The 57,671-nt window shown below is 43.4% G+C and carries 47 protein-coding genes and 1 riboswitch (1 of these 48 running past the window's edge); of the genes, 25 read left to right on the top strand and 22 right to left on the bottom strand.

What is annotated here, in order from left to right; genetic code table 11:
* The 3 genes from DQQ10_RS20770 to DQQ10_RS20760 form a co-directional block, all read left to right on the top strand.
* Positions 1-1,439 carry the 3' portion of a RagB/SusD family nutrient uptake outer membrane protein gene (locus DQQ10_RS20770; protein WP_112748846.1) on the top strand. Its footprint begins 364 nt before the window's first position, so 1,439 of the gene's 1,803 nt are visible here — the last part of the coding sequence; its start codon lies off the left edge, out of view; the stop codon is at positions 1,437-1,439.
* Positions 1,440-1,457: 18 nt separating this feature from the next.
* Positions 1,458-3,503, top strand: a complete 2,046-nt coding sequence (locus tag DQQ10_RS20765; RefSeq protein WP_112748845.1) for an endo-1,4-beta-xylanase — start codon at positions 1,458-1,460, stop codon at positions 3,501-3,503.
* 128 nt (positions 3,504-3,631) lie between these two features.
* Complete coding sequence (locus DQQ10_RS20760) at positions 3,632-4,708, top strand: endo-1,4-beta-xylanase (RefSeq protein WP_112748844.1); 1,077 nt, start codon at positions 3,632-3,634, stop codon at positions 4,706-4,708.
* A gap of 74 nt (positions 4,709-4,782) precedes the next feature.
* Here DQQ10_RS20760 and DQQ10_RS20755 read toward each other — a convergent pair whose 3' ends face one another.
* The 10 genes from DQQ10_RS20755 to DQQ10_RS20710 all read right to left on the bottom strand — a co-directional run bounded on the left by DQQ10_RS20755 (position 4,783) and on the right by DQQ10_RS20710 (position 17,707).
* Positions 4,783-5,157: a response regulator gene (locus tag DQQ10_RS20755; RefSeq protein ID WP_112748843.1), complete on the bottom strand. Its 375-nt coding sequence runs from the start codon at positions 5,155-5,157 to the stop codon at positions 4,783-4,785.
* 351 nt (positions 5,158-5,508) lie between these two features.
* A complete protein-coding gene (locus DQQ10_RS20750) occupies positions 5,509-5,859 on the bottom strand; it encodes a HEAT repeat domain-containing protein (RefSeq protein ID WP_112748842.1) in 351 nt (116 codons plus the stop codon).
* 22 nt (positions 5,860-5,881) lie between these two features.
* The gene (locus DQQ10_RS20745; protein ID WP_112748841.1) at positions 5,882-6,367 is read right to left on the bottom strand and encodes a hypothetical protein; all 486 of its coding nucleotides are present in this window, start codon (positions 6,365-6,367) and stop codon (positions 5,882-5,884) included.
* A gap of 6 nt (positions 6,368-6,373) precedes the next feature.
* Positions 6,374-8,242, bottom strand: a complete 1,869-nt coding sequence (locus DQQ10_RS20740; RefSeq protein ID WP_112748840.1) for an arylsulfatase — start codon at positions 8,240-8,242, stop codon at positions 6,374-6,376.
* A gap of 35 nt (positions 8,243-8,277) precedes the next feature.
* Entirely contained in the window at positions 8,278-9,216 is a 939-nt protein-coding gene (locus DQQ10_RS20735; protein ID WP_112748839.1) for a sterol desaturase family protein, read from the bottom strand.
* Entirely contained in the window at positions 9,213-9,392 is a 180-nt protein-coding gene (locus DQQ10_RS20730) for a hypothetical protein (RefSeq protein ID WP_112748838.1), read from the bottom strand. The genes DQQ10_RS20735 and DQQ10_RS20730 overlap by 4 nt, the downstream gene beginning before the upstream one ends.
* Before the next feature lie 240 nt (positions 9,393-9,632).
* On the bottom strand, positions 9,633-11,948 hold the full coding sequence (locus DQQ10_RS20725; RefSeq protein ID WP_112748837.1) for an arylsulfatase: 2,316 nt from the start codon (positions 11,946-11,948) through the stop codon (positions 9,633-9,635).
* A gap of 26 nt (positions 11,949-11,974) precedes the next feature.
* A complete protein-coding gene (locus DQQ10_RS20720) occupies positions 11,975-13,573 on the bottom strand; it encodes a RagB/SusD family nutrient uptake outer membrane protein (protein WP_112748836.1) in 1,599 nt (532 codons plus the stop codon).
* Positions 13,574-13,606: 33 nt separating this feature from the next.
* A complete protein-coding gene (locus DQQ10_RS20715; protein ID WP_112748835.1) occupies positions 13,607-16,738 on the bottom strand; it encodes a SusC/RagA family TonB-linked outer membrane protein in 3,132 nt (1,043 codons plus the stop codon).
* A 39-nt stretch (positions 16,739-16,777) separates the two neighbouring features.
* Positions 16,778-17,707, bottom strand: coding sequence for a hypothetical protein (locus tag DQQ10_RS20710; protein ID WP_112748834.1), 930 nt, complete (start codon positions 17,705-17,707; stop codon positions 16,778-16,780).
* A gap of 783 nt (positions 17,708-18,490) precedes the next feature.
* On the opposite strand from DQQ10_RS20710, the gene DQQ10_RS20705 reads away from it, so the two are divergent.
* Genes DQQ10_RS20705 through DQQ10_RS20690 form a run of 4 tightly spaced genes read left to right on the top strand, consistent with a single transcriptional unit; the run spans position 18,491 to position 24,419 of the window.
* Positions 18,491-20,932 carry an outer membrane beta-barrel family protein gene (locus tag DQQ10_RS20705; RefSeq protein WP_112748833.1) on the top strand — a complete coding sequence of 814 codons (2,442 nt, stop codon included), beginning with the start codon at positions 18,491-18,493 and terminating at the stop codon, positions 20,930-20,932.
* Between the two features lie 11 nt (positions 20,933-20,943).
* Positions 20,944-21,921 (top strand): type 2 periplasmic-binding domain-containing protein, encoded by a 978-nt coding sequence (locus tag DQQ10_RS20700; RefSeq protein WP_112748832.1) that lies wholly within the window; start codon positions 20,944-20,946, stop codon positions 21,919-21,921.
* Between the two features lie 12 nt (positions 21,922-21,933).
* Positions 21,934-22,773: a formylglycine-generating enzyme family protein gene (locus DQQ10_RS20695; protein WP_112748831.1), complete on the top strand. Its 840-nt coding sequence runs from the start codon at positions 21,934-21,936 to the stop codon at positions 22,771-22,773.
* 38 nt (positions 22,774-22,811) lie between these two features.
* The gene (locus DQQ10_RS20690; RefSeq protein ID WP_112748949.1) at positions 22,812-24,419 is read left to right on the top strand and encodes an arylsulfatase; all 1,608 of its coding nucleotides are present in this window, start codon (positions 22,812-22,814) and stop codon (positions 24,417-24,419) included.
* A 55-nt stretch (positions 24,420-24,474) separates the two neighbouring features.
* Here DQQ10_RS20690 and DQQ10_RS20685 read toward each other — a convergent pair whose 3' ends face one another.
* Positions 24,475-25,203 (bottom strand): OmpA family protein, encoded by a 729-nt coding sequence (locus DQQ10_RS20685; protein WP_112748830.1) that lies wholly within the window; start codon positions 25,201-25,203, stop codon positions 24,475-24,477.
* Between the two features lie 144 nt (positions 25,204-25,347).
* Positions 25,348-25,445, top strand: a riboswitch (TPP riboswitch).
* 37 nt (positions 25,446-25,482) lie between these two features.
* Between DQQ10_RS20685 and thiS the strand changes: the two genes are divergently transcribed.
* The 10 genes from thiS (at position 25,483) to DQQ10_RS20635 (ending at position 34,652) form a co-directional block, all read left to right on the top strand.
* On the top strand, positions 25,483-25,692 hold the full coding sequence (gene thiS / locus DQQ10_RS20680) for a sulfur carrier protein ThiS (protein ID WP_112748829.1): 210 nt from the start codon (positions 25,483-25,485) through the stop codon (positions 25,690-25,692).
* A gap of 21 nt (positions 25,693-25,713) precedes the next feature.
* Entirely contained in the window at positions 25,714-27,558 is a 1,845-nt protein-coding gene (thiC, locus tag DQQ10_RS20675) for a phosphomethylpyrimidine synthase ThiC (RefSeq protein WP_221409764.1), read from the top strand.
* A complete protein-coding gene (locus tag DQQ10_RS20670) occupies positions 27,558-28,142 on the top strand; it encodes a thiamine phosphate synthase (RefSeq protein WP_112748827.1) in 585 nt (194 codons plus the stop codon). Before thiC ends, DQQ10_RS20670 begins: the two co-directional genes overlap by 1 nt.
* Positions 28,126-28,881 (top strand): hydroxymethylpyrimidine/phosphomethylpyrimidine kinase, encoded by a 756-nt coding sequence (locus DQQ10_RS20665; protein WP_112748826.1) that lies wholly within the window; start codon positions 28,126-28,128, stop codon positions 28,879-28,881. Before DQQ10_RS20670 ends, DQQ10_RS20665 begins: the two co-directional genes overlap by 17 nt.
* A complete protein-coding gene (locus DQQ10_RS20660) occupies positions 28,874-29,506 on the top strand; it encodes a thiamine phosphate synthase (RefSeq protein ID WP_112748825.1) in 633 nt (210 codons plus the stop codon). Before DQQ10_RS20665 ends, DQQ10_RS20660 begins: the two co-directional genes overlap by 8 nt.
* Positions 29,493-30,263 carry a thiazole synthase gene (locus DQQ10_RS20655; RefSeq protein ID WP_112748824.1) on the top strand — a complete coding sequence of 257 codons (771 nt, stop codon included), beginning with the start codon at positions 29,493-29,495 and terminating at the stop codon, positions 30,261-30,263. The genes DQQ10_RS20660 and DQQ10_RS20655 overlap by 14 nt, the downstream gene beginning before the upstream one ends.
* Positions 30,256-31,371 carry a 2-iminoacetate synthase ThiH gene (thiH, locus tag DQQ10_RS20650; protein WP_112748823.1) on the top strand — a complete coding sequence of 372 codons (1,116 nt, stop codon included), beginning with the start codon at positions 30,256-30,258 and terminating at the stop codon, positions 31,369-31,371. The genes DQQ10_RS20655 and thiH overlap by 8 nt, the downstream gene beginning before the upstream one ends.
* 66 nt (positions 31,372-31,437) lie before the next feature.
* Complete coding sequence (locus DQQ10_RS20645; protein WP_133259711.1) at positions 31,438-32,925, top strand: sensor histidine kinase; 1,488 nt, start codon at positions 31,438-31,440, stop codon at positions 32,923-32,925.
* Between the two features lie 174 nt (positions 32,926-33,099).
* Entirely contained in the window at positions 33,100-33,783 is a 684-nt protein-coding gene (locus DQQ10_RS20640; RefSeq protein ID WP_112748821.1) for a DJ-1/PfpI family protein, read from the top strand.
* The gene (locus DQQ10_RS20635) at positions 33,780-34,652 is read left to right on the top strand and encodes a 3-keto-disaccharide hydrolase (protein WP_112748820.1); all 873 of its coding nucleotides are present in this window, start codon (positions 33,780-33,782) and stop codon (positions 34,650-34,652) included. The genes DQQ10_RS20640 and DQQ10_RS20635 overlap by 4 nt, the downstream gene beginning before the upstream one ends.
* Positions 34,653-34,662: 10 nt before the next feature.
* Here DQQ10_RS20635 and DQQ10_RS20630 read toward each other — a convergent pair whose 3' ends face one another.
* Positions 34,663-35,550: an MBL fold metallo-hydrolase gene (locus DQQ10_RS20630; RefSeq protein WP_112748948.1), complete on the bottom strand. Its 888-nt coding sequence runs from the start codon at positions 35,548-35,550 to the stop codon at positions 34,663-34,665.
* A 256-nt stretch (positions 35,551-35,806) separates the two neighbouring features.
* Between DQQ10_RS20630 and DQQ10_RS20625 the strand changes: the two genes are divergently transcribed.
* Together DQQ10_RS20625 and DQQ10_RS20620 are read left to right on the top strand one after the other, a co-directional pair.
* Positions 35,807-36,709 carry a helix-turn-helix domain-containing protein gene (locus tag DQQ10_RS20625; RefSeq protein ID WP_112748819.1) on the top strand — a complete coding sequence of 301 codons (903 nt, stop codon included), beginning with the start codon at positions 35,807-35,809 and terminating at the stop codon, positions 36,707-36,709.
* 67 nt (positions 36,710-36,776) lie between these two features.
* Positions 36,777-37,232: an SRPBCC domain-containing protein gene (locus tag DQQ10_RS20620; RefSeq protein WP_112748818.1), complete on the top strand. Its 456-nt coding sequence runs from the start codon at positions 36,777-36,779 to the stop codon at positions 37,230-37,232.
* A gap of 68 nt (positions 37,233-37,300) precedes the next feature.
* Here DQQ10_RS20620 and DQQ10_RS20615 read toward each other — a convergent pair whose 3' ends face one another.
* Positions 37,301-38,341, bottom strand: a complete 1,041-nt coding sequence (locus DQQ10_RS20615; protein WP_112748947.1) for an NAD(P)-dependent alcohol dehydrogenase — start codon at positions 38,339-38,341, stop codon at positions 37,301-37,303.
* Between the two features lie 247 nt (positions 38,342-38,588).
* Between DQQ10_RS20615 and DQQ10_RS20610 the strand changes: the two genes are divergently transcribed.
* Both DQQ10_RS20610 and DQQ10_RS20605 read left to right on the top strand, forming a co-directional pair.
* On the top strand, positions 38,589-41,210 hold the full coding sequence (locus tag DQQ10_RS20610) for a S41 family peptidase (protein ID WP_112748817.1): 2,622 nt from the start codon (positions 38,589-38,591) through the stop codon (positions 41,208-41,210).
* A 70-nt stretch (positions 41,211-41,280) separates the two neighbouring features.
* Positions 41,281-42,255: a phosphotransferase gene (locus DQQ10_RS20605; protein WP_112748816.1), complete on the top strand. Its 975-nt coding sequence runs from the start codon at positions 41,281-41,283 to the stop codon at positions 42,253-42,255.
* Here DQQ10_RS20605 and DQQ10_RS20600 read toward each other — a convergent pair.
* The 4 genes from DQQ10_RS20600 to DQQ10_RS20585 form a co-directional block, all read right to left on the bottom strand.
* Positions 42,252-45,248, bottom strand: a complete 2,997-nt coding sequence (locus DQQ10_RS20600; protein ID WP_112748815.1) for a sensor histidine kinase — start codon at positions 45,246-45,248, stop codon at positions 42,252-42,254. The two genes, DQQ10_RS20605 and DQQ10_RS20600, sit on opposite strands and share 4 nt — an antisense overlap.
* A gap of 155 nt (positions 45,249-45,403) precedes the next feature.
* Complete coding sequence (locus tag DQQ10_RS20595) at positions 45,404-45,670, bottom strand: T9SS type A sorting domain-containing protein (RefSeq protein ID WP_133259710.1); 267 nt, start codon at positions 45,668-45,670, stop codon at positions 45,404-45,406.
* Positions 45,671-45,720: 50 nt separating this feature from the next.
* Complete coding sequence (locus tag DQQ10_RS20590) at positions 45,721-47,040, bottom strand: hypothetical protein (protein WP_112748813.1); 1,320 nt, start codon at positions 47,038-47,040, stop codon at positions 45,721-45,723.
* Between the two features lie 277 nt (positions 47,041-47,317).
* Positions 47,318-48,295, bottom strand: coding sequence for a GlxA family transcriptional regulator (locus tag DQQ10_RS20585; protein WP_112748812.1), 978 nt, complete (start codon positions 48,293-48,295; stop codon positions 47,318-47,320).
* A 148-nt stretch (positions 48,296-48,443) separates the two neighbouring features.
* Between DQQ10_RS20585 and DQQ10_RS20580 the strand changes: the two genes are divergently transcribed.
* The 4 genes from DQQ10_RS20580 (at position 48,444) to DQQ10_RS20565 (ending at position 50,264) form a co-directional block, all read left to right on the top strand.
* Entirely contained in the window at positions 48,444-48,854 is a 411-nt protein-coding gene (locus DQQ10_RS20580) for a hypothetical protein (RefSeq protein WP_112748811.1), read from the top strand.
* 10 nt (positions 48,855-48,864) lie between these two features.
* Positions 48,865-49,104: a hypothetical protein gene (locus tag DQQ10_RS20575; RefSeq protein ID WP_112748810.1), complete on the top strand. Its 240-nt coding sequence runs from the start codon at positions 48,865-48,867 to the stop codon at positions 49,102-49,104.
* Positions 49,105-49,280: 176 nt separating this feature from the next.
* A complete protein-coding gene (locus DQQ10_RS20570; protein WP_112748809.1) occupies positions 49,281-49,820 on the top strand; it encodes an SRPBCC family protein in 540 nt (179 codons plus the stop codon).
* Between the two features lie 21 nt (positions 49,821-49,841).
* A complete protein-coding gene (locus tag DQQ10_RS20565; protein WP_112748808.1) occupies positions 49,842-50,264 on the top strand; it encodes a VOC family protein in 423 nt (140 codons plus the stop codon).
* A 93-nt stretch (positions 50,265-50,357) separates the two neighbouring features.
* Here the strand turns inward: DQQ10_RS20565 and mgrA are convergent, their stop codons facing one another.
* The 5 genes from mgrA to DQQ10_RS20540 all read right to left on the bottom strand — a co-directional run bounded on the left by mgrA (position 50,358) and on the right by DQQ10_RS20540 (position 57,369).
* Positions 50,358-51,350 carry an L-glyceraldehyde 3-phosphate reductase gene (mgrA, locus tag DQQ10_RS20560; protein ID WP_112748807.1) on the bottom strand — a complete coding sequence of 331 codons (993 nt, stop codon included), beginning with the start codon at positions 51,348-51,350 and terminating at the stop codon, positions 50,358-50,360.
* Positions 51,351-51,578: 228 nt separating this feature from the next.
* Positions 51,579-52,277, bottom strand: a complete 699-nt coding sequence (locus tag DQQ10_RS20555) for an SIMPL domain-containing protein (RefSeq protein WP_165824036.1) — start codon at positions 52,275-52,277, stop codon at positions 51,579-51,581.
* Positions 52,278-52,444: 167 nt separating this feature from the next.
* The gene (locus DQQ10_RS20550; RefSeq protein ID WP_221409763.1) at positions 52,445-54,508 is read right to left on the bottom strand and encodes a glycoside hydrolase family 30 beta sandwich domain-containing protein; all 2,064 of its coding nucleotides are present in this window, start codon (positions 54,506-54,508) and stop codon (positions 52,445-52,447) included.
* Positions 54,509-54,800: 292 nt separating this feature from the next.
* A complete protein-coding gene (locus DQQ10_RS20545; RefSeq protein ID WP_112748805.1) occupies positions 54,801-56,684 on the bottom strand; it encodes a 7TM diverse intracellular signaling domain-containing protein in 1,884 nt (627 codons plus the stop codon).
* 79 nt (positions 56,685-56,763) lie between these two features.
* A complete protein-coding gene (locus DQQ10_RS20540; protein ID WP_112748804.1) occupies positions 56,764-57,369 on the bottom strand; it encodes an NYN domain-containing protein in 606 nt (201 codons plus the stop codon).
* Between the last annotated feature and the right edge of the window lie 302 nt (positions 57,370-57,671).

The raw sequence follows: 57,671 nt of genomic DNA, 5'->3' as shown, positions 1-57,671 counted from the left end.
CGGACGCTGCTCTTCCTCAAGATCGCAAAACCGAGTTACTCGCAGAGGCTAAATTTTTACGCGCCTATTTTTACTTTCTTCTCGTCCAAAACTTTGGAGACGTCCCATTGAATCTCACGTTCAATACCGTACCCAACACGAAGGCATATCGCACAAATGTAAAAGAAGTGTATGAAGCGATTGTTCAGGATCTCAAGGATGCAGCAAACGCATTACCCAATAAACCTACATCGTCACCATCCAAAGCAAGGGCTTCTAAACCTGCAGCGTTGCACCTGCTTGCCAAAGTATTGTTAACGAAGGGATGGAATGTGAACGCGCGAGAAGGTGATGGTAAGAGTGATTTCGAAAGTGCTTACACCGTCGCAGATACATTGATTGCTAACAGCGCCCAATATGATATCGGCCTCGAGCCAAACTATGCAGACGTATACCGTAACACAAACGAGTATGGCCGTGAAGTTCTTTTTGTTCTCGACAGAAATACGGATCCTGTTTTTTCTGAAAGTGGTTACAACAACACAACCGCAGAAGATGGCAACAAAGAAAATCGGTTGAATCACTATTGGGTGAGCTTCTACACGCTTGCCGATCAGAATGTGAACTTCGGTATTACAGGTGCACCCGAAGTAAAAGTAAAACTTGTATCACGATCAACTTTGTATGGAAGACCTTATCGACGCTTCCGTCCAAATCCATACACCTATGAAGCTTTCACCAAACGTGATGTGGATTCCAGATATGACAACACTTTTCAAAAAGTTTGGTTGTTTAATCGTCCGACAGAAGTTCCTGCGGGAGAAGATGCAGTTGGTACTGCAGCACCAACGATTACAACAACACGCGGTGTTTTACAACGTGGCGACACGGCGATTTTCATGCCCGGTCACGAAGTAACGGAGGCTGATCGCAAAAAAGTAAAAGGGCTCATCATGGCACCTTCGCAATACAGCTACGAATGGTTTCCTACAATGATCAAACATCTTGATCCAACACGTCAGCACTACAACGATCCTTCTGATCGTCCGATCATTCTGATGCGTCTTGGCGAGACTTATCTTATTGCTGCCGAAGCAGCATTCAAAGCTGGAAATCTTACAAATGCAAAAGACAAAATAAATGCGCTCCGCGAACGCGCTGCTTTCAGAACAACAAACTCATCTGCAGAAAATGCCGCTGATGCAATTGCCACACGAATCAGTGAAAGTGATGTGGATATCAAATTCATTCTTGAAGAAAGAACACGAGAACTCTACGGCGAAATGCATCGTTGGTACGACCTTGTGCGTACGCAGACGCTGATCACGCGTGTAAAACAATACAATCCATTGGCAGGTCCAAAGATACAAGACTACCATGTTCTTCGTCCTATTCCTTCAACATCACAAATGGACTTGGTCACAAACCGGGATGAGTTTCCACAGAACCCTGGTTACTAACCTCTAAATTTTCATCGAATGAAAAAAATAAAGTACTTAATGATCTTCATCATGCTCATCATACTCAGTGCATGCCGTGACGAAGAATTTGGAAGTCTTAACACCGGCAAGTATACCGACACTAACGGCGAACTTAAAAACGCTGCTACCTTTCCGGTAGGCCTTGCTGTGGAATATTATTTATTTGTCAATGATGAACAGTACAGAAGCACCGTTCTTCGTGAGGCCAACAGTGTAACATTTGGATACCAAATGAAACACGGCGCACTGGTTGATGATGGTGGTACCATAGATTTCACGGAATCCGACGCAATGTTCGACATCGCTGAAAACGCTGGAGTCGAAGTATTTGGCCACACACTCGGATGGCATCAAAATCAGAATGCGACTTATCTGAAAGGCATTGCCGGTGGAACCACAGGTGGTAGTGAAAACATTCTTCTGAATGGCGGTTTCGAAAGTGGGTCCGGTGACAACTTCGACAACTGGAGTAAATACAACGGCGGAACGGTGATGACTGCAACCACTGCATCAAATGAAAAAAGAGGCGGAAACCGTGCACTGAAAGTTGCCGTAGCGGCTGCCGGAAACCCCTGGTCTGTACAAATGGCAAGCGATCCCGCACCGACAACAATTGGTACAGAATACAAATTTACCATTTGGGTAAAGGCCGCATCCGCAGGAGGCAACATCAGGTTCTCCACACAGCCTTCAGCATTGTATTCCGCAAACTATAATATCTCAACCGATTGGACCCTGCTCACGTGGACCTTCACAGCCAACGAGTCGGCTACACGCATTATCCTTGATATGGGCGCCACTGCATTTACCTATTTTGTAGATGATGCTTCCCTAGTGGATCCCAATTATACACCACCGCCATTACTTCTGAATGGTGGATTTGAAGCAGGAACAGGTGACAATTTCACCAACTGGAACAAATACAATGGTGGTACACAGATGACAGCAGCGACTATCGCCAGTGAAGTAAGAAACGGAACTCGTGCTTTAAAGGTCGCTGTACCCGCTGCAGGAAATCCGTGGTCTGTTCAGCTTGCCAGCGATCTCACACCAACAACAATCGGAAAGGCTTATAAATTTTCAGTGTGGGCAAAAGCAACAGCTGCGGGTGGTAATATCCGCTTTTCGACACAACCATCGGCCCTATACTCAGGCAACTACAATGTTCCTACTGATTGGGCATTGCTAAGCTGGGAGTTTACTGCCAACGAGGCGGCTACACGCATTGTGTTCGATATGGGCGCCGCTGCGTTTACCTATTTGTTCGACGACGCAAGGCTTGTAGAAGTTGGATCCGAACCTGAACCCGGTGGTGGTGCAGAAGCTGTAGATGAAGCACTGGGTAACTTCATCACGCAAACTGTTGAGCACTATAAAGGTCGCATGAAAGCATGGGATGTTGTCAACGAACCGATGGCTGACGGAAACAGCGGATTGCGTACAAGTGCAAACAGCAATGTGCCTGCCAACGCTACTGATTTCTTCTTCTGGTCTGATTACCTTGGAAGAGACTGGGCGCTCAAAGCATTTGAGTATGCTGAAGCTGCCGATCCGGATGCGCTCCTATTTATAAACGATTATAACCTCGAATCAAATGGCGCAAAACTGGATTCGTTGATTGCCTATGTTGAAGAACTAAAACAAAAGGGTGCAAAGATTGATGGTATCGGCACGCAAATGCACATCAGTCTCAATACATCATATGCCGGTATTGAAACGATGTTCAGAAAGCTCGGACAAACTGGATTAAAAGTCAGAATCTCGGAACTCGACATACGCATCAATCCTAATGATTTATCTGTGGTCACGCCAGATGAAATGTTCCTGGGATATCAGGCCGCTATGTACGAGCATGTCATTAAAATGTATCTGCAATATGTTCCTGCACCACAACGTCATGGCATTACCATTTGGGGTGTCACTGATGCTGATAGCTGGATTGTTGTTTACCAAAACAAAAGAGATTATCCTCTCCTATTTGATGAAAGTTATAATAAGAAGCCAGCTTATGCAGGCGTGCTCAAAGGACTGAAGGGACAGTAAACGTTTTGGGTTTATTTAGTTACGAGACGGCAGGGTGATAGCCTTGCCGTTTTCCTTCTCAATAAGATTCTGTACGAGATAAATCATTAACTTAATCTTATAAATTCCACTCAGTTACAAATATCATTATGAAAAATTGGTTTACTACAATACTTCTTCTAGTTGTTCACTCGTCACTGTTTGCACAACAAGATACCACCATCGGCCTAAAAGATTATTTCAAAGATTACTTTCCAATGGGTGTAGCCGTATCGCCTGCATCGCTTGAGGGTTTTGAAGGAAAATTTATCCTCAAACATTTCAACAGCATTACACCGGAAAACGTGATGAAGCCGGGGCCAATCCATCCTGAAGAAAATCGTTATCACTGGAAAGACGCCGACAACATTGTAGCATTTGCACAGAAAAATAATCTGAAGGTTCGCGGCCATGCACTTTGCTGGCATCAACAAACCGGTGATTGGTTCTTCAAGGATTCACAGGGGAAACTTGTATCGAAGCAAGTTTTACTGGGAAGGTTGAAAGATCACATCACTACTGTGGTATCGCGATACAAAGGAAAAATATATGCATGGGATGTTGTTAACGAAGCCATTGATGATGATCCAAAAAATCTTCTCCGTAATTCTCTATGGTATCAGATCTGTGGTGAAGAGTTTATTGTTAAAGCATTTGAGTACGCACATGCTGCAGATCCTGATGCATTACTTTTCTATAACGATTACAACACCGAGCGTCCTGAAAAAAGAGAACGCGTATATAAGCTTCTCAAAAAACTAGTTGATGCGAAAGTTCCCATCCACGGCGTTGGCTTGCAGGCACACTGGTCTATTTTCGAACCTACACGTCAGGAGCTTGAAGATGCTATTAAACAGTTTTCATCGCTAGGATTAAAAATTCAATTCACAGAACTGGATGTATCGGTTTACAAGTGGGAGAAATTTGATCGCGAAAAGAAGCCCGGAGAAACGGATACATACACGCCGGATCTTGAAGAAAAACAGGTTGCGCAGTACAAAATGTTTTTTGAAACATTTATAAAATACAAAAGCGTGATTACAGGTATTACATTCTGGAATGTCTCAGATCGATACACCTGGCTGGATTTTTATCCTGTAAAAGGAAGAAAGAACTACCCACTTCTCTTCGATCAACATTACAAACCGAAACGTGCATATTGGGAAGTCGTGCGAGAGGCTCACTAACCTCACGTGGTTACCAATTTCATTTTCAATCCTGATTACTTACTTGCAGCTTGAAACTTGAGGCTTGCAACATTTTACTTCAGCTGCTTCAACCGCGTGGTCAGTTCTGCCACTAAGTTTCGAAATGAATTAGGTTTACTAATAAAGTCCGCTTGAAGCGCGTTCGATTGTTCTATGTCCGAAACATTCTGTGAGGTAGACAACATGACGACCGGTACGTGCTTTATACGTTCAGTGCTTCTGATGCGTGTTAGGCACTCAATACCATTCATCACGGGCATGTTGATATCCATGAAGATCTGATCAGGGAGAAGTTCACCGTGAAGAAAATTTAAGGCCTCTTCTGCACTACTTGCTGCAATGAAAATAATGGCGGGGTCAACTTCCTTTACCGCTTCGTTAAACAACTGCAGATCATCGGCATCGTCGTCAACATATAATACAACCATGATTGCTCATTAAGATTAAAAATTCGGCTCTGGAAATCGTGAATACATTACACGAAACACATGTAACCGAAAATTCATTCCCCATGAATCGTAAAAAAATAAAGTTCAAACAACGATCATCCCCCTTTAGAATTACACCTTAACGCTTCACGCTTTATAAAACAAGTCGAGCGACGAATGCGACCACTTATCTGTGCTTTGGTAATTGAAGTCTTATTTTCAGTCGTTCGAAATAAACAGGGTAAAAATCAAAAGTCATTGAGAAAATGGGTTGCCCTACGGCACGTGGCATCGCACAACGATACGGCTAGTGGCCGCTAAGAATCATTTTAAACGTGAACAAGACTTGATCTACGCACCTGTAATCCGTTTTGCTGAGGTAACGTCGTATCCGAATGACTCCAGCAGTTGCAGTGCATGAATGCGTATAGCCATATCGTGGCTAATTAACGCTTGATTAATTACCCGCAAACTACACTGTCTTTCACCAGAATGATAGAGCGCTTCCGCCAGCGATATGCGCACGGCTATCTCGGGATCATCAATATGATTAATCAATTCCTGTCGAACACAAGTCGTTTGTTTACCATGGATCGCACAATACGTTGCCGCTGATTCGCGTACATTGGGATCGCGATCATCTAAGCGCTTAACGACGTCATAAAGATTAACTTCCGACGCTCTTGATATTTTCTCCCGCATACTTTTTAAGTTTTAATAATCTCTACTCCGCATAGCTCGAACGCATCTTCACGCCCCACCTTCCCTTCTCTTTGGTAACGATGTACAAAGACTCATAACTGGCAATCTTCGAACCATCAGCGCGATAGCGCGAAAACTTTGTATCGATGTGTACTTTAGAAGAATCACCCTGCACGATATTTCGATGATCCCATGCACTCCGGTGCCACCCTGCCTTTGAAAGTTCGACAAACACTTTTGTAGAATCGCGCTCGCCTGCATTTTCGAGAACAGACATTCGTCCACTGGCCAATCGAAAGTGTGGAAAGTGATAGGTCGCTTCCCACGCTTTCAAGTTCTTCGCATTGAACGTGATCATGTATTCATCAAGTACTTTAAGAACAGCCTTCTTCGTTTCTACATCGAGTTGATGTGTTCCAAAATCACGATCCTTACGTGTATTGAAAGCTGTGGTCACTCCGATGAGTAGCAACATGCTTAATGAAATCTTGATGACGATCTCTTTCATATCAGTTTATTTCTTCGCTTGCTGTTGCTGACGAGCCTGTTGTTCCTTGAATCGCTGCGCCGCATACTCAATATCAATCAAAGGATAAATATTGTACTTGACAGCTTCCGCATCGAACAATGCTTTCAACTCCTTCAATTTTTCCGGATGCTTCGCAGCAAGGTTATTGAGTTCATTAAAATCATCACTGATATGATACAACTCCCAAACATCTTTATCTGGATCGTTTTCAATTACGGTCTTCGCCTCATCAGCATACGTAAATAAATCCAGAGAATTCGGTCGATGTGCCGCGGCCGCTTTCCATCCATCTTTGTAGATCGCCCGATTTCCGAAAATCGTGTAGTACTGCTGCGTATGGCGCGCGGGCGCATTTTTATCTTGCAACGCATAGGCTAAGCTCGTTCCATGCAAAGGGTCTTGTTTTATTCCACGAATCGTCTCCGGCTGTTTTACGCCCGCCAATTCTGTAACCGTGGGGAACAAATCGATGAGATGAGCATATTGATTTCTTACACCACCCTTTTCAGAAATTCCTTTCGGATAATACACTATTAATGGATTATGTGTAGCACCTTCTGCGTTGGCATCGCTCTTCCAAAACTTGAAAGGTGTATTGGTTGCTTGTGCCCATCCTAAAGGATAGTTGGCAACCGTGGCAACTTCTTTCGTACCAATTTTATCATACTCACCTAGCACAAATTTCTTATACTCCTCACGCGTAATGTTATCGGCACCAAAGCGTATCGACTTCGTCGTTACACCATATTCAAGACCTTCTTTACTTCCACCATTGTCGCCAATGATCACAAACACAGCTGTATTCTGCAATTGTCCTGATGATTCCAAATATTGAAAAAGACGACCGATCTCATGATCCGTTTGCTCAAGAAATCCGGCATACACTTCCATAAAACGTGCATACAGTTTTTTCTCGTCTGCAGGAACGTCCTTCCACGCTTTAATGTAATTGTTTCGCTCCGGCAATTTTGCATTGGATGGAATCACACCAAGCTTCTTTTGATTTGCAAATACCTGTTCGCGATAGGCATCCCAACCACCATCAAATTTACCTTTGTATTTATCCGACCAAACTTTGTCTACCTGATGCGGCGCGTGCCCAGCACCGGTAGCATAGTACAAGAAAAATGGTTTGTTAGGTGCTCCCTTTTGTTGGCGCTTCAGATAACCAATCGCCTTGTCAGTTAACAATTCATTCAAATGTCTTCCATCGGGTGTTACATGTTGATTGTCCTCAACTAAATCGGGTTTGTACTGATCAGTCGCACCACCCAAGAAGCCAAAATTATGATCGAAGCCTTTTCCTGATGGCCATCGATCAAAAGGTCCAAGGTCTGTGTTTTCCGCGTCAGGAGTCAAATGCCATTTTCCAAGTTGATATGTACTGTAACCATTTTCACGAAGTACTTCCGCAATCGTGCCTTTCTGTGGTTGAATGTATCCATTGTATCCAGGAAAATCTGCAGAGAGGTAATAATGCGGAAACAACCCCATGCCTACTGAGTGATGATTTCTTCCTGTTAATAGCGCAGCGCGCGTTGGCGAACAAATTCCCGCCGTATGAAAATTTGTAAATCGCAAACCCTGATTCGCGAGACTATCAAGATTAGGCGTGTTGATCAACCCTCCAAAGGCAGATGTTGCTCCATACCCTACGTCATCAAGAAGAATCCAGATCACGTTCGGTGCACCCTCTGGTGATTTACGTGAGAAATCTTGCTTAAACGCTTGTGAACGTTTTACGGATTTGTCAATGGTGCCTTTCCACTCTGCGGTTTGAGCGAATGTGTTAGCAATGGAAATGCCCAGTAGTAACATGAGCATGTATATAAATGGATTGAATACCTTTTTCATATTTTATTTGAGAGCAGTTAGTTGATAAAGTTGTGTCATGTCAAATTCAACGACGGCGCCGTGCTTTCCTTCAGATCACTGTCTTCCTTCGGCAATTCTTTTAGAATCACTTCATCAGAAACCATTGGGCCATTTGCGGACAACTCACTTCCTTCTTTTTTAGATTTGAGAATTGGCCATAAAAATTGTGCGTACCACTCTTCGCCTTGATAGTATTTCAGTCCGTACGCCGCTGGATATTTCCGCGTGATAATTCCAGTACCAAAGATGATATCCCATACAAAGAACATGTTTCCAAAATTTCCTTTGTAGTGACCGATACCATCATCGTTTGACGCTGCGTGATGAGCGTGGTGTGTTGCTGGGGTAGAGATCAATCGTTCTAATACCCACGCAATAGGATTGAGCCATTTGATTTTATAGAATGGTTTATCCCAGGGAATACTCGAATGCGCAGCGGTTGTTATCAGTGATTTGATTCCTTTTACAAAAAGCGCAGGATAGCCTAGTCCGAGATACACCAACGTTGTTGTGAGATATGTTTGTGAGAAGAATATCGTATAAATCACATTTTGTCGACTCGCCATGGCCATGCCCATGTAAGGTGCAGAATGATGCGTGCGATGAAACCGCCAGAGGAAAGGTATTTCATGATGAAGCCTATGATACCAATATTGAGTAAGGTCATCAAAGACAGCGATGATGAGGAAGCCCCACCAGAATGGAATCCAGCTAAAGGCCTCTCTCAAACCAGGGAGCGCGTACGGTAAAAATTTTAAACCGAAGTAGGCAACAAAAGGACGCACTACAATCTTCGGAACGGTATAGCAAACAATGTCTAGAATAATTTCATTTCTATTCCAATGTTTCTTGTATAATCCAAGTGCAAACTCAATTACACCGACAATCAATACGAGTACAGGTAATCCCCAGGTACTCAAATTCTGAAATATCGCTTCAATAAACTTTATCATGGCTGGATCGTTTTTTCATTTTGGCTGTTCACTGCCGAGTTAGAGTTCTTCTTCCAAGGACGTTCACCGCTCAAATAAAAGCTTAAGAACATCAATACGATGGGTAAGGCATAAATCAAAAGACTCACAAGTACATTCTTGACTATACGATTTGCAATGGCTGGTTCTATATTCATAGGAAAAAGTTTAGGACAACAAATTTTGAGTAAGCAGAACACCTAAGTAAAGGATGAAGAATGGCACGAGCGCTACGATCACACCGACAGCAATCTTCATCGCAAGTATTTTCAAATCAATAAGGCGCATATAAAACAACATTTTAACGTTCAAGAGACAAGACCCCCACTCGCCTTCCACCACGAAGCAGAGTGGGGTTTATCGCGGCGTTTCCACGAATATCTTGACTACTGTTTTTTTTATCTGGAACCAAGTGAAAGCGAAACATGATCACCGCTTTCAACGACCACACTTTCAAGCTTACCCGTAAAGGCAAACGGTCCTTTGTAACGATCTGATACTTGCGTGATCAAATCTTTACCAACGTTGATCTCATCATTACTTTTAATGTTGGCTTGTGACTTCACGATCTGCCCTTCTGCCACCTTTGTATCGTTGATGTACAACTGGTGTATTCCTGCCGCGTCATTACTCTCTTTTGCTTCTTTGTAGTTAAGCACATAACGCAATTTCACTTTTCCAACCGGAACAACTTTGTCGGAAACAAGGTGCGTGATCTTGAATCCGTTATTGTTAGCGACCACAAATTTTCCATCCTTAACGAATAAGCTTACACCACCAAAGCGGCCACCGACTGAAAAGAGAACGCCTTCCGTCCCTTTCGTAATCTCAGCATCCGCGGTAATCGTATATGATTTCAAAGGTGTGATTGGACTTGCTACACCAAACACCTGTGATGCTTCAGGATAGAAAACCACACGGTTCGCATCGTGATTTTGAAACAACTTCGTATAGTCAAGTTGTTTTTCCGTGCCATCTTTTAAAGGATAGATATTGAACTTCGCAGCTTCACTATCAAAAAGTTCCTGAAGCTCCTTAAGTTTATCTGGATACTTCGCCGCCAAATCTTGCAGCTCATTAAAGTCTTCGTTGACATTATACAACTCCCACTTATCTTGAGAAAAGTCTTCACCTTTCTTGTGCAACGTCCCCGCTTTCCATCCGTCTTTGTAAATCGCACGTGATCCCATGATTTCATAATGTTGAACGGTATGGCGCGATGGCGCTTTTGCATTTGCAAGGCTGTACACCAAACTTGTTCCTTCAATCGGTTCTTGCCTATATCCGTTAATAATTGTCGGAACTTGTGCACCTGCCAATTCTATTGTTGTTGGAAGTATGTCAATTAAATGGGAATACTGATTTCTGATTGCGCCCTTGTCTTGAATACCTTTAGGGTAATGAATAATTAATGGATTACGCGTACCCCCCTCAGAGTTTGCATCTTGCTTCCATTGGCGGAATGGCGTGTTTGCAGCAGCAGCCCAACCCAGCGGATAATTTGCCTTGGATGCTTCTGTCCCTAAAAGATTAATGTCTTCCAAGTTTTTTTGAAAACGTTGTTCCTCTGTCCATGATGGATCGTTACGGTTCACGATACCCACAAAGGTTCCTTCCTTACTTGCACCGTTGTCGCCAACAGAAACAATGATCAATGTATTTTCAAACTGATTGATCTTTTTGAGGTACGAAATCACTCTGCCAATTTCGTAGTCGGTTTGTTCAACAAAACCTGCATACACTTCCATAAAGCGCGCGAATAATTTCTTTTCATCGGCACTCAACGTTTCCCATGCTTTCACGCCAGTATTACGCGGTGTTAACGTTGTATTCTTTGGAACAACACCGAGTGCGATCTGCCGTTGCAAAACTGTTTCACGATATTGATCCCACCCTGCGTCGAACTTCCCCTTGTACTTGTCAGACCATTCTTTGGCCACTTGATGAGGAGAGTGTCCAGCACCTGGTGCGTAGTAAAGGAAGAAAGGTTTCTCAGCACTAACTGATTTTTGTTCGGCGATGTACGCAATGGCTTTGTCTGCAATACGTGTGTTAAAATGTTTTCCATCGGCTTCCGGCTCTACTTTACGAGTATCATCCCACGTTGTAGGATGCCATTGATCGGTTGATCCACCCAAGAAGCCGTAGAAGTGATCGAAGCCACGACCAGTAGGCCAACGGTTGAATGGGCCGATTGCAGTTGCATCGGAAGGAGGCGTTAGATGCCACTTCCCTACTGCGTAGGTGTTGTATCCGTTCTCACGTAAAATCTCTGCGATGGTAGCTTTTTCAAATGGCATGTAACCATCATACCCCGGCGCACCGATGGCTGTTGTTGGAAACAATCCCATATGCACCGAGTGAGAATTTCTTCCCGTCAACAATGCAGCGCGCGTAGGCGAACAAATCGCAGTAGTATGGAAGTTCGTGTAGCGCAGACCATTGTTCGCGAGATGATCCAGTGTTGGTGTTTGAATGAGTCCACCAAATGTACTGATGGCACCATAGCCTACATCATCCAATAAAATCCAAACAACGTTGGGTGCGTTGGCTGGTGCTTTCTTTTTCTCTTGCCACCATTGTTGGGTTTCAGCAAGGTTACGACCGATCTTTCCTTGATAGGGTTGCGTCGGACTATTTTGCGCGAATGTCATACCAACGCTCAACGTCGTTAGCAATACACCTGCAGTAAGATGTTGAATATTTTTAAGCATATTTTTGAGAAGGGTTGTTGTCGTTATTATTTGTCTTTCCAGAGATCATGTTGTTTAAGAAGTGGGTTGTTGTCTAACTCCATTTGTGGAATCGGGAACCAGCGATTTCTGTCCACCGCGTTTGTCTTTCCAGCCGCGTGCAGTTTGTCAACAAACACCGGTTGATCTGCAGCATTTCTTTGTCTGATCAAATCAAACCAACGCTGATATTCGTACACCAACTCCAATTCACGATCGAGGTATAAAGAATCACGAAATTGATCTTTCGTAAGCCCGGGCGTCAGTTCAGGTAATCCGGCGCGACTACGAATTCGATTAAATGACTTGTACGCTTTATCGGTTGGACCATTAAGTTCATTCTCGGCCTCAGCGTGAATCAATAGGGCTTCAGCATAACGTAAGAGCGTTACATTCGTGGCAGCTTCGGCGGGCACACCGACAAAAGCAGAAGGGTCGTATGCCTTGTTGAAAAAAGGAATTGAATCACCAGGGTATGCTGAGTTTGCGACAGGCGTGCCGAACACAGCACCATTCTTTGGATTCACAAAGCGCGTGGCGAAAGTGACCTTTCGTCGCTTGTCGTTCTTCTTGTAAAGTTTGTATACGCTAAACGATTTGTCGTCCCCTTTTTTGTAAAAGTTTACTTGATCAGCATATGATCCAATGATTCCAAACGACTGTGGAAATCGCGGCAACGTTCGCGGGAAATCATTTCTTCCCGAGCTTTGATAGTTCGACATGAATTGTGCTGAGAAGATGTGCTCTTCATTGTTCTCGGTGTTAGGAAGAAATACATCGGCATAGTTCGAGCGAAGGTTATAGCCATAGTCTCCTGTACCACCATCGATTGGTGATAGCACCTCTTCGATTTTCGCGATAGCATCGGTATAATGTCCATCGATTCTTAGGGGGAATGAAGCTTTTGTCAAGTATACTTTTGCGAGCAACGTTTTCGCAGCGCCTGCGGTAATTCGTCCGATGTCGCTACCGCTATATTTGTTAGGTAATACAGTCGCAGCTTCAGTTAAATCCTTTTCGATTTGTGCGTATACCTCTTCCGTTGTAGACTTCTCAATGTAGTAAGCTGACGCGGCAACATCAGTTTGATATACTGTAATCAATGGAACATCACCCCACAACCGCACGAGATTAAAATAGATAAACGCGCGAATAAATTTAGCTTCCCCAATATAACGCTCCTTCAGCGCGGTATTCGTACCAAAGTCGATGTTCGGAACTTTATGGATAACAGCATTTGCACGACGTATACCCGCGTAGTGTTGCTGCCAATTCTCGAAAAAAGTTCTGTTGGCAGACGAGTGATTATGAACCGACAATGACCTCACATCAGCATTTGTTGCTCCCGGACCTGGATATTGTTCGTCGGTAGCGAACTCCATCCCAACTTGAAGAAGTGAATTGTATGCCGATTGGCCAGATCCAGTTAAACCGCCACCGTTAAAAAAGAAGTATGCAGCGTTTACGGCTGTCAACGCATCTGCTGGTGTCTTATAGTAATCATCTTCCTTAATGAATCGTTTTGGATTTTCTTCTAGGAAGGATTCACACGCCGAGAACGACAAAATAGAAAGGCCAGCGATGATATAGCTAAAATATTTTTTCATACGAATACTTATTGTTGAGTCTAGTGGCATCATTTAGAATGATAGTTGTACACCACCTTGAATTGATTTGTTGTTAGGATACACGCCGTTGTCTACGCCGCGTGTAAGCAAACTTTGTCCAGCCTGACTTGCTTCAGGATCGTATCCGGTATAGTTGGTAATTGTCCAGTAGTTTTGCGCCGATACATATATGCGCAAGGATTTTAATTTCAACTTGGATGTGATGCTTCCTGGAAAGCGATACCCGAAGGATACATTCTTAACGCGTAAATATGAAGCGTCTTCGATAAAGCGATCTGATAAAGTAATGGCTGGATCTTGATACGCAGCTTTAACATCTGTGTCTGTGAACCCGGGATCGCCTGCGCCACGCGTACCAGGAACACGGTAAGCATAGGCTGCAGCTTTTGCAGCGTTACCAGCACCGTTGTTCAATTCAAGTTGTGCACGATTAAAGTTATAAAGTGTTCCACCGACAGAAGCTTGAAGCAACACAGACAACTCAAAACCTTTATATGCAAAACGGTTCGTAAGGCCGATGTTTACACCGGGGTTATTTTTTACTACTACGCGATCGCCGGTTTGTGTAATCTTTCCATCACCATCCTGATCTTTGTATTTCTGCGCGCCGACGCCGTTAAACGCCTGCGGAGTAAGTGCACCTGCTCCTTCTTCTCCAGGTTGAATGAGACCATCAGTTTCATACACTAAAAAAGATCCCAAAGGTTGACCAACTTCAATCACCGATGGTTGACTTTGGTTTGGCAGAAATCTTGGTATTCCATTTCCGATATCGAGCACCTTGTTTCTATTTGCGGAGAACACGGCAATCGTTGACCATTCGAATGCACCAGTAAGATTCTGTGAATTGATGCTTAACTCAACACCACGATTTTCTACAGCGCCGAGATTCTGATAGATCGCAGAAATTTGTCCATTGCCGACGTTAGAACCTTCGGCCAAACCGGAGCTACCGGGTACTGATGCAAACAGTAGTAGGTCTGTTGTCTTTTTGTAATAGTAGTCGAACACTACATTTACGCGGTTGTTAAACAAACCCAGATCTGCGCCAACGTCCACTTGAAATGTCTTTTCCCAAGTGAGACCAGGATTTGCTACGTTGATCGGCGCAAGGCCAACAACAGGTTGGTTGTTAAAATTATAACGGAAACCAGCGAGCTGTGCAATTGATCGTTGTGTAGGTATTGATTGATTTCCTGTACTTCCTAAGCTTGCGCGAAGTTTAAGGAACGATACATTGCGCACATCTTGAAAAAAGTTTTCTTCATGAACATTCCAACCTACTGCTGCTGAAGGAAAGTATCCCCATTTATCATCTCCAAATTTCGATGAACCATCGGCGCGCAATGTAAGCGTGAGCAAATATCTTTCTTTATACCCATAGTTAGCGCGCGCGAGCCAAGATGCCAGTGACCACTGATCCCATGCTGATGATTGCGCTGCGACAGTTCCTAATCCTAAGCCGATATTATGGTACTCATAAAAATCACTTAGAAAATCGTTGGTTGCCGAAGTTTGTCCCTCTGATACGGAGCGTTGTGCTGTAAATCCAACAACCGTATTGAGTGCGTGATCGCCAATTGTTTTCTGATACGATAATGTATTTTCATTGAGCCAGTTTACCGTTTGAAGAGAACCTATGAACGCCTGACCTTTAAGCTGGCGACCTTCTTGCGTTGATTGTGGGAGATAACGATTCTGTTTATTCAACACGATGTCGGTTCCATACAATACTTTTGCTGTAAGCGCTTCGCTAATTTTATACTCACCAGAAACATTAGACAACAAACGATACGTATTCGTTTCGTTCACTTGATTGTACAATGAATTAATCGGATTCGCCAACGACTGATCTAGTCCGGAGATGATTAAGAATTCGCCGTTGTCTTTATATATTGGCACAGCGGCCGGTGATTGCAGCAAATTCGAAACGATAGCGTCTGGCGCAACGTTGGCTGTAGTGGCGCTCCCATTGATGTAAGCAAGTACTTTAAAACGGTCGTTGAAATCATGGTCAACATTGAAGCGGAAGGAATAACGCTTAAAGTCTGTGTTGACGATTACGCCTTCTTGGTTGAGGTAGTTTGCAGAGAGACCAATACGCGTTTTATCTGATCCAGTGAGAAATGATAAGGTATGACTCTGAATGGCAGCTTCGCGATACGCAGCATCTTGCCAATCTGTTCCTACGCCTGCTGTATCTAATGTATAACCACCGTCTTTAGCAGCTTTCAAAAATGCAAGGTTGTCGCTTTTTAATTTGGACACAGCGTTTGCATTGGTAGAAAGTGTATTAAACGCAGCATCTTTTCTAAGTTGCCACCACTCTCCCGCCGTTGCTAAAGACAAAGTCTTCACCACTTGTTGAACACCATAGAAAGCATCGTAATGAATTGCTGATTCATTTGCTTTTCCTTTTTTAGTCGTAATGATGATCACACCATTCGCACCGCGCGATCCGTAAATCGCCGTGGCAGAGGCATCTTTCAAAACATCGACCGATTCGATGTCGCTTGTTGCAATAGAAGAAAGTGGATTTATTTTTGGGCCATTGGTAATTCCGGCATCCGTTAGTGAGTAGTCGTTGTTAATTGGGAAACCATCGATAACATAGAGTGGATCACTGTTCGCCGTTACGGAATTGCTTCCTCGGATTTGAACACTCACACCACCGCCGGGTTGTCCTGAGGTTTGTGTTACAATCGCTCCTGCAACAGCACCTTGTAACACGCGCTCCACGGAAACCACTGGCTGATATTTCAATTCCGCAGGCAACGATGCCACCGATCCAGTAATATCTTTTCGCTTCTGCTCGCCATAACCTACAACAACTACCTCGTCCAATACATTATCATTGTTGAGTACAACTTCTAAAGATTCTTCAGAGAGTTCATACACATCTACTTCTTGAGACTTATATCCTGCAAGGCTCGTTACAAGCGTAACAGGAAGTTCTTTTGGTGGCTTGATATTAAATTGACCACCTACATCCGTAACGGCATAATTATTAGTTCCTTTAATGATTACTGTCGCGCCTGGCAGTGGATCACCACTGCCATCGGTCACGGTTCCTTTAATAAGATCCTGTGAGAAAGCACTCCACGATAAGATCAAGAATGCAAACAGGGGTAAAATTCTTTTCATGTTAGTACGAGTATTGTTGGGCTTTTAAATGAAGAAAGGTTAGTTCGCGCTTAGTTGCTTGAGTAATTTGTCACGCTCTTTTTTAAAACGCTGTTCATCTGGATTCAAAAATCCAAACGCATGAAGGCTATCTTGGCCGTTGTTGAGAATCCACTGTAGAAACTTTAATGCTTCAGGATTAGATTTCTTTTTAGCAATGGAGATATGGATGTACTCTACAGGTACATTTTTTACTTGTTCCGACTCTAATTTTGTGATCACATTTTCGAGACTTGAAAATATTTTTTCGTCTGATTGAACTTTACCATTATCATCGAGGTCGACAGGAAGAATGGTAAGCCCCGTTAGCGCGTTACGTGATTTAATATCATACACCAGCCCTAGCGTTGCATACGTGACTGCTGTCGTATCTTTCAAAACAGCTTTGATGAGATGTTCATCCGCACCAGCAATCGCCTTACCCTTGATATTGGTTTGTTCGAAGCCATAATATTTTGCTAACGTAATTGGTGCGCCTGCTTTTTGCAGACGTGTATACACGGTATAGGTCGAAGTAATCTTTCGTTCCTTTTTCTTGTCGGCAAATGCGTCTTGGAAATAAATCTGCTTGATTAACTCCCTTGTAAGTCCTTTCTCGCCAAACTCCTTTGCAAAAGCTGATTGTTGATTGGCTACCGGTAACAATGCATATCGACCGATGTAGATGAAGTCACGCGTTTCTTTAATAAGTGAATCAGGTTCATATGCTTCAATAAGCAGATCGTATTGCGACGGATCTGTTGTAGTGCGTGGTTCAATAACGATACTCGCTGAAGGATTTGCTTTTTTGTAAGCGTCGATCCAAGCATTCACCAGTGGATAACTAAAGCGTACACCTGTGACGACAACTTTAGAGGATGATTGCGCAGAGGCGGTGAATACGATAGCAACGGTAGAAAATATATGAATAGCTTTAACAATTAGTTTCATGTTGTAAGAATTTTAAATCGTGCTTGAGTACAAGTTTGCTGCGAATGTTCGCGATACAACTTGGTGGCTACGGGTGCACGCTTAGCAAAGCAATACCACCATATTGCTTCGATAAGACAATACACCTGAAAGCCATATGTGTTGCTGCAATCAAAAGATCACAACATTATTTGATTGATATGAAGGGGAACTAGAAACAACAACAGAAGTGATTCCCCATAAGGAAACCAACAAATACAGTCATGCTTTTTTGATTATCAGAAAGATGCTGCATACCAGACGCGACATGATAATGCTTCATGTTCATTTTGTTTTTACGTTCTAAAAAAAACTGGTGATACGGGCACCCTGTGGTGGGAGGTTGCCAGAAAATAATCGTGCATATCTTATCTACATGCAAAATCATTTCTTCAAGCAATCTGGTGGTGATTGACTTTTAATATCTACTATTTCTATAGACAAAAGAAGTATTGATTTGTTTCAAATGCAAGAATTCTGATAAAAAATTTTTTATCACAACTTCTCCAAGATGATCGACGCAATACTATAGTTATATATAACAATCAGCTCGCTTGATAAAAAAGTATTGATCACAGCGTGTCGTAAAAAGAAAAAAGCAACAACACGCGACGACGAACAAAACGAAGCGAGCATAAAAAAATTCCGAAGTAAACATGTAGAACAATTTCGCTTTTCAAATCTTTCACATACATTTGTCTACCATTTTAGTAGATAATCAAGCCACCACATGATAATCTACGTCATACATTATCGCTGATCAAAATGAAACGGTGGCTTATCGCTTTTGCACTTCCCCTTATTTGCTTTTCTACCTTTGCGCAATCAAGCATTGAAGGAACTATTATTGATAGCGTCGCACAACAACCTATTGCATTCTCTTCAATAGCGTTATATCAGGAAAGTGACGATAAGTTTATCAGTGGTACCGTCACTGATGAACGAGGTGCTTTTAAATTAGATAAACTCTCTACCGGAAAATACTATCTCTCTATATCCTTCCTCGGATACGAAACGCGACAAGTGCGTAACGTTAGCGTATTATCCAATGCAACCACGTTGATCAAAAATGTTACACTTTCACCAACAATAAAACTTCTCGACGCGGCCATTGTTGAAGGACAAAAGATAACATCCTACCATACGCTCGACAAACAGCATTATACTGCCTCTCAATTTCAAAATAGTCAAGGAGGAACAGCTACGGACGTGCTGAAAAATCTTCCGTCGATTGCTGTTAATAGTGAAGGAGAAATTACACTTCGTGGATCATCGAGCTTTGTCGTACTCTTAGATGGCAAGCCGGTGCAATCCGAGCCAAGCGTAATTCTTAATCAACTTCAAGCGAATAACATCGAGCGTGTAGAAGTGATCACCACACCATCTTCAAAATATGACCCTGATGGAAAATCAGGTATCATTAACATCATCACCAAAAAAGGCGCAACAGATGGTCAATATTGGCTCATCAATGCGCAGGCCGGATTTCCGAGCGTTCGAGATTACGGCAACGAGGATAAACCACTTCGCTTCGGCGGAGATGTTACTTTCAATTACAAAAAACAGAAATGGAACTTTTCATTAGCAGCGAATTACAAGCGTGATGATCTTGCCGGTTACCGCGACGGCGAGGCAACGACAACCCTTGGTGATATTCGCACCACCAATCCGTCGAGCGGTGAGCGCAGCTATGAGTCATACAGCTACGGACTAAAAACCGTTGTGAACTACGCGCTCAACGAAAGAAGTTTTATCGAAGCTGGTTTCTACGGTGGTAAGCGTTCTCAATTCCGAACCGCCAATATCTATTACGATCAAACGCGTACAAACATCACTACAGGGCAAGTCGCTAACGCGCTATCTTATTTCAATAAAAACTTGCGTGAACGAAAAGGCGACTTTCTTGTAGCAAGTCTCGACTATGGCTATTCGTTTCAGGATAAGAGCGCGTTGCTACTCTCGGCACTGTATGAAAAAACTATCCTCGGAGGTCCAACAAATAACGTAGACGTTGCTCCGAACAATGAACAGTTCGTTTATAATCGAGCCATCATAGAGGAGGAGAACCCATTGGACGGATATCGCATCAAAGCGGACTACACAAAAAAAATTACCGATAAATCAAAACTTGAAGCCGGATACCAATACCGGTATTTACTTCATTTGGGCGATTTCAGATACAACCAGTTCGACATAAATAACGGATGGGCTATTCGCAATGATCTCAGCAATGAAATCGAATTAAAACGCACGATACACGCGCTGTACTCACAATATTCACACGACGACCGAAAGTTTTCTTATCAGGCCGGCTTGCGTCTTGAATACGTGGACCGTGTGTTGACCGACGACGAAGAACACTATACGTTCGAAAGAGTCAACCTATTTCCATCGGCTAGCCTCCTCTACACCATTACCCAAGACTTAAAGTTAAAAGCTGGCTACAGTAAACGCATCAACCATACCACATCAAACATGATGAATCCATTTCCAGCAAGGAGACATTCAGAAGTTTTGGAAACTGGAGATCCAAACCTTCTACCAGAATATATTGATGTAAGCGAGCTGGGAATCATAAAAGACATTAACGATCATTCCCTCAGTCTCACAGCCTACCACCGCCACGTCAAGAATGTAATCAACCGTGTCAACGATATCTACAACGACACGATCCTTGTGCGCACGTTTACGAATGCTGGAAACGCCAACGCGTGGGGAGCCGAATTAAGCGTCGATATTAAGTTGACATCGTGGTGGACGATATTCGCGGGGACAAATGCATACAACTATAGCATCGACGGGAAATTATATAACAAAGACATCAGCCGTAATGGATTTAACTACGCCATAAATGGCAGCAGCACATTCAAGCTTCCGAGTGCCACAACGATACAGCTCGCAGTGAACTATACATCGGCTACCATTACCGCACAAGGTGAAGATTCTCGCTACCTGATTCCAAGTGTCACCGTTAAAAAAAATATTCTGAAAGGTTCGGGCGCATTAAGTCTTCAATGGCAAAACATTGACCTCGGAATGTTCGATACCAATGAGCAGCGTATCACAACGGTGGGTGAAAACTTTTACACCACAACAAATTACATTCAAGAAACGGACATCATCCGGCTCAATTTCAGCTACCAGTTCAATAAGCTAAATAAGAAAGTCAAATTCACGGAAAGCGAATTTGGCGAAAAGGAATTTTAAATCTCATCACCATGAAACGATACCTATTCACATCAATTCTCATCATCAGCATTGCTACGAGTCTGTTCGGGCAGAAACAACATGAAGGTCTTGTAAAAGTTAAAGGTACGAGACTTACTTATCCTCTCGTTAGGAAGTGGATTGCTGAATTCAATAAAGACTATCCGTCGATAAAAGTAACCATCGCACAACAATCTCCTGCCGACAGTATTGATTTAAACCTTGCGGCGTATAGTATTGTTGATGGCGACCTTGCCGAGCCAAAGGAATTTGTGAGCATCACGCGCTATGTACAATTACCCGTTGCTAATAACAAACGTGAAGGACTCGCCGCGTTACAAGCAAAAGGGTTCACAGCGTCCGATCTTAATGCATTGTATTTCTCAAGCGACAAACCGAATTTCTTGACAGCATCACAATCACCAATCACACTCTACACACGCGAAAGGCCAGCATGTGCTGCCATTACTTTCGCGAAGCATTATGGCAACGATCCAAAATCTATCCAAGGCGTCGGTGTAAAGGGTGATGATCAGGATTTAGCAAAGGCTGTGAAAGAAGACGTGAATGGTATTTCGTTCAACAACTTAGGATTTACATATGATGTAAACACCCGAAAAGTAACGGAAGGCCTAGCGGTCATTCCACTTGATCTCAACGAGAACGGGCATGTAGACAAAGATGAACAAGTTTATGAATCGCTTGATGAGCTCATCACTTTCATAGAAAAAACGAATCATCCAAAATTCGTAACCGAAAACGTGAATGCCGTGTTCGACAAAAGCAAACAAAACGACGCCGCTGGAATTTTCTTGCTATGGGTTCTCACGAAAGGCCAACAGTACAATCACGCGCTAGGCTTCCTTGGTGTTGAACAGAACATATTGAATACTCAGCGAAAAAAGGTCTCAGCAAATTTCAAGACAAGCAGCGCATCATGTACGTTAACGCCAACCACTGCAACAAAAAGAACCAAGAAGTCCAATTAGGTAAGTTGTTATATGAGAAACATTAAATTAATGCTGGGAGTCGCGATCTTGATCACGTTTGTATCGAGTCGTACCCCGATTGCTATACCCGAAAATATGGCGTTGGTTAAAGGCGGCACGCTGATCACAAACGATCCGATAACCAGAGCGGCAAAACAAGTTAAGCTCAAATCATTTTTTATTGATAAGAACCTTGTAACGGTTGCTGAGTTCGATGCATTTGTGCGCGCAACAAAATATACAACAGAAGCAGAACAGTTCGGAAGCGCGGCTATATTTAACAAGGAAACACAAGGTTGGGATTTGCTCGACGGCGCGAACTATCTCTACCCACAGGGCCGGAACAAACAGCGCGCACAAAATAATCATCCTGTCACACAAGTTTCGTGGAACGATGCGAAAGCCTATGCAAAGTGGAAAGGGAAAAGACTCCCTTCGCAATGGGAATGGGAACACGCAGCAAAAAATGCAGAGCAAACGTCGAAGCAATACACGTGGGGACAAAACCTCATCGTGAATGGAAAGTACAAGGCGAATACTTGGCAAGGAAGTTTTCCATTTTACAATACAGCTGAAGACGGCTATGAATATACATCACCCGTGGGTGCTTTCGGTGTAAACAAATTGGGCTTAAGCGACATGGGTGGAAATGTTTGGCAGTGGACCGAAGATAGTATTGAGCCAACGGGACGAGATAAAGAACTCGATCCTGCTACGCGACGCGTACTTCGTGGCGGTTCGTTCTTGTGTGACCCATTGGTGTGCCACGGCTTTACAGTGCAAGGAAGATCTTCCTCCACACCGGAGTCATCGTTGATGCACGCCGGTTTTCGATGCGCAAAAGATCTCTGAGTAAAAGCGCTTCCAAAAAATATAATTTCAAAAATAACATGACGAGAAAATTTCTTCTATTGATGTGCTGCGTCATTGCTAGCACAACGACATCGTTTTCACAAAAAACGACGAAGCCAAATATCATTTTAATTATGGTCGACGATATGGGCTACAGTGATATTGGTTCTTATGGATCAGAAATTAAGACACCTACGCTCGATAAACTTGCGGCAGAAGGAATTCGTTTCAAAGAATTTTATAACAACTCCATTTGCGCCCCAACACGCGCCTCTTTGATGACAGGACAATACCCTCACCGCGCTGGTATCGGATATTTTGATATTAACCTGGGGCTTCCACCCTATCAAGGTTATCTTAATAAAGAGTCGCTTACGCTGGCAGAAGTACTCAAACAAAATGGCTACAGCACGTTGATGTCAGGAAAATGGCATCTGGGAAAAGATAGTTTATGCTGGCCGAACCAACGTGGCTTCGACAAATTCTACGGCTTCATTCCTGGTGCAAGTAATTTCTTCGACATCGGTGATTACGGACAAGCTCCACCTGTAATCTTGGTGAAAAACAATCAGAAAGAAAAACTTAAACCTGGTGAATACCTCACCGATAAAATCACAGACAACGCGATTGGTTTTCTAAAGGAGCAGCAGAAAGAAAATAAACCGTTCTTCTTGTACGTTGCTTTTAACGCACCGCATTGGCCACTGCAAGCATTGCCTGAAGACATTGCAAAATACAAAGGTCGTTATGACATCGGGTGGGATTCACTCCGAGCAGAACGACTGAAGCGTCAAAAAGAACTTGGTATATTGAGTGATAATCAACACATCGCGGTGCGAGATAAAGACGTTCCGTTGTGGGCAAATCTTACATACGACCAAAAGCATCTCTGGAAAAGTAAGATGGAAGTTTATGCAGCAATGATCGATCGCGTGGATCAAAGTATCACGAGAATTTTGTCGACGTTAAAAGAGCTCAAAAAAGATGACAATACATTGATCGTCTTTATATCCGACAACGGCGCGCAAGGTGGTTTCTCGAATAGCAACCGGAAACCACAACGCAATACCGGCCCGATTGGAACACCGGGGTCGTACGACTACCAAGAACAGAACTGGGCATACGTATCGAATACGCCGCATCGTCAATACAAAAACAATATGCACGAAGGAGGCATCAGTTCGCCTTTCATCGCATGGTATCCGAAACTTATCAAAGCAGGAACAATCGTACAAGGCACGGCGCACTTAATCGACCTGGCGCCGACTTTCTATGCATTGGCAGGCGCTACTTATCCACAGAAATTTAACGGCATCACCACAAATAATCTTGTTGGAAAAAGTTTATTGCCTGTGCTCAACGGTACGGCTACTGTAACACCGCGTGAGGAGCCAATCTTTTGGGAGCGTGCTGGAAACAGGGCGGTTCGTAAAGGAAAATGGAAAATTGTGTCGACGTATCCAGCGTATGCTTGGGAATTATATGATTTAGAAACAGATCGTGGCGAAACAACTGATGTGGCCGGAAAATTTCCTGATGTTGTAAACGATCTCTCCGCGCAATACTTCAAGTGGGCAGAACGCACCGGCGTAGTCGACTACGAAAAAATTAAACCAACGCAACCGATGGTCATTCCTGGACAATAAACCTCAATACATACGCTACGTGCTTAAAATTTTTACATGTAGCGTATGTTCCCGATTATTTCCGATGAATCACGATTTCAACCCTTCGGTTCATTTGCCTTCCTAAAAACGTGGTATTGTCACCCACAGGCTTCGCACTACCGAACCCATCAAAGTCGACTCGTTCACTAGCCACACCGTTGTCGACAAAATAAATGGCAACGGATTCTGCGCGCTTCTCGGACAAACGCAAATTATATTGTTCAGTCCCTTGATTGTCGGCATGGCCGTAAATGCTCACTTTCAACGATGCATTTGCCTTTAAGTAATTCACAACAGAATCAAGGCGCGGATAACTTTCCTTTTTCAAGCGGTGATGATCGCGTTCAAATAAAATTGCATTGAGTGTTATAATACTGTCGCGCTTTACGGGCGGACTGACTGCAGCATTTTTTTGTTCGGGCGATGGCTGTGTCGGTACCGGAAGCCCAGCGATGATACTCGAATCTTTTTTTATTGTACGACGATCGTGATACGACGGAAGCCCGTGTGGATTTTTGTATCCTTTAAAGCGATGTTTCTTCTGACTCTTCACCCAAGCAGCTTTCTTGAGACATTTTCTATCGAAGCAGATAAATCGCGAAAAGAAATTATGCGTGGGCATTCCATATCCCTTCTTCTTCGTCAACGCAATACCCTCCGGAGAAAGATGTGAAACAGCGAGAGGTTTAGCGCAAGCAAAGAGGAGTAGACACAATGAAAGCCAGTAAAATTTCCGGAGGTTAAACACAACGCAAGATTTCATACAACATCGGGGTTAGTGCCTAATTCAACGCTATTTCTACGTAATTCATATGTTACCACGCTAAAAATTTTACGCGTTTTATACCGTCGTCATGAACGTGTGAAGTGGATAACACTTGACGACGTGACTTTTTTTATTATGTTTACATCGCTTTAGGGGTGTCCTGCTTACGTAGGACTGAGATAATACCCTTTGAACCTGATGCAGTTAGTACTGCCGAAGGGAAAAGTCGAGATGGTCATTTCTCTATGCCATTCCTAAAGCGCAACTATTTATGGAATGGAGATTACAATCAACAACACGCTAAAAATCTTCGAAGGCTACGATAGCCTGTCTGTTCAGCAATTGCTCAATTTGGAAATTCCAGAACGGCAAAAAGGTATTGCTCTTGCGATCAACAACACCGTGATCCCTCGCAGCGAATGGCAACATCATCGCATTCAACGGCAAGATAAAATCATCATCATCAAAGCAACACAAGGCGGATAGTAGACGCTAAACACACCGATCATGAAAAAGGAAATGACCACTACAAATCATACCATTACCACAACCCCATTTACCAATTCGAAAAAGGTATTTGTCGAAGGTAAGCTGCACCCAATCAAAGTCGCTATGCGCGAGATCAGTCTCTCGCAAAGTAAATTGTATAATGGCAAAATCGAGCACAACCCTCCTGTTACAGTATATGATACGAGCGGACCCTACACCGACGAAAATTATATCGTTGATGTTAAGAAAGGACTGCCGCGTCTGCGGGAAGCATGGATCACCGAGCGTAACGATGTAGAGCGCTTAGAAAATATATCATCATCGTATGGGCAAGAACGCCTTCGTGATGAAGAACTCAATCATTTAAGATTCGAACATCTTCACACGCCTTACCGCGCGAAAGCAGGCGCTAATGTATCTCAGCTTCACTACGCAAAAAAAGGTATCGTTACGGCAGAAATGGAATACATCGCCATCCGCGAAAACCAGCGATTAGAATTATTACCGACGCTACTCAATGGATCTTACCAATCGCTATCACAACAGCATCCTGGAAATAGTTTTGGCGCGAATACACCGAAGAAATTTATTACACCGGAGTTTGTTCGTGATGAAATTGCTGCTGGTCGCGCCATCATCCCCGCGAATATCAATCACCCCGAGTGCGAGCCGATGATTATCGGAAGAAATTTTCTGGTAAAGATTAACGCAAACATTGGTAATAGCGCGGTAACGTCAAGTATCGAAGAAGAAGTTGAAAAAGCGGTGTGGGCATGCCGCTGGGGTGCCGATACGATTATGGACCTTTCAACGGGAAAAAATATTCACGAGACCCGAGAATGGATTATTCGAAATTCGCCAGTACCCATCGGCACGGTTCCGATTTATCAAGCACTCGAAAAAGTAAATGGAAAGGCCGAGGATTTAACGTGGGAAATTTTCAGAGATACATTGATTGAACAAGCAGAGCAAGGCGTTTCGTATTTCACCATTCACGCGGGCGTATTGCTTCGCTATATTCCTCTAACAGCTACACGCGTTACCGGCATTGTATCCCGTGGTGGTTCTATCATGGCAAAGTGGTGTCTCGCGCATCACAAGGAAAATTTCTTATACACGCACTTTGAAGAAATCTGTGAGATCATGAAAGCCTATGATGTTTCATTCTCATTGGGGGATGGTCTACGTCCAGGGTCAATCGCCGACGCCAATGACGCAGCGCAATTTTCAGAACTTGAAACATTGGGCGAACTCACGAAGATTGCTTGGAAGCACGACATCCAAGTAATGATCGAAGGGCCTGGGCACGTACCCATGCATCTCATTAAGGAGAACATGGAAAAGCAACTCGAGCATTGCCACGAAGCGCCATTCTATACACTTGGGCCGCTTACTACGGATATCGCGCCTGGATATGATCATATTACATCGGCGATTGGCGCGGCAATGATTGGATGGTTCGGAACAGCAATGCTTTGCTACGTAACACCGAAAGAACATTTAGGGCTACCGAACAAAAAAGACGTTAAAGACGGTGTGATTACCTATAAAATTGCAGCACATGCGGCAGATCTTGCAAAAGGCCACCCTGGCGCGCAATATCGCGACAACTGTTTGAGCAAAGCGCGCTTTGAGTTTCGTTGGGAAGACCAATTTAATCTTTCGCTTGATCCTGATACAGCGCGTGAATTCCATGACGAAACACTTCCCGCCGATGGTGCAAAAGTGGCGCACTTCTGCTCGATGTGCGGACCAAAATTCTGCTCCATGAAAATCTCTCAAGAAGTACGCGAGTATGCTGAAGAAGGAATGAAAGAACGTTCACAAGCATTTGCTGAGCAAGGACGACAGATTTACTCTTGATGAAGCTGATCGTCATTTCAAATCCAACAAGCATTCCAAATGAAGTAGCAATCATCAATGCATTGTTGGACGAAGGATTGGAAATTTTTCACGTTCGAAAGCCAGGATTGAATATGAAAGACACCATCGATTTTCTGCTGGGTATTAAAACGGAGCACCGTGAAAAACTCGTCATGCACGACCATCATTCTATCGCTAGTAAAATTGGCACAAAGCGTATTCATTTTTCAGGCGAAAAAAGAATGTATACACCCGAGCATGATCTTAAGCAATGGCGTTCAAAAAACTATACGTTGTCGACGTCAGTGCACAGCGTTGAGGAATACAGCGAATTATCGCCACATTTTCATTACACGTTCCTCGGACCTGTTTTTGAAAGTATTTCCAAACCGGGATACAAACCAATGCATGCATTTGATCTTCCTGAAAAACGTAACACGCAAATCTTCGCTATCGGTGGAATCACTCCTGACAAGTTGAATGATGCGGCGCTCTCGAAGTTCGACGGCGCAACACTACTCGGCACGATTTGGCAAGATCCCGACAATGCTATCAAAACATTTCAACATGCAAGACGCACGTAATTATGTGATGACTGTCGCAGGACTCGATCCGTCGGGAGGTGCAGGTATACTTGCAGACATCAAAACCTTCGAGCAACACCGCGTCTATGGACTTTCTGTTTGCACCGCTTCTACGCTACAAACAGCGGATACATTCCACGCTATTCGTTGGACACCGTTACACGAGGTACTCCGTGACATCGACACATTAATGGAAGCGTATCCCATTAATGTTGTGAAGACCGGCATCGTACCTTCATTTCAATATCTCTCTGAGATCATTCATTTAATCAAGAAAAAAAATCCAACCGCAAAAATTGTTGTCGATCCTGTCTTACGTTCCAGCACGGGATTCACGTTCGTTACCCCGGGTGAGAAAACAAAACTTGAAAAATTATTGCGTCTGGTTTACCTGCTTACACCGAACGCTCATGAAGTTCAAGTGCTTACCGAAGATGTTGATAGTATCCGAGGCGCACAGCAACTTTCTCGTTATTGCAACGTGCTTTTAAAGGGCGGTCATCTCGATGACGCTCATCACTTCGTTGACCATCTCTTTATCAAAGGTGAAGCGCATGCGATAACAGGATCAAACAAAAAAACATCTGCAAAACATGGATCGGGATGTGTTCTTTCTGCCGCCATCGCAGCCAATCTCACGCGCGGTTTATCGTTGGCGCAATCATGCTTTGAAGGGAAAGCATACACCGAAAAATTCCTCAGCAGTAACACATCTTTACTAGGATATCACTATGCTTAATCGCTTACAATACATATCTCAAGGTGTATCGTCGCACGAACAAATCGACAACATACGCCATGCGCTCGACGCCGGTTGCCAATGGATCCAATTGCGTTTCAAAAACACGAGTGAAGAAGTACTGCAAACCACGGCTGCACAAGTGAAGCGGCACTGCGAACAATATGCAGCGACATTCATTCTGAACGACGATCCGAAACTTGCCATGGAAGTCGACGCTGATGGTGTACATCTTGGATTGACGGATATGCCGATAGAACAGGCACGCAATATTATTGGTAGTCATAAAATTATCGGCGGCACTGCGAACACTTTGCAAGACGTCTTCAAGCGCGCGCACGAAAAATGTGATTATGTTGGTGTTGGTCCTTATCGCTTCACTTCGACAAAAGAGAAGTTAAGTCCAATCCTCGGTCTATCGGGATATCAGGCGATCATGCATTCGATGCAGGTTCATGATATCCAAATGCCTGTCTATGCCATCGGTGGAATTCTCGCAGATGATCTTGAAGAACTGATGCGCTGCGGTGTATATGGTATTGCCGTGTCAGGTATGATCACAAAACATCAAAACAAATTAGAACTTATTCAACTTTTGAATCAAAGATTATATGCAACCACTTAGCATTGCCGGAAAGGAATTTCACTCCCGTTTATTTCTGGGCACAGGAAAATTTGGTTCACTCACCCAAATGCGCGACGCTGTTCTCGCCAGCGGAAGTGAGCTTGTTACGGTCGCACTAAAACGTATGGACTTGGAAACAGATACTGACGGTATGGTTGTTTCATTGCAACATCCCGGTATCAATCTTTTGCCAAATACTTCCGGTGCACGGAATGCCAAAGAGGCTGTGTTCGCAGCGCAACTCGCACGCGAAGCGTTGGAAACAAATTGGTTGAAGTTGGAAATACATCCTGATCCGAAATATTTACTGCCGGATGCACGCGAAACTTTGAAGGCCACCGAAGAGCTCGCGAAACTCGGCTTTGTTGTTCTTCCGTACATTCATGCTGACCCTGTGCTTTGCAAACAACTTGAAGATGCTGGTACAGCCGCCGTGATGCCACTCGGATCACCGATCGGAAGTAATAAAGGATTAAAAACCGCCGACTTCTTAGAAATTATAATCGAACAAAGTAAAGTACCCGTTGTGATCGATGCCGGTATTGGAACACCGTCGCATGCTGCTGCTGCAATGGAAATGGGCGCCGACGCTGTTCTCGTAAATACTGCTATCGCCGTTGCCGGTGACCCTGTAGCCATGGCGCGTGCGTTTAGCCTGTCCGTTGAGGCGGGGCGAATCGCCTATGAAGCCAAGTTGGCAACACCAATTAAACATGCCGTAGCGTCTAGTCCTCTAACAGCATTTCTTCATGACTAGTTTTATCGACATCTTTCATACATACGGCTGGAAGGATATTCAACACTCCATTGCCACGAAAACGCATGCCGATGTTGAACGTGCGTTATATGCCAGTCATAGAACGTTAGAAGATTTTAAAGCGCTCATCTCCCCTGCTGCGTTGCCATACCTGGAGACGATGGCGCAAATGAGTCAACAGCTAACACAGAAAAGATTCGGTAAAACGATTCAACTGTTCGCGCCCATGTATCTGAGCAATGAGTGTAACAATATTTGTACTTACTGCGGGTTTAGTTTCGATAACCGTGTTAAAAGGAAAACGCTCACCGAAAGTGAAATACGACAAGAAATTGACGTGATTCTGAACAATGGATTCAAACACATCCTTTTGGTAACGGGCGAATCTGATGCGCACGTGAACATCGACTACTTCAAGAAGGCAATAGCTGCGATCAAGCAATCATTTGCAAACATCTCCATTGAATTTCAACCACTCTCTACCGCCGAATATCAAACGCTACATGATGCTGGCGTTCACTCCGTTTTGGTGTACCAGGAAACATATCATCAAGACGTTTACAAAACCTATCATCCCAAAGGAAGAAAATCCAATTTTAATTATCGTCTTGAGACCCCCGATCGCATAGGTCAAGCCGGTATGCACAAGATCGGTCTTGGTGTGTTGTTGGGACTGGAAGATTGGCGCACGGAATCTTTCTTTTGCGCGCTTCATCTGGATTATCTTCAACGCACCTATTGGCAAACCAAATATTCGATATCATTTCCGCGTATGCGTCCTGCCGAAGGAATTATCGAGCCCAATGTAATCGTAACGGACCACGACCTAGTACAAATGATTTGCGCCTATAGACTCTTCTGTGAAGACGTAGAACTTTCCATTTCGACGCGAGAGTCAGAGAAACTTCGGAACAACATCATTCCTCTCGGCATCACCAGCATGAGTGCGGGCTCCAAGACAAATCCTGGTGGATATGCCGTAGAACCAACATCATTGGAGCAATTTGAAATCAGCGATGAACGTTCATCGAAAGAGATTGCCGCGTTGATAGCGCGTTCAGGGTATGAGCCGCTTTGGAAAGACTGGGATCTAAGCTTTGCGCGCTAGCAGATGTCGCCCAAGAAATCGCGCCCTGAATTTTCCGGTATGCGAAATCTGATGTAACTTTAACATGTGTCCGTCTACCCTATTCTACAGCCGAAACCAGTAGTACCTCGTCGCTTCTGGCAGCAGGTATACATCGCGAATGTATTGTCTGTATTATTTTGCTTTTTGACACTCTTCCTTCTCACGGTTCTGTTGAAAGATTTCGGCTGGTCGCCAACGTCACCATTCATCATCGGCATTGCAACGCTTTTTATCCTGATCATTTTTATCAATCAACAGGGATTCCATAAGATTGGGCGGCTTGTGTTTTGTATCGCGCCTGTGCTCATCACGATGTTCCTTACGGTTTACATGAAAATCGTCCAGCCACAGTCGTATATCACCTACTTCGACAGCCGCTATATTTTGCTTGCGAGTACAATTCTCCCTGCAATCGTATTTCGACTTGAGGAGAAGAGCAGTATGATCGTATCCATCAGCACCATCGCGATTTGCTTGTTGCTATTCGACCTCATTCATGAAGTATTTGGTGTCGGTTACTACCAGAAAGGATTTGAGCTTAAATCATATAATTTCATAAGCTACGTTGTCGGTATTTCTTTCATGATTTTAATCAGCGGAATTTTTGTACTTCGGTCTGTGACGGAGCGAGCAGAACGCCAACTACTCGAACAGAACGAATCGCTCACGCTCCAACAGCAAGAAGTAAAACGTCAACATGAAGAACTGCTACTTCAACGCGAGGAGTTAATGCTGAGCAGTGAGCACCTCGAAGCGGCGAACCGTTTGATCCAACGACAGAAATTAGACCTCGAACGGTACGCAAGTAACTTAGAACACTCTGTCCAAACCACATCAAACGAACTTTCAAAAACAAATGAGGCGCTGGTAAAACGCAACAACGATTTGATGCAGTTCTCTTACACCTTGTCTCATAACTTACGCGGCCCCGTGGCACGTCTTCTAGGACTGACAAATCTTGCAAAGCGCACACCTGAATATGGCGACATTAATGAGCTCATTGCCAAGAGTGCACAAGATCTCGATGAAGTACTCAAAGATCTTGGCCAAATTCTAGACATGGGCACCGAGATCTATGCGGTGAAGGAAAATGTATCGCTCATGCATGAATGGAATCGCGCGATGCGGCTCTTGGCTGACAAAATCAGTGACGACTCAACAATCAATGTTCATTTTGAAGACGCCGACACAATCTGGGGTGTAAAGGCAATGGTGCAAAGTATTTTTTACAATCTGCTTAGCAATGCGCTAAAGTATAAGTCACCAGAAAGGCACTTGTTCATTCAAGTGAAATCACTCGCAAAAACGAACGCCACAATCATCGAATTTTCCGACAACGGCATTGGCATCGATCTGGAAAATTATGGAAAAGACGTCTTCAAACTTTATAAGAGATTTCACGCTGCCACACATGGGAAAGGTGTAGGACTATATCTAGTCAAGATGCAAGTAGAGTCAATGAATGGAAGCATATCCGTACAAAGTAAAGTTAACGTGGGCACTGTCTTTAGAATGACCTTTTTCAAAGGGTAACCGGTAGCAACAACCCTTTTGCGTCATGCATCTTCGCGGTTAAAAAACGTTTTTAAAAAAAACAACTAAGTAAAAGAGTCTCTGTTACTAATATGTTTTTTTCACCGCAGAGGCAGACGCAACGGCCCGCAGCGTGAATGCTTAAATTCTCAATTAGTGTTTATATTGCGATTCATGAAGCACTCCGTATGCATGCTCATATTCCCTCAACTCACGGCGCTGGACTTCGTCGGGCCATATGAAGTATTTGCAAAAGCTGGATGTTTTGACCTTTACATCACGTCGGCAGTGACCGGAAATATCGAAGCTGAAGGCGGACTAGTACTGGAGGCAAAATATGATTTTCAAACATGCCCACCATGCGATATTCTTTTTGTTCCGGGAGGTCGCGGTATTACATCACTCCTGGCCAACCATCACTATATTTCCTTTATCAAAAAACAAACTGCTAACGCGAAGTACATCACATCGGTTTGCACGGGGTCTTTGCTGCTAGCAGTAGCCGGTACGTTGCGTGGTTTCAAGGCAACAACCCATTGGCGATCATTACCGCTATTACAGCTACTTGGAATAGAAACGGAAGATGCTCGAGTCGTGGTAGACAGAAATAGAATCACTGGCGCCGGTGTGACATCAGGCATTGATTTCGGACTACAGCTAACCGCCTTGATTGTCGGGACTGACGTCGCACGCACAACTCAACTCATGCTTGAATATGATCCACAACCTCCATTTCAAGACGGTTCACCAAAATCCGCAGCGCCAGCCATAACACACTATGTAGAAGTGAAATCGCAGGAACTTTTTAACGCGCGAAAACATATTATAAAAACGATAATTGATTCCGATATACCATGAACAAACGCTACACACACCTCCTCATCTTCATCATACTTGCTTTCACTACGACATGTACGACAAAAAAAGAAGAATGGCGGTCACTCTTAACGAAAGACATGCAGGGATGGGAAAACTATTTGAGCTTTAGACATCAGCTTGGATACAACGGCGAAGCTCCAAAAGATTCGGCAGGAAATGCAATTCAACCCATTGGTTACAACAAAGACACCTTAAATATATTTTCAACGACGGAAGAGCACGGTGAAACTGTACTGCGCATCAGTGGAGAAATCTACGGATGCATTTTCACAAAAGAAGAGTTTGAGAATTACCACCTCAAATTAAAATTCAAATGGGGAAATCTAAAGTCTGATCCTAGAAAAGACGAGTATATGGACTCTGGCGTACTCTATCATTCGCAAGGAGAAAGCGGCGTTGACTACTGGCGCTCATGGATGCTTTCGCAGGAATTTCAAATCATCGAAAAGGGTAACGGAGACTTCTGGCCGATTAGCACCTCAATAGTCGATATCTCTGTGGCTGATACAACCGCCGATACATTGCAATACAAAGCTGGTGGTATTCCAACTTCATTCGGTCACGGAACAGGTGGTCGCATACATTGCTTGCGCGGAAAAAATACGGAGAAACCCAATGGTGAATGGAATACATTAGAACTGATCTGTTTTGGCGATAAAGCAATCTATATCATTAACGATGAAGTAGTGAATGCCATCAGCAACTCGCGTTACTTTGACGGTACCACAGCGAAGCCACTTACAAAAGGAAAACTGCAGCTACAGAGTGAAGCTGCTGAAATTTTCTTCAAAGAAATTCAAATCAAAAACATCACAAAGATCCCCGAAGATTACACGAACGTTTTTTGATTGATTTGAACTAAAATAAGTTCAACTGAAACTGATTCTTGACGGCCTTTACTTTCCTAACCGGTTTCATCTTCACTAGGCTTTCGTAGGTGATCACTGGTTCGGAAAGTATTGGCGGAATTAAGTCGACGGAACTGCTGATATGATAAACAGCCGTTTCTTCAAAACGAGATGCAATGATCACTTGCGTATCACCCGCCATCGATTTAAATAAATTCTCTACCAATGTCGGCGTGTTGTTGTCGTGCGACAAATGCGATAGTAAGAGGTGACTCATGAACGGCGAACGATGTTCTACAAAGAGACGAAATGCTTCGCTGTTAGAGATGTGGCCTTTGCCACCACGAATTCTATTTTTTAACCCGTAAGAATACGGACCATTCTCTAACATTTCAGCGTCGTAATTTGACTCCAAGAATACCGCGTGACAATTTTGGAAATTATGAACTACATGCGGGCAAACACGACCGATGTCCGTCATTACACCTACGCGAACATTCCCACACGACACCACAAAGCTATGCGGATCGATTGCATCGTGTAATTTTGGAAACGCTGTAATCGCCAAGTTGCCAATCACTACCGGTTCATACGGTTGAAAAGAACGAATGAGATGTGGCGATATAAAAATATGGCTTTGATGTAACGTCCGAGGCGTGATATATACTGGCAAACGATATTTTTTTACGAGTACGCGTACGCCTTGAATGTGATCAGCGTGTTCGTGCGTAATAAAAATCGCCTTGATTTTGTTAATATCAAGTTCGAGTCTCTTCAATCTTTTCTCTGTTTCCCGACAGCTAATTCCTGCGTCGATGAGCACGGCTTCGTCTTCATTGCCAACATAGTAGCAATTACCATTACTGCCGGAGTTCAGTGACGTGATAAAAAGAGACATTCCCCAAATTAACGAGGACATTTCGATAGTATCGTCATAATCCACATAAAAATTACCGTGTTCTTTGAACAGTCGCTTGGCATACTTAAAGTATTACAAGAACCAGGCTACAAGAAACGTCTGTAACGACTTTTATTATCTAATAAAGTATCCTTCTTTTATCTTAGCGTAGAGATTGATTGCGCTGAAATTGCGCCGTTGAGTCTCCAGAAGATTGCTCTTTTCCTTCTAATATCTAATAACGAATACGACACGCATGCAAGAAAAAAGGATGCTCACCAACGAAGACGGCGAACTAACCGCGACCACCTGGATGTGCGACGACATCAAGTTGGGGCATGGCATTACGCGCTGGAACACGTTCGGAAGCTTCGATGCAAGCAATCAAAATGACGTTGTGCGTTTACACTTTGGTTTAAAAGGTGATTACACTTTCACCTACCATCAGCTTGGAAAGAAGTACGATCTCATTGGCGGGCATCACAACATCATGTATTCAAAAGGCTTCGACATGACTGTCGAAAATAAAACGTTAGAAATAGAAACCTTTGGCGTACAATTCCCGAAAGAGACATTCATTCAGTTCACCCAAAATTCAAACGATCTCCTCAAGCGCTTTACCGAACAACTTATACAAGAGCAATCGGTGATCCTTAGTGATCATTGGGGAGTGATCGACGCAAGCATTGAACAAGTGATCTTACAGGTTATCCACTCGCGGTATACGGGCGATCTTCAAAAACTTTTTCTACTGTCAAAAAGCATTGAACTTCTGGTGCTCTCAGCTGAAGCATGCAGTAAGGCTGCGACGCAAAAAGAAACGATCATCAAAAGCAAAACCGACAAAGAGAAAATCATCGCGGTGCGCGATCTCATCAATGATCGTGTTACATCGCCGCCTAATCTTTCTGAGATTGCAAAGACCGTGGGCTTGAATGAATACAAACTCAAGCGTGGCTTCAAAGAGACATTCAACAATACAATTTTCGGATACTTAACAGAGCAACGGCTCAACCTTGCCCACCAATACCTTCTTAATACTGATAAAACGGCCGCAGAGATCTCTACCGAGCTGGGTTACGCCACGCCGCAGCATTTTAACAATGCTTTTAAAAAGAAATTCGGAATCACTCCTGTTTTGGTTAGAAAGACTTCTTAAAACGCAATCGCTCAAAACCGGCGTTTGTTACTTTTGACTATCATTTATTAAACAAAATATCAACAATATGAGCCACTCCTTAATTGTTAAAAATACGATACGCATCAACGCACCAACTTCACGTGTTTGGGAGGTACTGACGAAGCCAGAGGAAACAAAGAAATACATGTTCGGTTGTGAAGCGCTAAGCGACTGGAAGATCGGAAGCCCGCTAATTTGGAAAGGCGTGTTTGATGGAAAAGAATTGGTCGCCGTAACAGGAAAGGTAGTCGAAATCGATCCTCAAAACTTTTTAGCTTATACCACATTCGATCCAAACATGGGATGGGAAGATGTTCCTGAAAACTACACGACGGTAACGTATAGTCTTGTTCCGGAAAATGGCGGGACATTATTCACTGTTACGCAGGGTGATTTTGCAAACATCATCGATGGTGAACGTCGCTACAAAGATGTATACAACAACGGCGACGGATGGAATCCAATCCTCGTCGAAATCAAAAAGGTAGCGGAAACGAATTGACGTTTTGAAAGTTGGGCGTGAAGTCAGGAAGTTTTTGTCGTATCATCCGACGTCACGCCGACATTTTCTTATAGCGTTTTCATGTCGATAACAAACCTATAGCGTACATCGCCCTTGAGCATTCGATCGTAAGCATGATGAATATTTTTCATATCAATGAGTTCGATGTCACTTACGATGTTGTGCGCTTCGCAAAAGTCTAGCATCTCTTGCGTTTCTTGAATACCGCCGATAGATGAACCTGCAACACTTCTGCGTGAATCTGTGAGTTTCATTGCCGACACCGGTAATTGATCAGCAGGGAGGCCGACAATAATATGAGTACCATTGATACGAAGCATGGAGAGGTACATATTCAGATCATGGGGAGCGGAAACGGTATCGATGATAAAATCGAAGTGGCGCTTCACACCACGAACCTGTTGTTTGTCGCTGGTGACCACAAAATTATGTGCGCCTAATTTTTTCGCGTCAGCTTCTTTCGACGCTGAAGTGCTGAGCACAGTAACTTCGGCACCAAATGCGACGCCGAATTTAACCGCCATATGGCCAAGTCCACCGAGGCCGAGAACAGCAAGCTTATGTCCTTTGCCAACCTTCCAATGCCGTAGTGGCGAATAGGTCGTAATTCCTGCGCAAAGTAGAGGTGCAACAGCAGCTAATGAAAGCTTATCCGACACCTTCAAAACAAAATCTTCATCTGCAACAATAATGTTCGAATAACCACCGTACGTTGGCGTGCCATCTTTGTATCTACCGTTATATGTCGGCGACGAACCATTCGTGCAATACTGTTCCAGTCCTTCCTTACAATTTTCACACGACCGACAAGAATCAACAAGGCAACCAATCGCAGCAACGTCACCGACTTTAAATTTCTTTACAGCAGCGCCTGCAACGGTTACCCTACCTACAATTTCATGTCCTGGCACCATCGGAAAAATTCCTGGGAACCAATCGTTTTTAATTTGGTGAAGATCAGAATGACAAACGCCACAATACAGGATTTCAATCTGAACATCCTTTGGCCCTGGCGTGCGTCGCTCAAAGTTCCAAGGTGCAAGGTCGGTTGTCGGTGATTGTGCTGCATATCCTTTTGCTTGTATCATATTCATAATTCTTTAAAATAAATTAGACTACTCTGCCCTTATTCCACTTCATGGTTCCGCTGTAATTTCGAGATAAGCTGCAATGTACTTCAATGGCAGACGCTGAACAATCTATGGAATCAGGAAATTCACGAGATTGACAACGCTTCATCAAACCGCGTAGTATTGCCATCGCGGCCTGACTGATGACGGTGTCGATTGGTCACGTATTTTAAAACTTTCTTTGCTTAGGCTACATCTGTTAAAAATGGAACTGAAAAAAATCGTTGTCTCATTACTCGCACTACTTTACATTGTTGATGGCCAATCGCAAAACAGCCTCTCCGGAAAAATCATCGACAAAGCAACGCAAGCTCCGTTGCCCTATGCCACGATTGGCATCGAGAATACTTCGCAAGGAACGACTTCTAACGCTGCAGGCGAATTTACATTACCGACGATTTCAAACGCAAAGGTTCGCATTTCGTACATTGGCTACCGCTCCGTTGTTATTAATGTAAGTGAGTTAAATATACAGCCTGTCATTGAGCTCGAAGCTGAACACATCACGCTAGGAGAAATACTAATCACACCAACTGACCCTGTCGATGTCGTCTATGAAGCACTAAATAAGATACCCGTAAACTATAACTCTACTGCATATCGAATAACAGGCTTTGCGCGGGAGTATGTTACCGCCGACCAGGAGATCGTACAGTGGTTTGAGGCCGTATTCGAACATGATGGAAGCACGTTGATGCCACGCATTTTGAAGTCACAATTTATGGAAGATAAAGCATGGAAAGCTCCGCTGTGGAATTCCTCACGAGGCGGATTCTATACCGTGGGTTGGCGATCAACTAAAGCGTTAGCAAATCCCTCCCGTCGCAATTTCCTAGGGATTGCCCTGAGTAACCATGATCTCAGTCGTTACTACACGTTCGATTGGGAAAACCCCGTTGTGATGGATGGTCGTGACATTTATGTTATCGCTTTTCACCAACGTAAAAATGTAAAACCATCTTTAATAGATGGTACAATATACATTGACGCAACTACATCGGCGATCGTGAAAATAAAATACAACATCAGCGCGTACGGTGCCGGGCACATGAAAGTGAATAGAAATTGGAACTCCGAAGTAGTAAGCAATTCACCGAAAAATATCAACATTAGAGATGAACAACTCGAGATTACCTATAAACGTATCGGAAACAGATGGTATCCAAATCGAATTACAGCACTCAACACCGTCGACGCTTCATTGTCTGTAATGGGTATTACACAAACGACGTTAAAAAATCTCTCGATAAAATCGGAATACATTGTTACGAAGATCGACACCACAATTACTGCGGAGCTTAATTCTAACGTTGAGGCGGTCGGTAAAACACCCACACTTCAGAACTACTTAAAGCAACACCATGAGACGTATCAAATTAACGAAGACTGGAACGATCATCTCGTTTTAAAATCGGACACGCTAGCCTCAGCGATCGCAGCATCACTTTCGATGAAAAACGCGAGATGGGAATTGGGTAAACAGCAAACGTATCTTGAGAAAACGGTACAGAAAAAGTACTCCATCAAAGAACAACATGCTGACCTGAAATACCTCAAAGAAACGCTGGAGAAAGTGCATCCCGACTTATTCACTTACCAAACGCGCCAGGAATTCGAAAAGAATTTCCTAAACGCAATAAAGAACGTTCAAAAAAATAACAGTGAACGATCGTTCTTAAATATAGTGAGTGCGCTCATCGAAAGTATACATTGTGGGCACACCACGAGTATTCCATCAAAGGAGGCAGTAGCGTATCATCAACAATTTGGCAAGTACTTTCCATTGGCAGTCGTCGTCAAAAATGATCGCATTTTCACGACTAGTTCAGCCAGTAACATTAATGAAGCGTCGGAGATCAAAAACATCAATACATTGGACGTAAAAACGATTCTAGCACAACTTCGCGCCGTAACGCCTACCGATGGCGCTTCAAACAAAGATGCCATGATCAGTAAATATTTCGCCACGTTGTATAAAAATCATATTTCAAGCGCCGACACCTTTCACGTTGAATATATTTCACCATTAAATGGCATGCAAAAAGCTCAACTTCCTGGCATCGACTATAGCAGTGATGGACCATCGCGCATTACATCGAAGTGTTACGATAGCATGAGCACTGTTCTCATCACCTTACCAAGCTTTGGAGGAACAAACTTCGTTCGACACATCGATTCAACATTCAATGCAATTCACAAATACAAAATCCAAAATGTGATCATCGACATCAGGAACAACGAAGGCGGATATGATAGCTTGGGCGCGTTATTGTATTCACATCTTACCGACAGCACATTCGACTACTACCACAGAATTTTAGTCAACAAACCAGATACCACATCACTTAATCGTCTTCATTTTAACGGTATCAACTTTACGAAGGCACTTCCTGAGTTTATAAATAGTATCAACGAACATGGAAATTCATATTCCTTTCGACAACATCGAAACCTAAAGAAGCAAACACCAAAACAAAATGCCTTTAAAGGAAAATTGTATGTTCTGATTAATGGTATCACATTTTCAACCGCGGCAGAATTTGCTTCTATTGTGCATGACCACCATCGTGCGCTTTTCATCGGAGAATCGTGTGGTGGCGCGTATAGGGGGAACAATAGTTTGGGAACACCAACACTAACGTTGCCCAATACCGGTATAGAAGTGGAAATTCCCATTGGCCGGTACGAACTCTCGTTGCGAAACAACTCCAGTTTACAGCATCTTGAGCCCGACATTGTTGTCGAACAAAGTCTGGATGGCATTGTAAAAGGAAGTGACGAAGTGCTTGAAAAATGTCTTACTTTGATTAGGCGACGTACGAAGTAGCGTGCGATATAACTGGGAGAATTTGAGTCCTGCATGATCATGGTTATATTCGCGGTCTCAACGTTCACACATGAATCACTTTCCCGTCAGCTCGTCAGTTTTATCATCTTCCGCACTTGCTGCTTTAGTAGGCACGCAATACGCTTTAAAGGATGTGTCTTGTACACTGCTGAAGACTTTTGTTAATGACACGTACATCATTTCAGCTGAAGGAAAACAATTCATCTTTCGCGTATATACCAAGGGTTGGCGATCAGAGCTCGAAATCAGAGAGGAGATCCGAATGATCATGGCGGTTCACCAAGCTAACGTTGGGGTTTCTTACCCAATTATGGATACTTCTGGCGACTACATCCAAAAAATATTTGCACCCGAAGGAGATCGATTTGGCGTGCTGTTCTCTCATGCAGCGGGTGAAAAAAAATTCAACCTATCCAACGACCTGCAACAATCACTTGGTGTACATCTGGCAAAGTTACACCAGGCAACACTCGACATGACAATGCACCGGCCCGAATACGATGGCGTTACAATGCTGGTGTATGCATTTGAAAAAATTCAACCGTACTTAAAAACAAGTGCTGACGACGAAGCATTCATGATCAAAACTAAAGAAACGTTGCTCAGCGAGTTTAAGAAGATCAAAACGGACAACGTTCGAAAAGGTGGAGTTCATTTGGATTTCTGGCCCGACAATCTTCACATCGACAGTGATAACCAGATAACGGTGTTTGATTTCGATTTCTGTGGCAATGGGTTTCAAATAATCGACATTGCCTTCTACTTCGCGTTAATGCAAGGGTTAGCACAAAATGAAGATGACTTCAACAATCAGACGGAGGCATTTTTAAAAGGATACGAAACGGTGACGACATTGACGGATGAAGAAAGACGTATTATTCCGCTACTTGGTGCAGCAACGTGTTTCTATTATATGGGCGTACAAAGTGATCGTTTCTCGACTATATTCTTTAACGAAGAACATCTGAAAAGAATGATCAACGTGCGATTAAAACGCTGGATGAGGTTCCACAAGATGATCTAACCTTTCGTGAACGATACATAGAAGCTTGCTCCTTTGCCTTCCTCGCTCTCACACCAAATCTCTCCGTCCATGGCGCCTACAAATTTCTTTACGATCGACAAGCCTAGTCCGGTAGAAGACTCATTTCCCGTGGGACGTGCACTTAACTTTTGATATTTGCTGAATAATTTTTTCTTATCGTCTTCGGTCAGTCCAGGACCTTCATCTTTGATTTCACAAATAACTCTATCCGCTTCGACGTGCAGGTTCACAAACACGTTTTTGTCCAAAGGTGAAAACTTAATGGCATTCGACACTAGATTTTCCAGGACCTGTTCGACATAGTTTTTATCCACTTTCGCAATAGCAGACTTGTCGATATTTCTCGCAATGTTAATTTTTTTCTTAATAGCTTCATCGATGAATCTATCTGTTACGGCATTGAATACCTGATCAAGGCTAACACGCTCCATTTTTAAGTTCAACTGTTTCGATTCAATTCCGTCGACGTCCAAAATTTTCCCGATCATATCCATCAATCGCGAAGTACTCGTCTCCATAAATCCAAGATACTTTTGCGAATCAGCGTCAATTTTCCCGGTGAGCTTAATTAGCGAGAGCAAGCTTAGTATTTGACTCAGTGGGCTTTTTAAATCATGTGCTACAATACCGATCAAGTTATTCTTTTCCAAGTTGAGATTGATCAGTTCCTCATTGCTCACGCGAAGCTCATTGGTTCGTTCGTCAATCAATCGTTGTAGTTCTAGTCTGCGTGCCTTTTCACGGGCTTTAATACCAACGATCACAAGCGTCATTACGGTAAACAGCGCTGCAAAACAAAGCATATAAAACCAAACCCGCTGCCAAAACGGTTTGGTGATTGTAAAACTGAGGTGCGAGGAATCGCTCCACGAATACGGACCGTTTTTCTTCGCACGTACTTCAAGTGAATAATTGCCGGCGTCAAGATCCGAGAATTTTAACTCCGGATCGTGCGTTGTCATCCACGTTTCATTGGGCAGGAGTCGATATTGAAACGTGACTTCATTCTCGGGGAAAGTAATTGACGATACCTCAAACGACAAGAAGCTGCCATGCGGAATATCTTGATGATCAATTGATACTTTCTTTCCATTCGATAATGTTAAAATGAATTGAGGTCGTGGCGTTTTGGTGAGTTTGTTTAAAGGATGCTCGCTGAACACAATTCCTTTCGCTGTGCCGACCCATACAGTCTGATCTTTGCTCACAAAAAAACCATGATGTGTAATGGTGTTTGAAAGAAGGCCTGAACTTTCGTTGAATAAGTCATTTCCGCCTGTCTTCGTATCGTACAGCAGCATGCCATAGGCATTTGCAGCCAACAGTTTTTTTTCTGGATGCAGGCCTACTGCCTTCACCGGCAAGGTTGAAAATCGTGAACCTAGATCGATGCGTTCTATTTTTTGATGATCGAATGAAAGTAAACCTTCCGATGTCGCTAACCATAACTTGTCTTGTGCTACCACAGCATCTGCGACATTAAAATCGCTTTGCGTTGAAAAAGTTATGGGGATGCTGACATTTTTAAATGTACTATCCTGATAAGATTTAAAAAACAAGTAGCTTGACTTCCCCGCCGAAACAATGTAGACACCTTCTCGCCCCGAGCAGATAGCGTTGATCACGCCTTCATTTCCCAAGGGGACATCGAAATATTTTAGTTGTCTTTTCGCGTCGATCATGCATGCTCGCGGACTCCCAGGAATGGCAAGCCAAATATTCCCGGCGTTGTCTTTGTTTAGCGACGTCACAAATCTTCCATTCTTGCTGAAATCAAATTCATGCTGTATTCGGCCTTGAGAAAAAAGAAAAACGCGAAACGCATTGGCTACCCAAAGGCCGTCTTTCGTAAACAAGAGCGACTGAAAGTATCCCGTAGGTAAATGTAACACAACTTCATTTTTTCGTGTGGCACGATGAAAGGCGTATAGTGTAGTACTGGTTGCATAATAAATAATACCAGCATCAGGATCTTCTGTGATGGATTCAATAAAATCTGCTACACCATCATCAGCTTGTTGAAATAAATCTTCTCGCATCATGATCAACCCTTCGTTACTGGAGGCCCAAATATCATTTTCACGACTGATGTACACATGATTGATATTATTGATGATATGTGGCAGTTGTTTAACCTCGCCTCGCGACAAATCGGTAATGAAATGCCGATTACCACGTGTGGCGATCAACAACTTGTTAGGAGACAACCACGCCATAAAAGACACTTGTGGAACCGCGTAGTACTGCTGCGGGTTTGTAAAATCACCGTCAGCATTTAAGCCTGCGGTAAATACACCGTTACTGGCACCAATCAATAGCATTGTATCCCTTACCGAAACATACTCAACACCTTCTGGTAACTTTAGAGTTATGGGTTCGAATTTATCAGCGGCATGATTGTAGCGAAATACAGTACCTTGAAATGACACCGCATGCAAGCGATGTTTTCGATCTTCGAAGAAAGAGAATGATCTTAAGAATTGAGGTGATCGATGTTCTAGCGTAAACTCGTAACGCTTCAAAGATTTCTGATGAAGTCGTACTACCGCCTGCGACTCACTCACCCAAATATTTCCCTGGAGATCTTCATACAGTAATTTAGGATACGATAGTGCTGAATCACTTGCAACCCGCGAGACAGGGCAGATCTTTTTGAAAAGGACCGTATCACCGTAATTTTTAATTTCAATTAAATCGAGGTCGCCAAAGGCAAATAATTTTCCACTGCGTGTTGTAAAAAAACCTTTGACAAAGTTGCTATGTGTTGCTTCACGATAGCTGGTAAACTTCACGCCGTCGTACTTTACCAATCCTTCGTCTGTAGCGTTCCAAAAATACCCCAATGAATCTTGCACGCATGCCTTCACAATATCACTAGGCAATCCTTTCTCTACACGATATTGTTTAAAATAGTATTCCTGAGCCTGAACGCTGAAGTGCAGTAATGTGAATAAAATGAAGATACTTCTCATCTGGAGAGGGAAAGGGCTCGAACTGAAGTTAACGCTTTTTGGATCTTTTTGCAACTAACACTTTCACCGGTCAGTCACCAATGCAAACTCAAACTAAATATATCCCCACATATCGCGGGGATATATTTAGTACAACTGACCCATAACAAAATACGCTACTTCTTTACAAAGCGGGTTGTCGTGCTTTTGTATTTTTTCGATACGATATGGATCGTGTATAAACCAGGGTGAAGCGCAGAAACATCAATCGTTTTCGCATCAATGGCATCGAAGGCAACGCCGTTACCTGACATATCGGTAATCGAAATTTTATCTTCCCACAGGTTTGCTGAAGTCAACTGAAGTGTACTCGTTGTTGGATTGGGATGCACTTCAGCGACTTGGTTTGATGACCAAGTACATTCATAAAAGCAAGCACTCATCGACCCGCTCGTAGCGTTACACGGTCCAGACGGATCGTTGGAAGTAAAGATCAAATCGACGCAGCCACTGAGTCCATCCTCCACGCTTGGATAGTAGACGTCGGATCGTCAAAAGTTCCGGAACCAGTGGTTTTCCAAGTTCCGCTTGATGCATGGCCGTACAAATACACAGTCGCGTAAACAGGATCTGTTACACATGCATACACGCTTGGTTCTGGAAATTCAAGTCTTGGTCTTGCTTGCAACCACACCACAACGGTATCGGTATACGTCGGACAAGAATAATTATCGACGGTAGCATAAAGTTCTATGAATGCCATGTTAACATCACTGCCATCATAGTAGTACGTGGCGTTTGCAATGTTCGGATCGTCGAAACCACCTGCACCGTTGGTTGTCCAAGTAATGTCTCCCCCATTGTTGCCTATCAAAGCATTCAAAGTAATTTCTCCTCCCCAGGTATTACCGCATACAATAATGTCATCACCAACGTCAACTGCTGGTCCAAAGAAGTTAATCGTAAATGAATCGTTACGTCCTGGACAAGGGCCGTGCGGATCATTCGTTCTTCCAATGATGGTAGCATAGCCTCCCATCAGATCCAGCTGCGAGGGTATGTAATACGTTTCGCGTCCGGGGTTTTCTGAGAATGTTCCAGTGCCATTTGTAGTCCAATAAACTGTTGTCGCCGTTCCACTAATGTTTCCATCGATAAATACAGGTTGATCACCGCAGACATAAGGATCTTCATCGGGTAAATCTATGCGTGCTGGGTCATTCAATTTCAACAACATGGAATCAGCAATCGATGGACATACACCTGTTGAATCGTGAAGGGTGATGGTCAACCACACGCGGCCCGAACCCGTGTCGCTCCGTGAAGCATCGTAGGTGGTGTTTAATGCATTCTCATCATAAAAAAATCCCGAACCGCTTGTTGTCCATAGTGTATAGTAGTGCGTTCCGATAGCGTTTGCAAACACGTCGTAGGTAACACCCGAATCAAATCCACAGATTGTATCAGCGCTAAGCACAACGTCGATCTTGTTGCTACACTGCGCGATCGTAAGCAAGAGCGTACTTCGCATGTTCGGGTTGCGCCGATTGTGAATGGTTAATTTCACCTGACCATTTTTAATATCAGCTTTACTCGGTACATAATCTGAGATTGCCGAATAACGCTGCGTAAATTTTCCGGTGCCTGATGTATTCCAAATCACATAAGGAACATTAATAACTACAGCTTCAAGATGGGCCACATCGCCAGATCGAATTGTTTGATCTGGTCCGGCGTATACACTTTGCTTGATTTGCGCAAGCGCAGGAAGGGAAAGAACAACAAATGTTGTAACGGATAAAAGTCTTTTCATAAAAGAGGGTTTGCTGCGAAGATAAGCTTTCTACTTAAGCTTAAAGCTTAAAGCAGAAAGCTTAAAGTAGAAAGCTTTAGCACCGTTTCTATCTCCTTTCGGCTCTACGCTTTCTCCTTTAAGCTATCAGTGTCCGGAGAAAGTATTTTCATAGCGGCCCAAAGAACCGGATCGCACTTATTCCCCGGACACTAGTACCTTTCAGGTTTAAGCTTTCTCCTTCTGCTTTAAGCTTTCTGCGTCGCGAAAAGCGCCGTCTTCGACTTTCCAATCGTAACTAAGCCGCTGCCATCGTGTTGTACTTGTTTCGGTATTCTAGTGGTGAGAGGCCTGTGATTTTTTTGAAGGTGGTACGGAAGGCTTTTGTGTCGGTGTAGCCTACCTTATACATTACTTCGTTCACATTTTCACGTGAAGTTTCTAAGCTCATCTTGGCGGCTTCGATCTTCACACGCTGAATATATTCGACCACTGTGTTGGATGTTGCTTTCTTGAATCGGCGTTCGAGATTTCTACGGCCGAGTGCAAACATATTGGCGAGTTGGTCTACCGTAATTTTTTCTTGATAGTTCTTCTCAATAAATTCTTGTGCATCACGAATCTGATCGTCTTCGTGTTCTTTTTGACCTTTGAACATCATGAATGCCGATTGATTGTTGCGATCAATTTCAATAGCAAAAACTTTTGCCGCCATAATCGCCGACTCACGGCCAGCATACTTTTCAATAATGTACAACACGAGATTTAAATAGGAGTAAGCACCGCCACTCGTGTAAATGCCACGCTCATCGGTAATAACTTTTTCAGCCAGCAAATCTACATCCGGAAACATCGCCCGAAACTCATTTGCAGCTAGCCAGTGCGTTGCGGCCTTTCTACCATCTAACAAACCTGTGGAGGCCAGTAAAAAAGCACCTAGACACAAACTTGCTACCTCTGCACCGCGCTTATATTGTTTGGCGATCCACGGTATAAAATCCTTATTGATTTCCAGCGCTTGCTTGATCTCACCGTCCACCGCGGGTATGATAATCAAATCGGTTTCTGTTACAGCATCCAACAACAAATCACAATGCGCTGTAAATAAACCACCACTCAGCGGCGTCTCTTTGACAATACCAACCAATTGAATATTAAACATCGGTTCCTGTCCGCGCATCTTACAAAAATTGTTGATCTGCTGGAGGACTTGACGAGGTCCTTCGATGCTACCAAGAATAGCACCTTTTGGAACGAGTATTGAAATGTGTTTCATAAAACGAATTAATTTAACTGGTGGTGACTAATACAACTGATACCCCAAAGTTGTACAATTCATTTGTCGCGATCAACCCCCCGGAATGGCGTATTTACCCCCTGTCGAATATTTTCCATTCCCGTAGGTTTGTTTCTCAGATCATGTTATGGAAAAGATCACCGTTCAAACACCAATTCAATTAGTTGCTAAACAGGTAAAAACATTCCCGGCAGGTATCGGCGAAACGTTTGATCATTTGGCCAATGTATTACCGCATAGTATGTCGCGTGCGTACTATGGTATCAGTTGGATGGAAGGCGAAGACATCATTTATTATGCGGCCGCGCAACAACAACACAGCGAAGAAATTGATCAATTCGCGCTCGAGCCATGGACGATCGAATCCGGTGACTATCTTTCCATCACGGTACTAAACTGGCGCTCGAAGACAGATTCGATTAAAGATGTATTCCATGATTTAATGCAAGACAAACGCATCGACGATACAAAACCGTGCGTAGAGTGGTATGTGAGTGATTACAAAATGTTGTGTATGATAAAACTACGTGATCAATAATTGAAAGGCTATGGTAGAAGTTTTTAAAACAAATGTGCGTTACGCTGACGATGCTATAAAACTGATCACCGAGCTCCATCGCTTATTTGATCATTATCATGCGAATTTCGACCTCAGTGATTGTGATCGAATTTTGCGCGTTCAATGTGTGCACCATACCATCGATGCAGATGCTATCATCGCCTTGATTCAACAACGTGGCTTCCATGCTGAGGTGCTGGAAGATATTGTTATCCACGAAAATTCTTGACCATCAAAATTGTTCCTTGAACAACCTTGAATCTAATTCTTTCATTCTAAAGAACGTTAACCACAAACAAAGTCGCATTAAGCCTCTTGTTCTGTCGGAATCACAACCTGTTACGGATACAAGACTTCGTTAACTTTGTATCATCAAACAATTGACAAACACCTAAATACCAATACATGACAATCCTCATCATCATCCTTTTCATACTCGGTGGATTCATTGCGTTTATCTTGATCGTTGCTCTATTTGTGGACCGACACTACACCATCACCGAAGAGGTAATCATTCAAAAGCCGAATGACGCTGTTTTTGATTTTGTGAAACAGATGCGAAATCAAAATCAATATAACAAATGGGTTATGTTAGACCCTAACGTAAGACTTGAGTATATTGGTGCGGATGGTACCGAAGGGTTTATTTGCAAATGGGAAAGCGATCTTAAACAAGCCGGTAAGGGGCAACAAACAATCAAGCGCGTAATTCCTGGAAGCCAAGTAGACTATGACATTCAATTCATTGAACCTTTTGAGGGCATTGCGGCGGCATTTTTAAAAACGAACGAAGTGGGTACTGACACTACAAACGTAAAATGGAGCTTTAGTAGCAGCATGAAGTATCCTATGAATATTATGATTCCTATTTTTGGGATGAAAGAAATGTTACGAAAGGATCTTGCCCTCAGCTTGAACAACCTGAAAACGATTCTAGAAAAATAATCGACAAACAAATACAACGACATGGCTACACTAAGCACCTACCTCAATTTCGATGGCACTGCAGAAGCTGCATTCAATTTTTACAAATCGGTCTTTGGGGGAGAATTTCAAACCCTGCAATACATCAAGGACATGCCTGGTGGTGGCAGCAACTTTACCGAAGCCGAACGCAGCCGCGTCATGCACGTATCTCTTCCAATTGGTGGCGACAGCATACTGATGGCGTCAGACATTTTACCTTCTGTGGGACATCGGTTAACTGTTGGGAACAACACACACATTAACATTACGCCCAAAGATGAATCAGAAGCAAAAAGATTGTTCGATGCGCTCTCCAACGGTGGACAAATTACGATGCCTTTAGAAAAAATGTTCTGGGGTTCGTTGTTCGGAACGTGTACCGATAAGTTTGGTATTCAATGGATGATAAATCTTCCTTTGTAAGTTGGTGAGGCCATAGCCGACACTTACCCATCGCACAAAAATATGGCAGGCTGTTTCAATCGAATATTGGGACAGCCTTCTTTAAGTACGAAGCTATGCGATGGAGAGTACTTCGTTTATATTCTCCAATTCTTCATTGGAGAATTTTGTATTCACCAAACATTGCAACGAATCCGTGAGCTGCTCTGGTCGACTCGCGCCAATCAAAACAGAAGTGACGCGCGAATCTTTCAACACCCAGGCAAGGGCCATGTGCGCAAGCCTTTGGCCGCGTTGATGTGCAATGTCATTCAACTTTTGTATTTGCGTAAGGCGCTCAGGTGTAATGTGACTTTCTTTCAAAAATGCGTTTCGGGCGGCACGGGAATCTGTTGGTATACCATGGAGATATTTATCCGTAAGCATGCCTTGTGCTAATGGCGAAAATGGAATGCATCCTACGCCCTCATTACCAAGTAAATCGAGTAGTCCGTTCTCCACCCAACGCTCGAACATCGAGTACTTCGGTTGGTGGATCAAACAAGGTGTTCCTAGCTCCCGCAAGATTTTAATGGCCTTCGCTGCATCATCAGGACGATAATTTGATATCCCTACATACAAGGCTTTTCCTTGACGTACAATCAAATCCAAGGCGCCCATCGTTTCTTCGAGTGGCGTTTCTGGATCGGGGCGATGGTGGTAGAAGATATCGACATAATCAAGTTGCATGCGCTTGAGGCTTTGATCCAAACTCGAGATCAAATATTTCTTCGAACCCCAATCACCGTACGGGCCATCCCACATGGTATAGCCAGCCTTTGTTGATATGATGATTTCATCGCGATATGATCCGAAGTCTTTTTCAAGAATGTTTCCAAAATTCTCTTCTGCACTTCCTGGCGGTGGACCATAATTGTTGGCGAGGTCGAAGTGTGTAATCCCTGAATCGAAGGCGAGCTTGAGAATGTTCCTACTATTTTCCATCTGATCGACGTGACCGAAGTTATGCCACAAGCCAAGCGATACGGCAGAAAGTTGAAGTCCACTTTTTCCACAGCGATTGTATTTCATGGATTGATAACGTGATGAAACAGGAATGTAGCTCATGCGTGCTTTTTTAAGGAGGCGTAAGTTACGAAATGCAGCTGTTTCACAAAGGCTCACAGCGTCCGGAAGTGAAAGACCGAAAGTCAGAAAGCTTGACTGCCGTAGCGAAGCGAAGGCATGGACCAGAAGAGATTACACCATGAAAAATAAAAGCCCGGTTGAGATAACCGGGCTTTCGCACTACGAGGTGCGGCCATTACTTTCCGCTTTAAGCTTTTTGCTTTCCGCTTATTTCACTTCGAATTGCGCTGCAATTTGTGATCTAAGCTTGATCTTCTTGAATGGCGTTTCACTTTGCTGATCTACTACGCCACCAGCGTCACCATCGTAACTTTCTGCTTTATACATCACGTTTGCAGTATACATTGGTTGCACCGGTTCCTCCCATTCTCTTACCATAAGCGTTTTACCAATTTCGCCGCCGATTGCCGTAAGTAGTGTAGTAGCTTTTGCTTTCGCTGCCTGAAGCGCTTTAACTTTAAGATCAAGTTTTAGCTTTTCAATTTCCGTGTGCGTCACTTTAACGATGTTCACGAGATCTACTTTCACCGGCTCAAGTTTCTCCAAGAACTTTTCTAACTCAGCGCCGCTGGAAAGTTTCAAGTTGTAAGACTTCACACGGAAAGCCTCTTTATCTTTTCTTCCAAACTTTCCGATGTTTGATCCTGCATCAGCCAGCTCAAGACGTTTTTTATCGATACCAGCATTCTTCAATGCGGCAAGAAAGTCCTGGTCTAGTTTCTCCAACGAAGTCTTCTGACGATTCTCTTCAAATTCGCGAAGTCTGATCAAAACGGTGATCTCATTTGGATCAATCTCTTGTTCTGCCGTGCCTGTAACTTCTATAAAGTGCTCACCCTTAAATCCTTCTTGTGCAAAAACTGCTGTCGCCACAAACATCAAAACCATCATCAATTTAAATCGCATATACATTTCTGTTTATAATTTCAGTCATAGACACAAAAGTCTTGCCTGAAGTGGGAAGTATGAAAAAATATTTCTCCACAAATTATCGGCTGCAAATGCAACCTTCTGAAAAAGAGCGAGACAGCCATTCGACTGTCCCGCTACCTTATGATGTTGACAATTCCATTTTATTCGACTACAATTCTCCTGATTGTTTTCGAAGCACCTTTTTTGATTTGAACATAATATATTCCAGGCTTCAAGTTCTTGTCCAATTCAAGTTCCGTTTCCGTGTCTTTAACGGTGCGCTGTGTTACCATCTTCCCTTCTGAATTCGTGATCGTTACCAGTGCCATATTTTCTTGGCCATTAATCATCACATTAATTTTTCCATCACGTACAGGATTTGGATAAACATCAACAAGCTTCTCGTTTATATTGTCTTCTGTTGACATCTCAGTTCTTTCACGTGCCGTTCCGACAACGGTATATGTAAACGCCTCCCATCCACTAATCGCAGCACTATTGCACTTCATCGAACTTGCGCCATTGCTGGACGTGACGTACTGACCATTGTTTCCACGAAGTGAAATCTTCCCATCTGCATTGACAATCCAATCGAAGTGTTCCCATGAACCACTACCTCCTATAGTCGCGCGATTGCAAGTCATCCCTGATGTTGCACCATTTTCAGATGACACAAATTTGCCCATACTTCTCAAGCCGATCTTGCCATTACCAGCATCGACCACGGCAAATTGTTCCCACGTTCCTGCTGTAGCCCGATTACACATCATGGCTGTTGTTCCGTTTTCTCCCGATACAAACATGTTGTTGTTTCCACGCAGGGTGATCACGCTACCAATAGGGGCACCGTTGCCACCGCCGCCACCATTGCCGCTCCACTTGAACGTGACCACACTACTTCCTTGCAACGTGTAGGTAAATGATGAATTATTCCAAACCACACGAAAGGTTATCGAGCCACCGCTGTTGTTCAATACTTCAACTACTTTCGATCCGTCGGAATTTTTAAAAGCTGTGGTATGAAGGTTACCATGATTACTCGAAGCACCGATACGAACTGCATTCGGTTTCACAAACTTCGAAAAGTGCGCGAGGATATAGTAGCCAACGTTGCGGGTCACCGAACTTCCATTGATGGTTACGCCGCCCTTACAATCTGTACATCCACCAGATGTGTGGGGTCCATAGTTTTGATCATTGGCAAGATTCCATTCTAGTGCAGTGCGCGACCAATTATTGGCGGAGCCGATCGTCACGTTTTGCGTATGCCATACCAAGTCGCCCGAGAAACTACCATTGGCACCCGTGTATTGCTCGGTGAAGTAGACATTTTTGTTCGTGGCATTTTTTACGGTAGTCATTGCAGAAATATTTCCGCCGTATAAGTGGAACGCTGAGCCGTCAACGTAGGCGCTATTGTTTGCTACATAGATCGGGTGTTCTGTATTGTCGCAGTTATGATCGTAGCAGATGATCTTACAATTAAATCTGGCACCACGAAGCTTGGGTCCAATGTAACTGTTAATCAAGCCAAGTTCATTCTCTTTGGTGAGTGTCATACTTGGATTGTTGTGCCCATTCAATGGTTCGTTTTGAGGTGTTACTGCCCAGATGTTGATGCCTTGTGCTTTCATGGCATTCATGTAGTCAAGCCAGTACTGGCCATAGCTTTCATAATTTTCCGCTTTCAAAGTTCCGCCGACAAACGATCCACTGGTTTTCATCCACATGGGCGCCGACCATGGTGTCGCTAACACTTTTATATTCGGATTGATCGCGATGATTTTCTTTAGAATCGGAATGGTGTACGTGAGATCGGGCCCCGACAAACTAAACGATGCTCCATCGCGATAAGAATAAGCATAGTCGCTCAAATCTGTTGCACCGATACCGATGCGAATAACGGAAATGCCGATACCACTTGAGGTGTTGAACAATTCATTCAACAAGTTGCTCTGCGCACTTGCTGACATGTTGGTAATCACTTTCGCACTGCCTTGCGTTAAGGTAAAGCCGTATCCATCGATCGTTTGAAAGGTTGATCCTTCGTTGATGTTAATGGTGGTCGATGACCCTGAATTAGCACCGAAAGTGAGCGAGCCTTGCTGGGCTAACTGTGCACTTTGACTACCAGTGGTAAGCCAGACTTCTGAAGTCTGCGCCTGGGATGTGAAGGCAAGCAGCATGAGCGCCGCCAACATCCAGAATCTGCGGATTCGTGACATAAGGTTTATTTGGTTTGGTTGTTTTAAAAAGTCGCTGGCCAGCATTTGCCCTGGTCAACGGACTTACAATCCGAACATAAGTCATCACCGCGCGTGTCGATAAAATTCGATATAAAAAATGCAGGAGAAATTGTCGTGAATACCTTCAAAAAAGGGCGTTTATAACGCTTCAACAACAGCGAAAAATCTGGTTTAGTGATTGATTTTAAAGGTTTTTAAGTTTGTCATCACGGATTTATCGCAATCGAAATTAAAAGGCGTTAAAACGATTGCGATACCTTATAAATGCGGTCTAAACCGGAATGTCTTCCACTTTGAAGATGATGTTCTCCCAGTGCGCTGCCTGGCCTTTGTCGAGGTGATGTTTGCGGATGATTTTATTCACTTTGTCCTTGAATGCCCAGCAAGTATTCCGGCGCAAGTCGAGCGTTTCAGAAATCTCGTCGATGGTCAAATCGTCGCGTTCGGTGATCACCAAGTGAAGGATGTAGAAAGCTTTCTCTAATGGAAACTTTACACCCCGAAAAATTGTGTAAGCAGTAGGACTTTCAACATAGCCGCAACGTGAGCAACGTCGGTCAAAACCATTTTTGGCGAGATGGAATTTATCGTGTTGACACTTGCGGCAGCTGTAGCCGTTCTCCCACTTTTGTTGTTCTAAGTAACGCAAGCAAGTAAGCTCTTCTGGGAAAATCTCTTTGAACTTATCATAGTCCATGTTTTTACTTCCTGCGCGTGCCAGCATTTCGTCGTGAATCGTTCGTTTCAATTTGTAGTTATCCAAATCTAACAACGCATTCATCTTTGTAATTTCATCGGCCTGCTCACGAAGCTTTTCATTCGCCATTTCGATGATCAACTTTTGATCCGATATCTCCTTCGTTCTTTTACTGACTTCGTGCTCGAGCTCACGGTTCACTTTGTCTTTCAGAAGTTGGTTAACTTCGTGTTGTTTGATGATCCTTCTTAACGCACGGTCTTTACTGTCTTTGATGATTCTCACCTTATCGCCCAGCGCAAAGGATAGCAGCCACATCTCGAACCAAAACCCAATGGAGATACTGTAGTGCGTTACAATTGACCCTGCTATGAAATCGATGTCAAGATTGATCAATACTTTCACACAAAATGCGAGGAACAACAGGCCGTATGCCAGGGCAAAAAATCGTGCGGATTTGTTGCCTTTTAAGTAGCTGTACAGTCCACAATAGAATGCAGCGGCTACGGGAATAAATTCAATCCACCGAAATTCAAACAGCGCCGGTAAAAATGTGATGGCGAGAACAAAGACAATCGACCTCACCACAATAATCGCGTTCAATAATAAGTCAAGCTTTGGATGTCGTGCGCGCGTATGCAGGAACATCTTGGTGAAAACAAGGCCAGAGAGCACCAATAAAAACAAGGCAATGGCGTGCGCGGTGTCATTCCATTGTGGAAACTCTGGCCAGAGATATTGAAAGGCAATTCCATCGGCCGTCATCGTAAAGATGCCTACACTTAACACGTACACGATATACACAATGTATGAACGTTCCCGGATCGCGAAGAACATCAGTAAGTTGTAGATGGCAACAACGAGAATCATCCCGTAAAAAAGACCATATACAAAATATTCATTGAGTGCATAATAGATAAAACGGTCGTAGGAACGGAGTACGACAATAAAGTTTACACGGCTTTTCGACTGAAATCGGAAGAAATAATTCCGTACAACGGTATCGCTATGCGAAATCTCAATTTCGAAATTCTTATGCATGAAGCGACGCTGATCAAAAGGACGAGCATCACCCATTTCAATTTGCTGGTATGCACCCGTTGCTAGCGGCACGTAGGCATCTACTTCGTCGATGGTCTGATCGAAGATCTCCAGCAGCCATTTCTTTTTACTCTTCGGGTTTCCTTGCACCTTGATGCAAACCCAATAGGTTGATTTGAGATTCGAATTATGAGGTGCATACAATTGGTTGGGTTTGAATTGATGTCTGGCATATTGTCCAAGTACATCCTCGAACTTGAAAGATCCATCGGCGTCTTCTATGTACGCGAGATCATCTACTGTGAAAATGTATTGATCTAAATTATCATCAATAGCAATGACTTCCTGCGCGAACGAAGCGTGGAAAAAGAAAAATAGGCAGATTGCCAGTACACTGGTGCGGCGTCTGGATCTCATTGGTTATTAGGTGGTACCGAAAATAGAAATATTCCGGCAAATACTTTGGTATCGAAAACATTAAACTGACTATAAGACACTATCTGATTATAAAATCCGCATGACTTATCAACTCGTGTTTCAAATAATTTTCCATGGGGTAGAGATGTATTTGGATTCCCTCTCTCCGAGCCAGTTTCATTGGTGAAATGAAATCAGAATCACCTGTCACTAAAACAATCTTATCAACCGTCTTCTTCCCGGCCATCCCTGCTATATCCAAACCTATTTTCATATCAACACCTTTTTGCCTAAAATCCGGGAAGGGCTTAGCCTTCTTATTATCGGCATGGATTTTCCATCCACTAAAGGACAAATCGCCCAATCTAAGAGCAAACTGTTCGACAGTTTCAAGACTCTTCAGAAAGGCAGTTTGCTTTATGAATGTTTCACTCTTAGAAAAATCAATTTTACTACCATTTGGATGCTTTAGTTCCTTTCCAAAAGGTTCACAGTCATAATAAAACGTTCGCATTAACACGTCCGGGTGAAGTGTAGCACATGGATTTTTTCTAGAAATTAAATCCATGATTTTTGCGATCAATTCTTCGACGTCTTTTTTTGTAGGATGAACCGCATTCAATTTTCTGAATCGTTGGATAAAGAATCCACCATCAATCAGGATGGCTACTTTGTTTAATCCCATGTAGGCATTTTTAAAATATTGCAGCTAACGGTCTACGTAATATCGCATTATTTTTTTTGTTTTTTTTATTACATGCTTTCACTATTTGGTGAGAACATGCGTTTATTTGAATAATCCGAATGCCAGTAGGCTGGCACAAACAGAATCCGAATGCCGATAGGTCGGCACAAACATTAAGAGGCCGTCTCAAAAGTCATGAGGCGGCTTTTTTTGTTTTTTTTGGGTTAATCTAGTTTGAAAAATGTAGGCGCGTGAAATCTTCGTCACTCATGCGGTCGCTTTTGCAAGATTGTGCGCTATGG

It is taken from the genome of Pseudochryseolinea flava (genome assembly GCF_003286915.1).
GTDB classification, from domain to species: domain Bacteria; phylum Bacteroidota; class Bacteroidia; order Cytophagales; family Cyclobacteriaceae; genus Ohtaekwangia; species Ohtaekwangia flava.
Note: the sequence above shows the minus strand (reverse complement) of the source record. Positions and strands in the feature narration are given on the sequence as shown.

Excerpts from the sequence above, each read along its gene's own strand:
- DQQ10_RS20555 (WP_165824036.1), bottom strand. The coding sequence starts at position 52,277 with ATGCGATTTAAATTGATGATGGTTTTGATGTTTGTGGCGACAGCAGTT.
- DQQ10_RS20685 (WP_112748830.1), bottom strand. The coding sequence starts at position 25,203 with ATGAAATCTTGCGTTGTGTTTAACCTCCGGAAATTTTACTGGCTTTCA.
- DQQ10_RS20540 (WP_112748804.1), bottom strand. The coding sequence starts at position 57,369 with ATGGGATTAAACAAAGTAGCCATCCTGATTGATGGTGGATTCTTTATC.
- DQQ10_RS20590 (WP_112748813.1), bottom strand. The coding sequence starts at position 47,040 with ATGAAAAGACTTTTATCCGTTACAACATTTGTTGTTCTTTCCCTTCCT.
- DQQ10_RS20700 (WP_112748832.1), top strand. The coding sequence starts at position 20,944 with ATGAAACGATACCTATTCACATCAATTCTCATCATCAGCATTGCTACG.
- DQQ10_RS20765 (WP_112748845.1), top strand. The coding sequence starts at position 1,458 with ATGAAAAAAATAAAGTACTTAATGATCTTCATCATGCTCATCATACTC.
- DQQ10_RS20580 (WP_112748811.1), top strand. The coding sequence starts at position 48,444 with ATGGAAAAGATCACCGTTCAAACACCAATTCAATTAGTTGCTAAACAG.
- DQQ10_RS20670 (WP_112748827.1), top strand. The coding sequence starts at position 27,558 with ATGAAGCTGATCGTCATTTCAAATCCAACAAGCATTCCAAATGAAGTA.
- DQQ10_RS20750 (WP_112748842.1), bottom strand. The coding sequence starts at position 5,859 with ATGCGGGAGAAAATATCAAGAGCGTCGGAAGTTAATCTTTATGACGTC.
- DQQ10_RS20755 (WP_112748843.1), bottom strand. The coding sequence starts at position 5,157 with ATGGTTGTATTATATGTTGACGACGATGCCGATGATCTGCAGTTGTTT.
- DQQ10_RS20655 (WP_112748824.1), top strand. The coding sequence starts at position 29,493 with ATGCAACCACTTAGCATTGCCGGAAAGGAATTTCACTCCCGTTTATTT.
- DQQ10_RS20570 (WP_112748809.1), top strand. The coding sequence starts at position 49,281 with ATGACAATCCTCATCATCATCCTTTTCATACTCGGTGGATTCATTGCG.
- DQQ10_RS20545 (WP_112748805.1), bottom strand. The coding sequence starts at position 56,684 with ATGAGATCCAGACGCCGCACCAGTGTACTGGCAATCTGCCTATTTTTC.
- DQQ10_RS20725 (WP_112748837.1), bottom strand. The coding sequence starts at position 11,948 with ATGCTTAAAAATATTCAACATCTTACTGCAGGTGTATTGCTAACGACG.
- DQQ10_RS20630 (WP_112748948.1), bottom strand. The coding sequence starts at position 35,550 with ATGTCTCTTTTTATCACGTCACTGAACTCCGGCAGTAATGGTAATTGC.
- DQQ10_RS20635 (WP_112748820.1), top strand. The coding sequence starts at position 33,780 with ATGAACAAACGCTACACACACCTCCTCATCTTCATCATACTTGCTTTC.
- DQQ10_RS20585 (WP_112748812.1), bottom strand. The coding sequence starts at position 48,295 with ATGAAACACATTTCAATACTCGTTCCAAAAGGTGCTATTCTTGGTAGC.
- DQQ10_RS20550 (WP_221409763.1), bottom strand. The coding sequence starts at position 54,508 with ATGTCACGAATCCGCAGATTCTGGATGTTGGCGGCGCTCATGCTGCTT.
- DQQ10_RS20745 (WP_112748841.1), bottom strand. The coding sequence starts at position 6,367 with ATGAAAGAGATCGTCATCAAGATTTCATTAAGCATGTTGCTACTCATC.
- mgrA (WP_112748807.1), bottom strand. The coding sequence starts at position 51,350 with ATGAGCTACATTCCTGTTTCATCACGTTATCAATCCATGAAATACAAT.
- DQQ10_RS20705 (WP_112748833.1), top strand. The coding sequence starts at position 18,491 with ATGAAACGGTGGCTTATCGCTTTTGCACTTCCCCTTATTTGCTTTTCT.
- DQQ10_RS20715 (WP_112748835.1), bottom strand. The coding sequence starts at position 16,738 with ATGAAAAGAATTTTACCCCTGTTTGCATTCTTGATCTTATCGTGGAGT.
- DQQ10_RS20735 (WP_112748839.1), bottom strand. The coding sequence starts at position 9,216 with ATGATAAAGTTTATTGAAGCGATATTTCAGAATTTGAGTACCTGGGGA.
- DQQ10_RS20695 (WP_112748831.1), top strand. The coding sequence starts at position 21,934 with ATGAGAAACATTAAATTAATGCTGGGAGTCGCGATCTTGATCACGTTT.
- DQQ10_RS20730 (WP_112748838.1), bottom strand. The coding sequence starts at position 9,392 with ATGAATATAGAACCAGCCATTGCAAATCGTATAGTCAAGAATGTACTT.
- DQQ10_RS20640 (WP_112748821.1), top strand. The coding sequence starts at position 33,100 with ATGAAGCACTCCGTATGCATGCTCATATTCCCTCAACTCACGGCGCTG.
- DQQ10_RS20660 (WP_112748825.1), top strand. The coding sequence starts at position 28,874 with ATGCTTAATCGCTTACAATACATATCTCAAGGTGTATCGTCGCACGAA.
- DQQ10_RS20720 (WP_112748836.1), bottom strand. The coding sequence starts at position 13,573 with ATGAAAAAATATTTTAGCTATATCATCGCTGGCCTTTCTATTTTGTCG.
- DQQ10_RS20625 (WP_112748819.1), top strand. The coding sequence starts at position 35,807 with ATGCAAGAAAAAAGGATGCTCACCAACGAAGACGGCGAACTAACCGCG.
- DQQ10_RS20575 (WP_112748810.1), top strand. The coding sequence starts at position 48,865 with ATGGTAGAAGTTTTTAAAACAAATGTGCGTTACGCTGACGATGCTATA.
- DQQ10_RS20620 (WP_112748818.1), top strand. The coding sequence starts at position 36,777 with ATGAGCCACTCCTTAATTGTTAAAAATACGATACGCATCAACGCACCA.
- DQQ10_RS20610 (WP_112748817.1), top strand. The coding sequence starts at position 38,589 with ATGGAACTGAAAAAAATCGTTGTCTCATTACTCGCACTACTTTACATT.
- thiH (WP_112748823.1), top strand. The coding sequence starts at position 30,256 with ATGACTAGTTTTATCGACATCTTTCATACATACGGCTGGAAGGATATT.
- DQQ10_RS20565 (WP_112748808.1), top strand. The coding sequence starts at position 49,842 with ATGGCTACACTAAGCACCTACCTCAATTTCGATGGCACTGCAGAAGCT.
- DQQ10_RS20595 (WP_133259710.1), bottom strand. The coding sequence starts at position 45,670 with ATGAGTGCTTGCTTTTATGAATGTACTTGGTCATCAAACCAAGTCGCT.
- DQQ10_RS20605 (WP_112748816.1), top strand. The coding sequence starts at position 41,281 with ATGAATCACTTTCCCGTCAGCTCGTCAGTTTTATCATCTTCCGCACTT.
- DQQ10_RS20615 (WP_112748947.1), bottom strand. The coding sequence starts at position 38,341 with ATGATACAAGCAAAAGGATATGCAGCACAATCACCGACAACCGACCTT.
- DQQ10_RS20600 (WP_112748815.1), bottom strand. The coding sequence starts at position 45,248 with ATGAGAAGTATCTTCATTTTATTCACATTACTGCACTTCAGCGTTCAG.
- DQQ10_RS20710 (WP_112748834.1), bottom strand. The coding sequence starts at position 17,707 with ATGAAACTAATTGTTAAAGCTATTCATATATTTTCTACCGTTGCTATC.
- thiS (WP_112748829.1), top strand. The coding sequence starts at position 25,483 with ATGGAGATTACAATCAACAACACGCTAAAAATCTTCGAAGGCTACGAT.
- DQQ10_RS20665 (WP_112748826.1), top strand. The coding sequence starts at position 28,126 with ATGCAAGACGCACGTAATTATGTGATGACTGTCGCAGGACTCGATCCG.
- DQQ10_RS20690 (WP_112748949.1), top strand. The coding sequence starts at position 22,812 with ATGACGAGAAAATTTCTTCTATTGATGTGCTGCGTCATTGCTAGCACA.
- DQQ10_RS20740 (WP_112748840.1), bottom strand. The coding sequence starts at position 8,242 with ATGAAAAAGGTATTCAATCCATTTATATACATGCTCATGTTACTACTG.
- DQQ10_RS20760 (WP_112748844.1), top strand. The coding sequence starts at position 3,632 with ATGAAAAATTGGTTTACTACAATACTTCTTCTAGTTGTTCACTCGTCA.
- thiC (WP_221409764.1), top strand. The coding sequence starts at position 25,714 with ATGAAAAAGGAAATGACCACTACAAATCATACCATTACCACAACCCCA.